Source organism: Psychrobacter sp. AOP7-B1-25 (assembly GCF_052376195.1).
Taxonomy (GTDB): Bacteria; Pseudomonadota; Gammaproteobacteria; order Pseudomonadales; family Moraxellaceae; genus Psychrobacter.
Genome location: NZ_JBQSVK010000003.1, coordinates 57,672 through 115,342, shown reverse-complemented (window position 1 = coordinate 115,342; position 57,671 = coordinate 57,672). Strand labels below are relative to the sequence as shown.

General features: G+C 41.8%; 49 protein-coding genes (2 of these 49 cut by a window edge). 32 read left to right on the top strand and 17 right to left on the bottom strand.

Translation table 11 applies throughout. The annotated features are described in order from the left end of the window. From ACT3QR_RS04530 to lpxC, 10 genes are all read left to right on the top strand, one after another. On the top strand, positions 1-269 hold the 3' end of the coding sequence (locus ACT3QR_RS04530) for a hypothetical protein (protein WP_444520199.1). 754 nt of this gene lie to the left of the window's left edge; the window shows 269 of its 1,023 coding nt (coding positions 755-1,023); its start codon lies off the left edge, out of view; the stop codon is at positions 267-269. 62 nt (positions 270-331) lie between these two features. Continuing rightward, on the top strand, positions 332-1,036 hold the full coding sequence (gene pyrE, locus ACT3QR_RS04525; protein ID WP_444520198.1) for an orotate phosphoribosyltransferase: 705 nt from the start codon (positions 332-334) through the stop codon (positions 1,034-1,036). Between the two features lie 52 nt (positions 1,037-1,088). Continuing rightward, positions 1,089-2,060 carry a glutathione synthase gene (gene gshB, locus ACT3QR_RS04520; protein WP_444520197.1) on the top strand — a complete coding sequence of 324 codons (972 nt, stop codon included), beginning with the start codon at positions 1,089-1,091 and terminating at the stop codon, positions 2,058-2,060. A 281-nt stretch (positions 2,061-2,341) separates the two neighbouring features. Then, complete coding sequence (gene murG / locus ACT3QR_RS04515; RefSeq protein ID WP_444520196.1) at positions 2,342-3,427, top strand: undecaprenyldiphospho-muramoylpentapeptide beta-N-acetylglucosaminyltransferase; 1,086 nt, start codon at positions 2,342-2,344, stop codon at positions 3,425-3,427. Between the two features lie 66 nt (positions 3,428-3,493). Next, positions 3,494-4,933, top strand: coding sequence for a UDP-N-acetylmuramate--L-alanine ligase (gene murC / locus ACT3QR_RS04510; protein ID WP_444520195.1), 1,440 nt, complete (start codon positions 3,494-3,496; stop codon positions 4,931-4,933). A gap of 23 nt (positions 4,934-4,956) precedes the next feature. Continuing rightward, a complete protein-coding gene (locus ACT3QR_RS04505) occupies positions 4,957-5,949 on the top strand; it encodes a D-alanine--D-alanine ligase (RefSeq protein WP_444520194.1) in 993 nt (330 codons plus the stop codon). A gap of 377 nt (positions 5,950-6,326) precedes the next feature. Then, entirely contained in the window at positions 6,327-7,115 is a 789-nt protein-coding gene (locus ACT3QR_RS04500) for a cell division protein FtsQ/DivIB (protein ID WP_444520193.1), read from the top strand. Between the two features lie 166 nt (positions 7,116-7,281). After that, on the top strand, positions 7,282-8,574 hold the full coding sequence (gene ftsA / locus ACT3QR_RS04495; RefSeq protein ID WP_444520192.1) for a cell division protein FtsA: 1,293 nt from the start codon (positions 7,282-7,284) through the stop codon (positions 8,572-8,574). Positions 8,575-8,830: 256 nt separating this feature from the next. After that, positions 8,831-10,036, top strand: coding sequence for a cell division protein FtsZ (gene ftsZ, locus ACT3QR_RS04490; RefSeq protein ID WP_444520191.1), 1,206 nt, complete (start codon positions 8,831-8,833; stop codon positions 10,034-10,036). A 323-nt stretch (positions 10,037-10,359) separates the two neighbouring features. Then, positions 10,360-11,277 carry a UDP-3-O-acyl-N-acetylglucosamine deacetylase gene (gene lpxC, locus ACT3QR_RS04485; RefSeq protein WP_444520190.1) on the top strand — a complete coding sequence of 306 codons (918 nt, stop codon included), beginning with the start codon at positions 10,360-10,362 and terminating at the stop codon, positions 11,275-11,277. Positions 11,278-11,576: 299 nt separating this feature from the next. Here the strand turns inward: lpxC and ACT3QR_RS04480 are convergent, their stop codons facing one another. Further along, complete coding sequence (locus ACT3QR_RS04480; protein ID WP_444520189.1) at positions 11,577-12,092, bottom strand: hypothetical protein; 516 nt, start codon at positions 12,090-12,092, stop codon at positions 11,577-11,579. A gap of 249 nt (positions 12,093-12,341) precedes the next feature. Here ACT3QR_RS04480 and ACT3QR_RS04475 point away from each other — a divergent pair, with 249 nt between their 5' ends. After that, positions 12,342-13,070: a CHAP domain-containing protein gene (locus ACT3QR_RS04475; protein WP_444520188.1), complete on the top strand. Its 729-nt coding sequence runs from the start codon at positions 12,342-12,344 to the stop codon at positions 13,068-13,070. A 118-nt stretch (positions 13,071-13,188) separates the two neighbouring features. On the opposite strand, the gene ACT3QR_RS04470 is transcribed toward ACT3QR_RS04475, so the two are convergent. Together ACT3QR_RS04470 and ACT3QR_RS04465 are read right to left on the bottom strand one after the other, a co-directional pair. Then, complete coding sequence (locus ACT3QR_RS04470) at positions 13,189-13,962, bottom strand: hypothetical protein (protein WP_444520187.1); 774 nt, start codon at positions 13,960-13,962, stop codon at positions 13,189-13,191. A gap of 218 nt (positions 13,963-14,180) precedes the next feature. Next, a complete protein-coding gene (locus ACT3QR_RS04465; RefSeq protein WP_444520186.1) occupies positions 14,181-14,492 on the bottom strand; it encodes a YhbY family RNA-binding protein in 312 nt (103 codons plus the stop codon). Positions 14,493-14,827: 335 nt separating this feature from the next. Here ACT3QR_RS04465 and ACT3QR_RS04460 point away from each other — a divergent pair, with 335 nt between their 5' ends. The 7 genes from ACT3QR_RS04460 (at position 14,828) to ACT3QR_RS04430 (ending at position 22,445) form a co-directional block, all read left to right on the top strand. After that, entirely contained in the window at positions 14,828-15,460 is a 633-nt protein-coding gene (locus tag ACT3QR_RS04460) for an RlmE family RNA methyltransferase (RefSeq protein ID WP_444520185.1), read from the top strand. 401 nt (positions 15,461-15,861) lie between these two features. Next, positions 15,862-17,757 carry an ATP-dependent zinc metalloprotease FtsH gene (ftsH, locus tag ACT3QR_RS04455; protein WP_444520184.1) on the top strand — a complete coding sequence of 632 codons (1,896 nt, stop codon included), beginning with the start codon at positions 15,862-15,864 and terminating at the stop codon, positions 17,755-17,757. A 164-nt stretch (positions 17,758-17,921) separates the two neighbouring features. Then, positions 17,922-18,815: a dihydropteroate synthase gene (gene folP, locus ACT3QR_RS04450; RefSeq protein ID WP_444520183.1), complete on the top strand. Its 894-nt coding sequence runs from the start codon at positions 17,922-17,924 to the stop codon at positions 18,813-18,815. Between the two features lie 126 nt (positions 18,816-18,941). Then, on the top strand, positions 18,942-19,223 hold the full coding sequence (locus ACT3QR_RS04445) for an FAD assembly factor SdhE (RefSeq protein WP_444520182.1): 282 nt from the start codon (positions 18,942-18,944) through the stop codon (positions 19,221-19,223). Positions 19,224-19,273: 50 nt separating this feature from the next. After that, positions 19,274-19,729, top strand: a complete 456-nt coding sequence (locus tag ACT3QR_RS04440) for a hypothetical protein (protein WP_444520181.1) — start codon at positions 19,274-19,276, stop codon at positions 19,727-19,729. Positions 19,730-19,958: 229 nt separating this feature from the next. Then, complete coding sequence (locus tag ACT3QR_RS04435) at positions 19,959-20,669, top strand: YidB family protein (protein ID WP_444520180.1); 711 nt, start codon at positions 19,959-19,961, stop codon at positions 20,667-20,669. A 318-nt stretch (positions 20,670-20,987) separates the two neighbouring features. Beyond that, a complete protein-coding gene (locus tag ACT3QR_RS04430; protein WP_444520179.1) occupies positions 20,988-22,445 on the top strand; it encodes an anion permease in 1,458 nt (485 codons plus the stop codon). Positions 22,446-22,497: 52 nt separating this feature from the next. On the opposite strand, the gene ACT3QR_RS04425 is transcribed toward ACT3QR_RS04430, so the two are convergent. The 3 genes from ACT3QR_RS04425 to trmB form a co-directional block, all read right to left on the bottom strand. Further along, positions 22,498-23,574 carry a regulatory protein RecX gene (locus tag ACT3QR_RS04425; RefSeq protein ID WP_444520178.1) on the bottom strand — a complete coding sequence of 359 codons (1,077 nt, stop codon included), beginning with the start codon at positions 23,572-23,574 and terminating at the stop codon, positions 22,498-22,500. A 40-nt stretch (positions 23,575-23,614) separates the two neighbouring features. Then, complete coding sequence (gene recA / locus ACT3QR_RS04420; protein WP_444520177.1) at positions 23,615-24,667, bottom strand: recombinase RecA; 1,053 nt, start codon at positions 24,665-24,667, stop codon at positions 23,615-23,617. A 1,058-nt stretch (positions 24,668-25,725) separates the two neighbouring features. Next, complete coding sequence (trmB, locus tag ACT3QR_RS04415) at positions 25,726-26,565, bottom strand: tRNA (guanosine(46)-N7)-methyltransferase TrmB (protein ID WP_444520176.1); 840 nt, start codon at positions 26,563-26,565, stop codon at positions 25,726-25,728. Between the two features lie 197 nt (positions 26,566-26,762). On the opposite strand from trmB, the gene ACT3QR_RS04410 reads away from it, so the two are divergent. Then, positions 26,763-27,692: a DUF2628 domain-containing protein gene (locus tag ACT3QR_RS04410; RefSeq protein ID WP_444520175.1), complete on the top strand. Its 930-nt coding sequence runs from the start codon at positions 26,763-26,765 to the stop codon at positions 27,690-27,692. A gap of 45 nt (positions 27,693-27,737) precedes the next feature. On the opposite strand, the gene ACT3QR_RS04405 is transcribed toward ACT3QR_RS04410, so the two are convergent. The 8 genes from ACT3QR_RS04405 to gmk form a co-directional block, all read right to left on the bottom strand. Next, positions 27,738-29,630: a monovalent cation:proton antiporter-2 (CPA2) family protein gene (locus ACT3QR_RS04405; RefSeq protein WP_444520174.1), complete on the bottom strand. Its 1,893-nt coding sequence runs from the start codon at positions 29,628-29,630 to the stop codon at positions 27,738-27,740. A 120-nt stretch (positions 29,631-29,750) separates the two neighbouring features. Then, complete coding sequence (locus ACT3QR_RS04400; RefSeq protein ID WP_444520173.1) at positions 29,751-30,455, bottom strand: hypothetical protein; 705 nt, start codon at positions 30,453-30,455, stop codon at positions 29,751-29,753. A gap of 301 nt (positions 30,456-30,756) precedes the next feature. Beyond that, positions 30,757-31,932 (bottom strand): cation diffusion facilitator family transporter, encoded by a 1,176-nt coding sequence (locus tag ACT3QR_RS04395; RefSeq protein WP_444520172.1) that lies wholly within the window; start codon positions 31,930-31,932, stop codon positions 30,757-30,759. 213 nt (positions 31,933-32,145) lie between these two features. Beyond that, entirely contained in the window at positions 32,146-34,434 is a 2,289-nt protein-coding gene (locus ACT3QR_RS04390) for a primosomal protein N' (protein WP_444520171.1), read from the bottom strand. 161 nt (positions 34,435-34,595) lie between these two features. Continuing rightward, positions 34,596-34,976, bottom strand: coding sequence for a RidA family protein (locus tag ACT3QR_RS04385; RefSeq protein ID WP_057761400.1), 381 nt, complete (start codon positions 34,974-34,976; stop codon positions 34,596-34,598). A gap of 70 nt (positions 34,977-35,046) precedes the next feature. Continuing rightward, positions 35,047-37,245, bottom strand: coding sequence for a RelA/SpoT family protein (locus ACT3QR_RS04380; protein WP_444520170.1), 2,199 nt, complete (start codon positions 37,243-37,245; stop codon positions 35,047-35,049). A 337-nt stretch (positions 37,246-37,582) separates the two neighbouring features. Beyond that, complete coding sequence (gene rpoZ / locus ACT3QR_RS04375; protein WP_068403827.1) at positions 37,583-37,843, bottom strand: DNA-directed RNA polymerase subunit omega; 261 nt, start codon at positions 37,841-37,843, stop codon at positions 37,583-37,585. Positions 37,844-38,018: 175 nt separating this feature from the next. Continuing rightward, positions 38,019-38,645, bottom strand: a complete 627-nt coding sequence (gene gmk, locus ACT3QR_RS04370; protein WP_444520169.1) for a guanylate kinase — start codon at positions 38,643-38,645, stop codon at positions 38,019-38,021. 373 nt (positions 38,646-39,018) lie between these two features. Between gmk and ispH the strand changes: the two genes are divergently transcribed. The 11 genes from ispH to ACT3QR_RS04315 all read left to right on the top strand — a co-directional run bounded on the left by ispH (position 39,019) and on the right by ACT3QR_RS04315 (position 49,100). After that, positions 39,019-39,975, top strand: a complete 957-nt coding sequence (gene ispH, locus ACT3QR_RS04365) for a 4-hydroxy-3-methylbut-2-enyl diphosphate reductase (protein ID WP_444520168.1) — start codon at positions 39,019-39,021, stop codon at positions 39,973-39,975. Between the two features lie 47 nt (positions 39,976-40,022). Beyond that, entirely contained in the window at positions 40,023-40,271 is a 249-nt protein-coding gene (locus ACT3QR_RS04360; RefSeq protein ID WP_444520167.1) for a hypothetical protein, read from the top strand. 33 nt (positions 40,272-40,304) lie between these two features. Further along, a complete protein-coding gene (locus tag ACT3QR_RS04355) occupies positions 40,305-41,120 on the top strand; it encodes a thioesterase family protein (protein ID WP_444520166.1) in 816 nt (271 codons plus the stop codon). Positions 41,121-41,604: 484 nt separating this feature from the next. Continuing rightward, positions 41,605-43,566 (top strand): molecular chaperone HtpG, encoded by a 1,962-nt coding sequence (gene htpG, locus ACT3QR_RS04350; protein WP_444520165.1) that lies wholly within the window; start codon positions 41,605-41,607, stop codon positions 43,564-43,566. 318 nt (positions 43,567-43,884) lie between these two features. After that, a complete protein-coding gene (locus ACT3QR_RS04345) occupies positions 43,885-45,366 on the top strand; it encodes a C13 family peptidase (protein WP_444520164.1) in 1,482 nt (493 codons plus the stop codon). Positions 45,367-45,435: 69 nt separating this feature from the next. Then, complete coding sequence (fghA, locus tag ACT3QR_RS04340) at positions 45,436-46,326, top strand: S-formylglutathione hydrolase (protein ID WP_444520163.1); 891 nt, start codon at positions 45,436-45,438, stop codon at positions 46,324-46,326. Between the two features lie 265 nt (positions 46,327-46,591). Beyond that, complete coding sequence (locus ACT3QR_RS04335) at positions 46,592-46,840, top strand: TIGR03643 family protein (protein WP_444520354.1); 249 nt, start codon at positions 46,592-46,594, stop codon at positions 46,838-46,840. Between the two features lie 114 nt (positions 46,841-46,954). Continuing rightward, positions 46,955-47,644, top strand: coding sequence for a ribulose-phosphate 3-epimerase (rpe, locus tag ACT3QR_RS04330; protein WP_444520162.1), 690 nt, complete (start codon positions 46,955-46,957; stop codon positions 47,642-47,644). A gap of 104 nt (positions 47,645-47,748) precedes the next feature. After that, entirely contained in the window at positions 47,749-48,147 is a 399-nt protein-coding gene (locus ACT3QR_RS04325; RefSeq protein ID WP_444520161.1) for a hypothetical protein, read from the top strand. 108 nt (positions 48,148-48,255) lie between these two features. Continuing rightward, a complete protein-coding gene (locus tag ACT3QR_RS04320) occupies positions 48,256-48,567 on the top strand; it encodes a hypothetical protein (protein WP_444520160.1) in 312 nt (103 codons plus the stop codon). Between the two features lie 221 nt (positions 48,568-48,788). Further along, on the top strand, positions 48,789-49,100 hold the full coding sequence (locus ACT3QR_RS04315) for a hypothetical protein (protein ID WP_444520159.1): 312 nt from the start codon (positions 48,789-48,791) through the stop codon (positions 49,098-49,100). Positions 49,101-49,257: 157 nt separating this feature from the next. Here ACT3QR_RS04315 and rpmG read toward each other — a convergent pair whose 3' ends face one another. After that, on the bottom strand, positions 49,258-49,413 hold the full coding sequence (gene rpmG / locus ACT3QR_RS04310; RefSeq protein ID WP_010201403.1) for a 50S ribosomal protein L33: 156 nt from the start codon (positions 49,411-49,413) through the stop codon (positions 49,258-49,260). 128 nt (positions 49,414-49,541) lie between these two features. Continuing rightward, a complete protein-coding gene (rpmB, locus tag ACT3QR_RS04305) occupies positions 49,542-49,778 on the bottom strand; it encodes a 50S ribosomal protein L28 (protein WP_057761372.1) in 237 nt (78 codons plus the stop codon). A gap of 484 nt (positions 49,779-50,262) precedes the next feature. Here rpmB and ACT3QR_RS04300 point away from each other — a divergent pair, with 484 nt between their 5' ends. Beyond that, complete coding sequence (locus tag ACT3QR_RS04300) at positions 50,263-55,914, top strand: hypothetical protein (protein WP_444520158.1); 5,652 nt, start codon at positions 50,263-50,265, stop codon at positions 55,912-55,914. A gap of 212 nt (positions 55,915-56,126) precedes the next feature. Beyond that, on the top strand, positions 56,127-57,047 hold the full coding sequence (gene purU / locus ACT3QR_RS04295) for a formyltetrahydrofolate deformylase (RefSeq protein WP_444520157.1): 921 nt from the start codon (positions 56,127-56,129) through the stop codon (positions 57,045-57,047). Positions 57,048-57,138: 91 nt separating this feature from the next. Here the strand turns inward: purU and ACT3QR_RS04290 are convergent, their stop codons facing one another. Then, on the bottom strand, positions 57,139-57,671 hold the 3' portion of the coding sequence (locus tag ACT3QR_RS04290; RefSeq protein ID WP_444520353.1) for a cytochrome C assembly family protein. 232 nt of this gene lie beyond the right edge of the window; 533 of the gene's 765 nt are visible here — the last part of the coding sequence; its start codon lies off the right edge, out of view — the gene reads right to left on this strand; the stop codon is at positions 57,139-57,141.

Genomic DNA, 57,671 nt, shown 5'->3' with positions numbered 1-57,671 from the left:
GTATCAACCATAGTTATAGCGCATCAGAAATCTGTCAGCATGTGCGTAGCTACTTGCTCAGTCAAATCGTTTGTGAGCCGTCGCAGCGTCACGCCTATCGTCAGATTCGTCTATTTGCTGGTCATATCGTTGTTGCCGCTTATCATTTGCGCTGGGAGATACAAGTCCGAGCAGATGGACAGAGTTATTTTAATATCTCGTCGCGTAGTGGTTTGTTGACTCGCTATGCCAATATGCAGGATTATGAGATCAATGGTTGGTCAAGCTGATCAATAATGCGTACAATAATGCAAATTTTTTGCTCCCTCTTTTTGCTGATAGGAATGTCATAATGTCTCATGTAGCACGCCCTCAAGACCCTACGTTTTCATCTCATCAATTTATTCAACTGGCTTTAGATAACCAAGTTCTCAAATTTGGTGAGTTTGTTCTCAAGTCTGGTCGTATCAGTCCATACTTTTTTAATGCAGGCTTGCTTGCGACGGGTGAGATGTTGTCGTTACTAGCACGTGGTTATGCAGATGCCTTAGCTGAACAAATGAATGCGGCAAATAATGGCGATAATGAGCAAGAGCTGGTCATCTTTGGTGCGGCCTATAAAGGTATTCCTTTTGTCGCAGCGACGGCGCAAGCGTTATGGTTGCATCATGGTATTAACGCTAAATGGGGTTATAACCGGAAAGAAGCCAAAACACATGGCGAAGGTGGAAATCTGGTAGGTGCTGACGTAACTGACAAGGCCGTTTGGGTGCTTGATGATGTCATCACAGCAGGTACAGCCATGCGCGAAGTGGTCGAGATTTTAGAGCAAGCAGGCGCAAGCGTTGCTGGTATTATCGTTGCACTCGATCGTAAAGAAAAAGGTCAAAGCGAGCATTCTGCTATCCAAGAGCTTGCTGCAACACTAGAAGTGCCTGTACGTGCATTGGTCGATATCGATGACTTGATCAGTTATTTGGCCGATGAAAATAGCCAATATAAAGATGCGACACAGTTAGCCAAAATGCAACACTACCGTGAGCAGTACGGCGTATAGTTGGGCACTGAGTTCGTTTCATATTAATAATATAACGTAAGTGAGTCTTATCATGAGCCAACAAAAACAAGAAAAATCGCTAAAAATACTCGTTATTATGGATCCTATCGAGCGAGTCAATTATAAAAAAGACACCAGCCTCGCTATGATGTGGGCCGCTCAGGATCGCGGTCATCAGCTTGGTTACTGTCAGATTCATGATTTGTGGTTGAACCGTGGTCAGTTGATGGTTGATACGCAGCCGCTTACAGTGAAGCGTGACCCTGCAGATTTCTATACATTGGGTGATAAAGTAACAGGACCAGTGGGTGACTATGACGTGATCTTGATGCGCAAAGATCCGCCGTTTGATATGCGCTTTATCTATGCTACCTATATGCTTGACCATGCCAAAGCAGCAGGCGTGCTCGTGGTCAATGATCCACAAGCGATTCGAGACTGCAATGAGAAGTTATTTGCAACGTGGTTTAGCGATTATATGAGCCCAACGATTGTAACTAGTAAGCAAGCACATATTCGTAAATTTATTGCTGAACAGCAGGACGTCATCGTCAAGCCACTAGATGGTATGGGCGGCACTGGTATTTTCCGTTTGACTGCTGACAGTCCAAACATTGGGGTGACGTTAGAGATACTGACTGAGCTTGAGACTTTGCCTATCATGGCGCAGCGTTATCTGCCAGAGATTAAAGAGGGCGATAAACGCGTGTTGATCGTCGATGGAGTCGTAGTAGATTATAGTTTGGCCCGTATTCCAACGAAAGGCGAGACCCGTGGTAATCTAGCAGCTGGTGGTAACGGTGTTGCCATGCCATTGACTGATATCGAACGCCAAGTAGCAGAAGTTGTGGCACCAATCGTTAAAGAAAAAGGCCTAATGTTTGTTGGTCTAGACTTGATCGGCGGACGTATCACTGAGATTAACGTCACTAGCCCAACGTGTGTACGTGAGATTGATGATCAATGCGGTACAGATATCGCAACCGACTTTATCATGGCGATTGAGAATAAAGTTAAGGTATAGTCTTATCTATACTAAAAAATCTTTTGACTACGTAAAACCTACATTTTAAGGTATTGTTAGTCACTGATTTCTCTTATCGTTTATTAGCATTACACGGCGCCAAGCCTTGAGCAGTCATGGCTTGGACTTTTGTTGTTTTTACTGCATAAAGTACTGTATATAAGACAATAATTTCCTCTATACTATGCGGGCTTTGGCTAGGTCATTATTTTTTTGATAATTGTCACTGCAGTAGTGAGATAAACCCTTCATATAAATAAAGCAAAGACAGGCAGGCGTTCATGAAAACACCGCATATATTAATGATGGCAGCTGGTACGGGCGGGCATGTTTTTCCAGCGCTTGCAGTGAGCGACGAGCTGACCCAGCGCGGTGCGGTAATTCACTGGTTGGGAACGCCAAACGGTATGGAAAACGGTTTGGTTGAGCCGACAGGTTATCCTTTTCATGCTATTAATATGCAAGGGCTTCGTGGTAAAGGCATTGGTCGACTATTAAAGCTACCTGTCACTCTGCTATCAGCGACGATGGCTGCCGTAAAAGTGATTCGTAGTAATCATATTGATGTGGTCGTTGGGTTCGGTGGTTATGTTACTGCGCCTGGTGGTATCGCTGCGCGCATGACTAATACGCCATTGATTATTCATGAGCAAAATGCTATCGCTGGCATGAGTAACCGCTACCTATCTAAACTGTCGACAAAGACATTACAAGCATTTGAAAATACCTTTGCTAATAGTCAGCAAGATGCCAAGCTTGAGACAGTGGGCAATCCTGTGCGTAATGCCATCGCTGGTGTCGCAGAGCCAACGTCACGCTACGATGTAAATGATAGCTCACCGCTTAAACTGTTGGTAGTCGGTGGTTCACTTGGCGCTCAGGTATTGAATGATACAGTACCAAAAGCATTAGCATTACTAGATCAGCCATTTGAAGTGCTTCACCAGTGTGGACGCAATAACGAAACAGCCACGCAAGCGGCTTATAGCGAACAAGATCTAAACAACCATCAGTTTACTGTACAGCCGTTTATTGATGATATGGCTGCAGCTTATAACTGGGCAGATATTATCGTTTGCCGCGCAGGTGCATTGACAGTGACTGAAATCCAAAACGTTGGGATTGCTGCTATTTTTGTACCGTTACCGCATGCAGTGGATGATCATCAGACGGCTAATGGGCGCACGCTGACCTCCCATGATGCTGCAATTTTGTTACCGCAGTCAGAGCTAACTGCCAAGAGCCTAAGTGACGAGCTTGGCATACTCAACCGAGAGAAGTGCTTAACAATGGCGAAGAAAGGCCATGCATTGGCCAACCGCAGTGCGAGTAAGCAAGTTGCTGACATCATTTGGCAAGCGCTATAGTCTGTAATCTATACCCCTTATTTGAATTTACTAAATTTTATTGACCTTTAATAAAGAGAGACCCTTATGCCTACCTCTGCGAAAGCTCTACCTAAGCGTTTGATTGAAATACCAGAGATGCGCCGTATTCAGCATTTGCATTTCATCGGTATTGGTGGCTCAGGCATGTGCGGTATCGCTGAGGTGATGAATAATCAAGGTTATCAGGTCAGTGGCTCTGACATCGCAGAAAGCTTAGTGACCAAACGGTTACAGCAAATTGGTATTGAGATATCGATTGGCCATGACTCCAAAAACATCGCCAACGCTGATGTTATCGTTGTCTCATCAGCGATTGACCGTAGCAACCCTGAGGTAAAAGCAGCGCTTGAAGCTCGATTGCCAGTAGTACGCCGTGCCGATATGCTTGGTGAACTAATGCGCTATCGTCATGGTATTGCGGTTGCTGGCGCACATGGTAAAACGACGACGACCAGTTTGCTTACTACGATGATGGCAGAAGGGCAGCTAGACCCTACCTATGTTATCGGTGGTAAATTAAATGCATCAGGCAAAAATGCAGCATTAGGTAGCAGTCGTTTCTTGGTTGCAGAAGCTGATGAGTCTGATGCATCATTCTTATCATTACATCCTATGGCGGCGATTGTGACTAACATCGACCAAGACCATATGGAAACCTACGAAAATAGTTTTGATAAATTAAAAGCCGCTTATATTCAGTTTCTACAAAACATGCCATTTTACGGTTTGGCAGTGGTCTGCGGTGATGACCCTGAACTATATGCAATGATTGATGATATCGGTCGTCCAGTATTGACCTTTGGTTTTGAGCCGTTCAATGATGTACAAGCTGTTGATTTAGAGACTGAAGGTACCAAAACTCATTTCACAGTATTACGCCGTGACCGTGAACCATTGCGCCTGACGTTGAATATTCCTGGTACGCATAACGTCTATAACGCTCTGGCTGCTATTACTATGGCGACTGATGAAGGCGTTGACGATGCAGCAATTGAGCGTGCTTTGCAGAAGTTTGAAGGCGTGGGGCGTCGTTTTGAGCAGCATGCTTCTGTTGATATCGATGATGGCAATGTTTTATTGATTGATGATTATGGTCATCATCCAAAAGAAGTCGATGCGACCATTAAAGCCGCTCGTCAAAGCTTCCCCGATCGTCGTTTAGTGATGCTATTTCAGCCGCATCGTTATAGCCGTACTCGTGATTGCTACGATGATTTTGTGGAAGTACTATCGAGTGTTGATGAGCTATTATTATTAGATGTTTATTCAGCAGGCGAGAATCCGATTACGGGTGCTGATACCAAGTCATTAGCGCGCAGTATTCGTTTACGTGGTGAAGTTGAACCAACTATCGTTGATAAAGACAATCTAGCCCCTGTTATGCAGCGTTTGTTGAAAGCCAATGATATGCTGATCACCCAAGGTGCTGGTAATATTGGGCAGATTGCTATCGATTTGGCCGCCAATAACCTTTATATTAAGTAAGCCAAAATTTAGGAACAAACCTCATGACAACTGATAATAAAGACAACAGTAGCACTCAAAATTCTGCTATCAATAATACATCTTTAGACGCGACAACTAACGAAAAAGACGCTAGTCAGTTTGGTAAAGTAGCGGTTGTTTATGGTGGTAGTAGCAATGAGCGCAGCGTGTCTTTGGACAGTGGTGCGGCAGTATTGCAAGCACTCCAAAACCAAGGTGTTGATGCGACTCACTTTGATCCAAAGCATCAGGATATTACTGAGCTACGCGCATATGATCGTGTGTTTAATGTATTGCATGGTCGCGGCGGCGAAGATGGTCTGCTACAAGGCGTATTACAGTGGTTTGAGATACCGCAGACAGGTTCAGGCATTCTAGCTTCTGCGCTTGGTATGGACAAAGTACGTACCAAGCAGCTATGGCATGGTTGCGGTCTATCTACTGCACCATTTTCATTATTGACGGCTGATACTGACTGGCAGCAAGTGGTCAATATGTTAGGTCTACCACTTATCATTAAGCCAGTTCACGAAGGTTCAAGTATTGGTATGACCAAGGTTCATCATCTTGATGAGCTGCCTGCTGCTTATGCAACTGCAGTGCAATGTGGTGATGAGGTAATGGCTGAGCGTTGGATCACAGGTCGTGAGTTTACGATCGTTATCATCGACGACGAAGCTTATCCTGTTATTCGCCTCGAACCAGCTGATATCACTAACTTCTATGATTTTGAAGCCAAATATAATCGTAATGATACCAGTTACTATATCCCATGTGGATTGAGCACTGCTGATGAAAAGCATTTGCAAGATTTGAGTCTTGCGGCGTTTCGTGCAGTAGATGCAAAAGGGTGGGGGCGTGTCGATGCCATGCAAGACGAAGCGGGCAATTTTTGGTTGCTCGAAATCAATACCGTACCAGGTATGACCAGTCATAGTTTGGTTCCAATGGCGGCCAAAGCTCGGGGACTAGATTTTGACGCCCTATGTTGGCATATTTTGGCACAGACTTTATAGTCGCCATTTCAATCAAATTAAGCAAAAGATGATGTCTTTTTGTATCACTAGAGCTGCTATACCACAGCCTCATGTAAACTTGTGTAAATTCACTACCACTAGTTAGTGTTTGACTATTGTTTAACCATAAAATACGTTAATATTGTAAAAATAGGCATGTTTTGGCGATATTCATGTTTTTTGGTGGATACAGCTGTTAACTTATTCATAATTTAAGAAAAATGTTACGTTTAAATGAGCGTAATAACTGTAGGTAAGCTGTATTTTTAATAAAATTTGATAATATATCGACTTAATAAGCTTCTGCCAAGAATACGCAGATTTATATCAATAAATAGCATGATCAGTTTTATGCAAATATAGGGACAAAGGTCGTTATGGCTCAAACTGTCAACGAGGTAACTGACTTGATGAGTGATAAAGACGGTCGCCCAAAATCTAAGCTCCAAATACCAGCAACGGTAAAGTATCTATTTATGGTACTGGTCTTAGGTTTGTTAGTGCTAATATTAATGATGGGCGGCAAAGCTTTACGTGATGCACCGCCAGCAAATATTTATGTTAGTAATCAAGGTCTGTCTGTTGCCCAATATCGCTCATTACAAGAAGTAATGGAACAACAGCAAGTAAGCAGTTTTTTCACCTCTGATTTGCAGGCATTGCGAGACATCACGATGGGTTTAGCTTGGGTAGACCAAGTAAGTATTTCTCGTGATTGGCAACGTGGTATTGTTATCAATGCATTGCCCAAACAAGCGGTTGCTAATTTTGGTACAGAACGTTTGGTTGATGCAAAAGGTGCTGTGTTTGTTCCTGCTGATAGTATAGATTTGACGCAAGAGCAGTTTGCGACCTTACAGGGCGAGATATCTCAAGCACCGGTTATTATGCAACAGATGCAGCAAGTTAATGATTGGTATACACCACTTGGTATGCAGGTCGAAGATATCATTCTATCACCAAGAATGACTTGGCTGATTCGCTTTGACAATGGTCTGCGTGTGATTGTAGACAATGAGAACACAGCACAAAAATTACTTAATTTAAGCCAGCTGCTTGGCAATCAATTAAGTACGCGCCGAGATGAAATGCAGTCTGTAGATTTACGATATAAAAATGGTTTTACCATTGCTTGGAATACGACGCAAAGTGATGAATCAGAATAGCCTAAGTAAGAATAATGATGATAGATAATCGATAGCTGGGCTAAAACGGTTTATTTAGTTTAAATAAGATATGTACAACATCATAGCGTATTAGTGACGCTTTTTTTAATGATTTAATAGAAGAGCATCACTTGCTCTTCTGTTTAGCGATAATTTGTCTGGTACCATGAAAAATAATGAAAATCTGGTTGTTGTCCATCTAAGTGCCACGGCAGTATATGTCGTAATAGGCAATGTTGTCTCTGCAAAAGACATTCGTATTTTGGGCGTAGGACAAGTTAAAAACAGCGATTTTTATCAGGGTCAGATAAAACACCGTGAACGTCTGCAAGGTGCTATAAAACAAGCCATTCAAGAAGCAGAAGATACGGCTAACTGCCGTGTGCATAGTGTTTGGTTAACACTTGCAACACCTGAGTTATCTAGCAAAAATAGTGCTGGAGAAGTCAAGGTAGAAGACGAAGTTGTACGTGCTAAAGACATGGTACAAGCATTGGCCAATGCAAAGTCGCGCGATTTATCATCTGACAATTACTTGATGCATTGTTGTCAGCAAGGTATCTATGTCGATGAGCAAGACTTTATGGTGGATGATGTCATCGAGATGATGGCACACAATATTACTGTGATGTACCACATGATGATGATGCCTGTTGCCAGCCGTCAGAATATCCAGAAACTATTACAAAGTTGTGACGTTGGCATTGATCATATTGTTTTTGATGCTGTAACTAGTGCTGAGTATAGTTTAATGACTGAGGAACGCCAGCAAGGTGTTTGCTTGGTAGACATTGGTGCCAGTACGACCAGTATTTGTGTGTATAAAGAAAATAAATTGATTTTTACACATTGTATCGCGACAGGTAGTCATGAAGTAACGATGGATATTTCAGCTGATTTTGGTATTTCCATGATTGAGGCTGAAAAACTGAAGAAATCTCATGGTACAGCTGATGTCAATAGCGTCGATCCAAGTGCATTCTTTTTGTTCAAACCTCAAGGATCGGGTGACGAAATTAACATCGGCGTTTATAATTTGGCACGTATTATCGAAGCTCGTTATGTTCAGATATTTACTGAAGTAGCACGTCAGTTACATGAAGCAGGGTTGATAGGCTATATCGATAAAGGGATTGTGTTGACTGGTGGCGGTAGTACTATTAAAGGTATGATACCCTTTGCCAAAAAGCTACTAAAAATGCCTGTCGTATTGACCAACACCCATCCTGCTATCAGTGCTTATAATCATTTTGATAATGACGAGTCCTTTAAGCTACTCAATAGCCAAGTTAACGACCGTGCTTATCAGACAGCTTTTGGTACGTTGCTATATAGTCAGAGCGAGCAATTCCGCCGCAGCGAAAAAAGTGAACCTGAAGCCATTCAAAATAATCGAGTATCAGGCGTATTTCGAAGTGCGGGTCAACGTTTTGCGAATGTTTTAAAGAAAATATTATAGACTTGTTTAACAGAGCATCCATACGCTAGAGAATGCCTCTAAATTGGTTAAGCAAAAAATAAAGTAACATTGCGAATGAACTAGTTTTAAAAATAACGTACTGAATGGTAATGACATATTATTGTCTACACTGAATGATTTTAGCCATACCCTGTTTTATTTAAATACATTTATATATAGTATGTCGATAGCGCGCCACATGAGTGCGTTACTATGCTTCGACTTATACGCTATCTGCAACTGGAGAATCTTTTTTATGTCAAAATACACCATGCCAGATGATAATCAGCTTCAAAATAATGGCCAAGCAAGCTTCACTGTATTCGGTGTTGGTGGCGGCGGCGGTAATGCAGTTGAACATATGGTACAACAAGGCATCAGGGGTGTAACGTTCGTTTGTGCCAATACCGATAAACAAGCGCTAGATCGTCTTACTGCACCGCATAAACTGCAACTGGGTGCAAAAACGAATCGCGGTCTAGGGGCAGGGGCAAATCCAGAAGTTGGTCGTGAAGCAGCAGAAAGCGAAGAAGAAGCGATTCGCGCATTGCTTGATCACTCAGATATGGTGTTTATCACTGCTGGTATGGGTGGCGGTACGGGTACTGGTGCAGCACCAGTTGTTGCTCGTATTGCAAAAGAAATGGAAGTACTGACAGTTGCTGTTGTAACGACGCCATTTAAATTCGAAGGTGGTAAGCGTATCAAAGCTGCTAAAGCAGGTATCGAGCAGCTAACTAACTTTGTCGATTCGATCATCACGATTCCAAATGATAAGTTGATGAGTGTATACGGCAATATCTCTATGCAAGATGCCTTTAAAAAAGCGGATGATGTACTGTTGCATGCCGTTCAAGGTATTGCTGAAACCATCGCTAGCGAGGGTATGATTAATATTGACTTTAACGATATCCGTACTGCAATGACTGCTAAAGGTCATGCGATGATGGGTATTGGTCGTGCTAGCGGTGATGATCGTGCGCGCCAAGCAACTGAAAAAGCCATTAGATCACCATTGCTTGACGATTTGCGTTTAGAGAACGCAAAAGGTCTACTGGTTAATGTGATCTCTTCAGAGTCATTATCACTAGATGAGATGAGCAAAATCAGTGCAATAGTAGAAGAAATTACTGATATTGATGACGCTCACATTTTCTACGGTTCTGTTATCGATGAAAAAATGGGCGATGACTTACATGTGACAGTCATTGCAACTGGTCTAACGTTGGACGAAAACGCAGGTCAAGAGCCAGAAGTAGCAGAGCAGGCAGTGCCTTCTGTTAATAGCACGCAACCTGTCGATCCTAACGTACATACCAGCGCTTTAAACAGTCAAAAGCAGTCACAAGCTCAGCAGTACCAAGATAGCGTTGTACGTCCTAGCGCAAGGGCACCTCAGGAGCAACCTAAGACTAAAACAAACAGTATCCAAGACTATTTGAAACGTCAACAAAATAAATAGTATTTTTGGCTCATTGTAAGTGAGAAAAAGCCAGCGTTTGTACGCTGGCTTTTTTGTGTTTAAAGAAAGTTAGATCGTTTTCGATAAAAAAATTGTGACTACCTTCCATATAGTTTGAGGATTTATGACTGTTGAACTTGGTATAAGGCTTACTGATTTATGGCATTAGGAAGGTCATGCAAAGTAAGAATTAACTACAGAGTATTGACGATAAGTGTTATCAATCAAGGAGATAAGGAAATTAACGCTTTTTATATATAGCGAATGAGGGGTAGGTAATGGTACACTATGTCAATTGTAACAAAATATGTGAGAAGACAACCATGAACCAAAGAACCATAAAAACAGCAATTGCCGTTACGGGTACTGGTCTACATAGTGGTCAGCCTGTTGACTTGGAGTTCCATCCACAGCCGATTGACACTGGTATTGTTTTCGAGCGCTCAGACATAAAGGGTAGTCAACCAATCCCAGCGAGTGCGTTTTTAGTACAAGATACTATGATGTCATCGAACTTAGTATTTGGTGGTACGCGGGTAGGAACGGTCGAGCATTTGCTTAGTGCCATCGCCGGTCTAGGTGTAGACAACCTATTGATTCGGGTCTCTGCCTCAGAGATACCGATCATGGATGGTAGTGCTGCGCCTTTTGTTGCGCTTTTACTTGACGCAGGATTTTGTGAGCAAGAAGCAGCTAAAAAATTCATTAAAATTATACGTCCAGTACGAGTAAAACTGGAAGATAAATGGGCGGAGCTGCGTCCTTATGATGGCTATGAATTAAATTTCGAAATTGATTTCAATCATCCTGCTTTTGATAAAAACTTTCAACATGCACAATTGAAGTTCTCTACACAGAACTTCATCGAGCAGTTGAGCACTGCTCGTACTTTTGGATTTTTACGTGATATAGAAGCGCTACGTCAAAACAACCTAGCATTGGGCGGTAGTATGGAAAACGCTATTGTTATTGATGATGACAATATACTCAATGTAGAAGGCTTACGTTTTAATGATGAGTTTGTCCGTCACAAAATCTTAGATGCCTTAGGAGACTTGCATCTGATTGGCTACCCAATTTTAGGTCGTTTTAATGCCTATAAGTCTGGTCATGCTCTAAATAATTTATTAGTACGTGAAATACTATCTGACGAAGATAACTTTGAAATTGTAACTTTTGATGACAATGTAATCTGTCCTATCGAGTATTTATCGCTTAGTAATTTAGCTATCGAAGGATAAATACAGGAATATACACGAATTATCGAAACATTTACGCAATATTACATAGTTAGGCTATAATTACATTTATATAATATTTTATATTCTGGATATATTACCTATATTGTTTTATGTTTTTATCGTTAAGGCACATAGTACAAAAGCTGTAGATATTTTTTAAATCCTTCGTTAGTTGTATCTATATTATGGATATAACTAACGAAGGATTTTTTTTGGCTGATACATTACAAAAAACCATTTATATCAATGCCATTATCTGTTCTTATTTACATAACTTTACACTTAGCAGTAGGTGTTTTTTAGTTATTCACTAGGCGTAAAAGGGCTTTTTTGAGGTTTTCGTCAGTGGTGACATGCTCTGCAGCCTGTGATATAGTCCGTTTTGTGTTTTGGCTAAGCGCCTGATTTTCATTGGCTTTACGAGAGTTTGGCAATTGTAGCGATGCTACTGACGATGGCTTAGATAGATAATTATCAGCAGAGCTTTTAGCCACAACGACGCGAATTTGCTTGAGTTGTTTAAATGTAATTGACTGTTCTGTTAGTATTTGCAAATACGAGCTATGTAAATAGCGAATATGATTTGCTGCTGTCATTGAGCTAACACTTAATATCAATTGCTCAGATGTTAAGCCGACAACCCAACAGGTATTGAGGATCTCTTCAGGTAGACAGTCTACCAATAGCTCTTTTATCTCGTTGGTTGCTTTTATATATAGCCGCATGTTGTTAGCAAGGGTCTGAGGTAGCGCACTACCAGCAAATGCTTGATGATCTATCAGCTGGGCAAGCCGATTAGGTTGTTTTTTTGACATCGTAAGTACTCATCTAATGGGTGACAAACTCGATACTCATAACAGACATGCCAAAAGCAACATATAGCAAATGGCTTATAAGATAGTTGACTAGGTGGAAGGTGCTACTGGCACTAGTCACTATTTGAAAAAAATGAACCGTTGTAATAGGGATTTTATCACGTCTATTTGACGATTATATCCTCTAAATTAATTGATGCTTCGTTACGGATGACGAGCAGACTTGTATTAACAATAGGTAGTAAATTTATGAAACAAGCTTTATTAATTTTGTCAGTATTGGGGATGGGTATTGCACAGACGAGTGGTGCTGCCGAGACAACCTTTCAACCAAATAATACCTTGAGTCATACCATCACAAATATTTCTACTACTGCGAACTATGGTTCCAGCCGTAATATCTATAGCACTAATAATGGTGCACATGTATTTAGTAATGATGAAATCAGTCAGGCCATCGATAATTTGAGTGCTCATGCTAAGCAAAAAGAAAATCAGCTAGCTTCACTGACTAGTCGTTTGTCTTATGAGCAGCGCCAACAGCAAGCTAGCCGTGTACCTGACCGTAACTCTGCTCCTGCTATTGCAGCAGCAAATGCGTCTCGTGTAGCGCTATCTAGAAGCTCTGGTTACTGTGCTCGCTATGTACGTAAAGCATTGCAGTCAGCTGGCTACGAATTTACGCCTAATCCGTCCGCTTATCAGTATGCTTCTCGTGGTACGCTAGCCAAAGCTGGCTTCACTAAGATTAGCAACGACATGGAACCACAAGTTGGCGACGTTGTAGTCTATAACCGTACTTCAGGCCGTCCACATGGTCATATCCAGATTTTTGATGGTAACGACTGGGTATCTGATTTCCGTCAAAATAGCATTAGCCCATATAGCGGTACGTACAGCTATACAACATGGCGTGATTCGAAATATGTTGATGATGCATCAGACCGTGGTATCTACCTTGCAATGGCTGATAAATAAGTATCAATTAAACACAGTTAAAGTTTTCTCCAAGCTCAGTAATGCTCTTTATGACATTGCTGGGTTTTTTTTGTGCTTAAAATGTGATGTCTAAGTGAGTACAGCTCATGTAACCGAACTAAAGCTCAAAATTTGGCCAATAGTCGCGATTGTGAAAGTCAGGCGGGGAGGCATGGTTGGTGGCGAAGTATAAATCAGTTTCGCCAAACCATAAGATGACACAAGGATGTATTTGTTCGAGCATTATGTTTGCACAGGCGTATTGTTGATTCGGTAGTTGAGTTATAGGCAGGCTAAAGCTGCGCTCATAACGAAAGGCTGACTGTACTACCGTTGGAGTGCTAGATAAAAGGCCTTCTACTGATACGGCTGCCAAATCCTTAAGGTTACTCCAATGAATAGATGCGCGTGTGGTTCCATCAGTCTCGTACAATGGTACTGGCGGTAGTGCCGCAGGGTTGCGATAGCTTTCAAATTGATACAGAGCATAACGTCCATCAGGGCTAGCGTTAACTTCTACATAAGAGGGTGAATGTCGGAATGGTATGTTGTGAGGCATCGTTTGGTGAGTTGTTACGATATCTTCGTCATTAACCTTGCTATCATTCAGCTTACTGCCAGCAATAAAAAATTCAAGGCAGGTTTCTTCCCATAGATAATCAGTGAAATTTACTTGGGCTTGCTGCCATATTGGCCAATTTAATTGATTGGCTAGAGTTTGGCTAGGCAGAATCACTCGATAGGTCAGTACTAGCCGAAAAGCTGGTTGTTGGATAATCTTTGCACTTACTTCGATAGAGATACTCTCTAGCTCTTCTATAGACACATTTAGTTGTTGAGCATTTTTCGCTAGCGTCTCGGTGGCTATATGGAGGTTAAAAGATTGGTTCATTATTAATAAGTCTCGATGGTATTAATAAAAAGTAAGAGTCAGAAGAGAAGTTGTACTGAGTAAGTGCTCTTATATTATTCTAGAAGTATAACTGAGAGCATCAGACAATATAAAAGCCGCGAGCAGGATGCGTCGCGGCTTCTGTATTTCATTATCATTTAGCTATGAGATAAGTGAATATAAAACTCAAACACTTAAGTCTAGTCGGTCATGAAATATTACTGCGCGTGGCGTGCTAGGTTAGACAGCTTTGGGTTAGCATTTGGGTTTTTGCGTAGCAACAATGCCATACGACCAATAGAGTGAACCAAAGATGCATTAGCCGCTTTGGCGAGTTCAGCGCCAACGATGTCACGCTCTTCTTTCGTGCCAGCAGGTAGCTTCACTTTGATAAGCTCATGATCTGACAGCGCACGATCGATTTCTTCAGTAATAGTTGGGGTAATGCCTTTGTTGCCGATCATAACGATAGGCTTTAGCTCGTGACCGATGCCTTTTAGACGTTTGATAGTAGCGTTATCGAGTTGCATATAATTCCTAAGTGTTGGTAAAAATAAAAATGGTACTGTCAAAAACAGTTATTGATCATTATAGATAATCTGTGACCATCTTGCATGAGATCAGCAGGATTTTGCACGATTTTACGTGACGAAAATGTTAAACTGAATGTTTGGTACATTATAAACGCTACTGCCTTATAAAACAGTTATTTAACCAATAGAATTTGATCAGTTTGTGACCACTAATGAATCAAAAACTTATTTGACACCGTATTTAGAATAATTCGCATATTGATTAATATCAGTATGTAAGTGATAGAGTAATCAAAGCAGCTAGATCTAGTAAAGCAATAGGAGCAGGTATTTTGGCCACGCGTATCGAAAACAAAAAACTATCAAAGAGCAGCAGTGCTTGGATGAAGGAGCATATTGACGATCATTATGTGCAAAAAGCTCAAAAAGATGGCTATCGTGCTCGTGCTGCTTATAAATTATTGGAGATTAACGAAAAAACCAATTTGATTAAAAAGGGCATGACGGTCGTAGATCTAGGTAGTGCGCCTGGTAGTTGGTCACAAGTCGCTGGTCGATTGGTAGGTGATGATGGTATTTTAATTGCCTCTGATATTTTGGCCATGGATAACTTGCCTGATGTTACCTTTATTCAGGGTGATTTTCGTGAAGCTGAAGTTTTTGACGCCATTATGGCAGAAGTAGGGAATAGGCAAGTCGACGTAGTACTGTCTGACATGGCACCCAATACCGCTGGAAATAGTGCAATTGATCAGCCGCGTATGATGTACCTGTGCGAGCTGGCAGTGGACTTCGCACTCGCAACCTTACCAGAAGGTGGCGCACTTATTATGAAAGTGTTTCAAGGTCAGGGTACACAAGAATTACGCAAGCAGATGCAGCAGGATTTTAGTAAAATTCGTAGTATAAAGCCAGGTGCGTCACGACCACGGTCAAAAGAGATGTTTTGGATAGCGATTAAATAGTTTTAACATCAATAAGTTGCTGCTCTTGTAAGCGAGATGATAAACCGCCATAAAGTGTTTTTATCGAGATATAAGCGCTGTGACAGAAGTTAAATGAATAATCGTGAAACTTGCTTGAATTATACGGGTTAACACCACATATCATGGTATATTACCTTTGTTTTTAGCATATGTTTTAGGCAAAGTCGTCTGATAATAAGCGTTTTACAAGCTCAATGATCGTATATCTATGTTTATCTCATACTGATTATTTATAAAAACAATTTTTAGGCTATCTATAAATCATATAAGTTTAATTTAGCAGTTTTTTAGTACCGGGATATTCGTTAAAAATGAGCAATACGTTTATAGACGTCACGTGTTTAATAAACACACCAATAAGTAAGGGATGGGAATAACTAGTGAGCGACATGGTAAAAAATACCTTATTGTGGCTGGTGGTAATCGGCGTTTTGGTGCTGGTGTTTAGCGGCTTTGATCAATCTTCTGAGCCGGATAACCTTAACTACTCTGAGTTTGTGACTGCAGTGTCAGAAAACCAAGTAGCCAGTGTCGAGATCGACGGCGAGCAGATCACCGGCGAAAAGATAAATGGTTCATCTTTTGAGACCATTAGACCAGCTGTGTCAGATGACCAGCTCATGCCAATGCTACGTGAGAACCAAGTCGAAGTTCAAGGAACTGCACCAAAGCGCCAAAGCGTATTGATGCAATTACTGATAGCCAGCTTCCCAATTTTACTGATTATTGGTCTGTTCTTATTCTTTATGCGTAATATGCAGGGCGGTGCTGGTGGTAAAGGCGGTGGCCCGATGAGCTTTGGTAAATCAAAAGCAAAAATGCTTACCGAAGATCAAATCAATGTTAACTTTGAAGACGTGGCAGGTTGTGAAGAAGCCAAAGAAGAAGTGGTTGAAGTGGTTGATTTTCTACGTGATCCAGATAAATTTACCAAACTTGGAGCAACGATTCCTCGTGGTATTTTGATGGTAGGTCCTCCAGGTACTGGTAAAACACTACTTGCAAGAGCTATCGCTGGTGAAGCTAAAGTACCGTTTTTCTCAATTTCAGGTTCTGATTTTGTTGAGATGTTTGTCGGTGTTGGTGCATCACGTGTCCGCGATATGTTCGAGCAAGCAAAGAAAAGCGCTCCTTGTATTATCTTTATTGATGAGATTGATGCAGTCGGTCGTCATCGTGGCTCCGGTATGGGCGGCGGTAATGATGAGCGCGAACAAACACTGAACCAGTTGTTGGTTGAGATGGATGGTTTTGAAGGTAATGAGGGCGTCATTGTCATTGCTGCAACCAACCGTGCTGACGTACTCGATAAAGCACTATTACGTCCAGGTCGTTTTGATCGTCAAGTACAAGTCGGTTTGCCAGATATTAAAGGCCGTGAGCAAATTCTAAAAGTCCATTTGAAGAAATTGCCAAATACGATTAGTGTGGATGCAAGTTCTCTTGCTCGTGGTACACCTGGATTTAGTGGTGCACAGCTTGCCAACCTTGTAAACGAAGCAGCATTATTTGCAGCACGTCGTAACAAGACCAGTGTCGATATGAATGATTTTGAAGACGCAAAAGACAAGCTATACATGGGTCCTGAGCGTAAGTCTATGGTAATACGCGAAGAAGAACGCCGTGCGACTGCCTATCATGAAGCAGGTCATGCTTTAGTAGCGGAGTTGCTACCAGGTACTGATCCGGTGCATAAAGTTACCATTATGCCTCGTGGTTTTGCCCTAGGTGTTACGTGGCAGCTGCCAGAGCATGATCAAACCAGTATGTATAAATCAAAAATGTTGAGCGATCTAGCCATTCTATTCGGTGGTCGTATTGCTGAAGAAGTCTTTATCAATCAAATGTCAACGGGTGCTTCAAACGATTTTGAGCGCGCTACCAAAATGGCACGTGCAATGGTCACGAAGTACGGCATGTCTGATGCACTTGGCATCATGGTATATGAAGATGATGATAGCTCACAAGGATACTTCGGCGGTGGAGGTCGTACGATCTCTGAAGCCACGCAGCAAAAAGTTGATGAGGAAGTACGCCGCATGCTAGAAGAGCAGTACGATATCGCTCGTGAGTTGATTGAAGGCAATCAAGACAAAATGCACGCTATGGTTGATGCATTAATGAAATGGGAAACCATTGACCGTGATCAACTGCAAGATATCTTAGCAGGTGAAGACCCACGTCCGCCTAAGGTCTATAGCCACAACGAAGTGAACTTGTCAAAGAATGATATTAAAACGACAGGTCCAACACCGCCACCACTACCGGCAATGTAAATGCTAGTGTATTCATGTTTAATAAAAAGCCCTTTATGATAAAGGGCTTTTTTCTTATTAACACTGTATGAATGGTTTAGAACCCTATAAGATTTACTGGTATTATAAGTATGAAGAACAATAACTAAAACCGTATTATACTTTTTACTGCTGATGGATTATTCATGTCACTATTCCAACCTTTGCCTAATTATCAAGTAACGAGCCGTGATAAGATTTTGGATTTATCGCAGCCACATATTATGGGTATTCTTAATGTCACACCGGATTCGTTTTCAGATGGGGGGCAGTTTAACGGAGTAGAGACCGCTGTTGTTCACTGTCAGAAGATGATAAATGAAGGTGCTACTATTATCGATATCGGTGGTGAATCTACCCGTCCAAATGCAAATGTCGTCGGTACTTCTGAAGAAATAAATCGCGTTGTGCCAGTGGTCCGAGCCATTCGTCAGCATTGTAATGACAGTATTTGGTTGTCTATTGATACTAGTAGCCCTGAAGTGATGCAAGCAGCTTTTGATGAAGGTGCCGACATATGGAATGACGTGCGTGCTCTTAAACGTGAAGGTGCAGCAGAGTTAGCTGCAGAGCTCGATGTTCCTATTATGCTAATGCATATACGCGGTGAACCAACGACGATGAATCGTTTGGCGCAATATGAGGATGTGGTAGATGATGTCAGTACCGAGCTATTATCTCGTATTGACGAGGTCACTAGTATCGGTGTTAAGCGCGAAAAGCTGATTATCGACCCAGGTTTTGGTTTTGCTAAAGACTATGAGCATCACTGCGCATTATTAAGCCAATTGAGCCGCCTACAGACGCTTGACCTACCGATGATGTTTGGTATTTCACGTAAGCGGTTTTTAGCAGAAGTGTTGACCAAAAGTGAGGTTCAAGCTGTGAATACAACACAAGCGGTAGAACGTGATCCGGCAGGGACTGCTGCTGGACTATTTGCCTTACAGCAAGGAGCAAGTATTATTCGTACGCATAATGTGGCGATGATGCAGCAGGCAGTGGCATTATGGAGTCAACTGTCAGCATACCGTTGTTAAGCTTATTCTACATGTTCAAACGAATAGTAAGATTTTAAGACTATCAATATTCTATACACTATGCCTGATATTTATTTCTAAGCTATCTTAACTAATAAAACTATTTAAGTTAATAAGAGTAAACCTATGACTAGTACAACTCAGCCAGAACCAACCAATGAGCAGCGCCGTATTATTTATCAAGCTCGCCGTGGTTTAAAGGAACTAGACTTTTATATCGACCCTTATGTTAAAGAGCTGTATTTGACAGCCGATCCTACTGAGCAAGAAACATTTGCTCAAATGCTCACTCATGAAGACCCTGACTTGTTGGACTATTTTACTAATCAAAATCGTCCAGAAGACGATGACATCTGGGCATTGGTCAATAAGATAAAAACATGGCGCCATACCAAAGACCTGGTTTAGGTTTTAAGAAAAGGCACAGTAGTTATTAATATCTCCTATAGTATGCTGACATGACATCTGTAACCTCCTTACACATTGATACAGCTATTAAGCCTGCCAGTTATGTACGCGGGCTACTATATATAGGTTTGATCGGCATCATGATGATATTGGCATGGCTGGCTTCTTTGGCTTTATGGCAATATTTGCTGGTCTTAATAGTCTCAGCAGCAGTCGCAAGCTACCTCATTATATCGAGACCGATACTATTGCATATCAGTCAGCCACGGCTTAGCCAGCGTGTCGATAAACAATGGCAATTGTTGATACGAACGGGTCGAGGTGATGAATTATGGCAAGCAGAATTAGTCGCTATACATTGCTATCAGTGGGCGACGAGTATTGAGTTCAATATCATTGAGCCCTACCAAAAAACGTTTTCCACAACTATATTTCGCGATCAAGTAAATCATGAGCAATGGCGACAGTTAAATATCCTAGCCAATATCAGTAAGAGTTCATCCTAGATAATTAGTCGTCTATTGGTTTTAAATTTTTCGTGCAAGATGAAAAAGCTCAACATGTCATAACAAAACAGCTATCTCAAAAAATAAATAGGTTTGTTATATTAAAAAGTGAAAAAAAACGCATAGATTTGCCATTATGTTATTAAGAGTCATGTAGGTAGATGCGACATTTTTGTAGATTAAAGCATTATTTTTGTAGTAAACCACATAATAACAAGAGGAATAGATAATGAGCTTATTAGGGAGTTTAGTGAGCCAAGTAGCGCGTAGTGCAATGAATCCAGACGATGCTCAGCGCAATCCAGTCAATCAGCGTACGGAGACACGCCAAACAGGGAGCCTTGGTGATATTTTAGGCAGTGTACTGGGCGGTGGTCAGGCAGGTGGTTATAGCACTCAGCAGCATAATCGTCAGTCAGATAACGGTTTTGGTTTAGATGACATTATTGGTGGTCTCGCGGGCGGTAGTCAGCGCAGTGGTGTGAATGCAGGTAGTGGTGGTCTGGGTGATATTTTAGGAAGTGTATTAGGGGGTCAACAAACCAGTAGTGGGTTTGGTGGTAAAGGTATGCTCGTTGCTGCGTTAATGCCCATGGTACTCAGTTGGATTAAGCGTAATGGCGGTCTAAGTGGAGCATTATCAAAAATCACTGGTATGGGCTATGAAGGTCAGGCACGTTCTTGGATGAGCAACAACGAAACAAATGATAATCTAGATCCGAATGAGATTAACCGATTGTTTGACGAAAGTGAAATCCAGCAAGTAGCCGCTCATACTGGCGCTAACGAAACCGAGGTAAAACAAGGGCTCGCTGAGCTATTACCTGAGGTAATGAACCAATTAACTCCTAATGGTAATCTTGATAATGAAGCTGAAGCTAATGAAGAAATTGATCAAATCATTAGTCAGTTATCTAACCGTCTGGGTAGTTTTAAGTAGCTTTTTATAAAAAAGCTACTATTTACAGAATTAGATGTTTCGATGAAAATACAACAAAGGATAGCCCGTCAATAGATGGGCTATTTTTTTTGCAGCTTATACATGGTTATTATATTTAACAAATTTCTTGTTATCTATTTGTCTGCTAATCTAAATGTATATGTTAAAAAAAGTAAACAGTGATATAAGGGTTCTATAAGTCCTATAAAATGGATAGAACTAGCATTTAATTTGTGGTTGTAGTTTTAGCGTCTCAACAGTATTGAACGAAAGGTACATTCCTCTAATCGCCTAAGGATCTTATAAGGATTATTACTTATGCCATTTAAGCCTATTCAAGCAGCTGTTGCTATTTTAGTTGGTTTGGTCATTTGGTTTGTCATCCCAGTGCCGACGGGTGTCACACCAGAAGCGTGGCATATGTTGGCATTATTTATTGCGACTATTGTTGCCATCATAGGTAAAGTATTGCCTATTGGTGCCATTGCTATTATTGCTGTCACTTTAGTGGCACTGACCGGTGTCACGAATGATAATCCAAAGCAAGCCATTAGCGATGCGTTATCAAGTTATTCAAGTCCTCTGATTTGGCTAATTGGTATCGCGGTTATGATATCACGTGGGCTGATAAAAACAGGCTTGGGTCGACGTATTGCTTACTATTTTATTTCTATTTTTGGTAAAAAAACCATTGGCGTGGCTTACTCCTTGGCAGCAGCTGAACTGATGGTCGCACCCATCACACCGTCTAATACGGCACGTGGTGGTGGTATTATTCACCCCATTATGAAGTCCATTGCGCAAAGCTTTCATTCGACACCTGAAGAAGGCACTCAAAATAAAATTGGTCGCTATTTAGCAATGGTAAATTACCACGCGAATCCTATTACTTCCGGGATGTTTATCACGGCGACTGCCCCCAATCCTTTAGTCGTAGAGCTAGTGAATAAAGCAACGGGTGGCGATATTCAGCTATCATGGACAACGTGGGCAGTAGCGATGTTCATACCTGGGATGCTTTGTCTGATCGTCATGCCATTAGTTATCTACTTGATTTATCCCCCTGATGTCAAAGCAACACCTGATGCCAAAAATTTCGCAAAAGATAATCTGACAGAGATGGGGCAAGTCAGCACCCATGAGAAGATAATGCTCGGTGTATTTGGTCTTATGTTGGTATTATGGGCCAATATTCCTGCACTGATTTTGGGTGAGCAATACAGTGTTGATGCCACGACAACTGCCTTCATTGGCTTGACGACATTGATATTGACTGGCGTACTGACTTGGGATGACATTCTTAAAGAGAAATCTGCATGGGATACTATTGTTTGGTTTGGTGCACTGATTATGATGGCCGCTTATCTAAATAAGCTTGGCTTGATTAGCTGGTTTGCAGGTAACATTGAGTCTCTCATTGGAACAACTGGGGTAGGCTGGATAGGTGCAGCGACGATGTTGACCTTAGTTTACTTATACATACATTACTTTTTTGCTAGTACTACCGCCCACATTACCGCACTATTTGCAGCATTCTATGCGGTTGGTTTGACACTAGGGGCACCGCCAATGCTGTATGCATTAATCTTGGCTGCAGCAGGTAATATCATGATGACGTTAACCCATTATGCGACTGGCACAGCACCTGTAATTTTCAACTCTGGTTATGTGACGTTGAAAGAGTGGTGGGGTATTGGTGCGATTATGAGCGTGGTTAATTTGGTGATTTGGATAGGTGCTGGTTTAATTTGGTGGAAAGTGCTTGGCTATTATTAATAGAGTATTTAAGTCTATTATTTTACCCAGTTAGCCTTTAGATGAGTGTTAGCTAAAAACGCTCATCTAAAGACTCTAGCGTATAATTGAGTGCGGCAAAGCAGATGTCGGTATTAAACCCTCTATACTGTAAAAACCGTAGCTGCTTAGCTTTTTCCTTTTGCTCAACTGGTATCTCATCACCATATTTTTTGGTACGTGCTATCACCGCCAGTTTTAGCCAATCTACACCATCGACTAGGTTGTCTGCATCATCATCTACAAACTCACTGAATTCATCAGATTCTGCGTTTGCCATATCGATTAGCTCATCAATGTTGCCAGGCATAACAATCTTCTTACGATAAAATTCTTGTTTGATACGGCCACGTCCACGGCCTTTACGGATATTCTCACGTATTAGCATTAGAGTAGTGCGGTAATCACTTTGATAGCCTTTTTCTTCAAACTCATCGAGTAGAGTATCAATTTTCTCTGGATCTTGTTCTTTATCGATCAGCTTTTGCTTTAGTTCAGCCTTGCCGTATTCACGGCGTGATAAGTAATAAAATGCGAGCCAACGCAACCGACTTTCTGCTTTGATCGCATCGACTTCTGCTTGTTTCTGCTCAGGAGTTCGTAAGTAGGCTTTGAGCGCGGCTGGTATATTATCGTTTTGGCTATCTGTTTCACTATCATCAATAGCAAAAAAATCAGCTTTATTTTCTGAGTTTTTGGATAGTGGCTTAGGGTTATTACTAGTATCAGCTGTCAAACCGTTATCAACGTCATGCTTGACTTCTGCTAGCATCTCTTTGATGGTTTGCGCTTCAGGTGGCTGATAAGTAGGGGCATCACTAGGCTCAGCGGTAAAATTAGCCGCTGCATGAAAACGCTTTTTACGTTTTTTAGTTTTAGAATTTTTTTTAGATTTAGGAGAGGGGTCTTCAAAAAACGCGGTATCGATAGTAGCGTCATTCGTGATTGAATCATCTTTACTTGAACGGATAGTCCGTGTACTAGATTTCCCTAGTTTTTTAAACTCATTCGTACGAGCATTTTTGGACAGTTTTTTTGGTTTGCTATCAATAGAACTAGCTGAGTCGGCACCCGACTCAGCTAAAATTTCAGCTAAGGTTTTAATTTTCATAACGAATCATAGTTACTGACAACGGTTAATTGTTAAACCATTATTGTACAGCTTCAGAAGCCTGTTCTGCTTCTTCAGTTTCTGAGTCTTTGCTATCTTTTTTAGTACCAAGTTTTTCGTCACGAATTTTATCTTCGATTTCCTTAGCAATGGCAGGATTTTCTTTTAAGAAAAGCACAGAGTTAGCTTTCCCTTGGCCAATTTTTTCATCGCCATAGCTGTACCAAGAGCCTGCTTTACCAACAGCGCCAATCTCCACACCTAAGTCAATAACTTCGGCTAAATGGTTAGTACCTGCACCGTAAGTAATTTCGAACTCAGCTTGGCGGAAAGGTGGTGCCATTTTGTTTTTAATAACTTTGACACGAGTCTGGTTACCGATGATCTCATCACCATTTTTGACTGCACCGATACGGCGGATATCCATACGTACTGAGGCGTAAAACTTCAGTGCATTACCACCAGTCGTGGTTTCAGGGCTACCGAACATAACACCAATTTTCATACGAATCTGGTTAATAAAGACTACCATACAGTTAGAGCGTTTAGCATTACCAGTGATTTTACGTAGGGCTTGGCTCATAAGACGCGCTTGTAGACCCATGTGCGAGTCGCCCATTTCGCCTTCAATCTCGGCGCGCGGTGTCAAAGCTGCTACTGAGTCAATCACGATCATGTCGATTGCCCCTGAGCGCACCAACATATCGGTAATTTCAAGCGCTTGCTCACCATTGTCAGGCTGTGATAGTAACAATTCATCAGTGTTTACACCAAGCTTGCGGGCATATACAGGATCAAGTGCGTGCTCAGCATCGATAAAGGCACATGTACCGCCTTGCTTTTGGCATTCTGCAATGGCTTGCAGTGTCATTGTCGTTTTACCCGAGCTCTCTGGGCCGTAAATTTCAATGATACGCCCTTTTGGCAGGCCACCAATACCAAGCGCAATGTCTAACCCAAGAGAGCCTGTAGAAACCGCATCTACATCCATAGTAGCTGCATCATCGCCTAGATGCATAATGGTATTCTTACCAAATTGCTTTTCGATTTGACCTAGTGCCGCTTTGAGGGCTTTGGCTTTGTTGTCGTCCATATTGGATTCCTTGTTTTCGGTAGTTAGATTGATGCTATGAGTAAAATATTAGTATTGTTAAAACTTTTGGCAAACAAATACTGGCTGTTATAAAGTCACTAGTTATTGTTTGGCTGTTTTATCGAAAAATAGGTTGTCACGTGGCTGGTATAGGTAGTAGTATCAAATGTATCGTTCTACTATACAGTAAAATTAAATAGCGAGAGAAGTAAAAACAAGTCCGCAATACGCTGTCTTTATCGTTGTTTTTAAATCAGAATTTATATGTTAATTACTCGACTCTATTTCTTAACACTGCTGATTTGATAAGGTAATTATAGCAAAAGCAAGGAACTATAATTAGCGCAATGCAATGCTAAACGACACTACCTGTCGTATGGTGTAAACTTGAAAAACTACAGAAGTGGAACTATAGGTTGCTAATTTTTTGAACCTGATAACGACTAGGTTTGTCAATAGAATTAGAAGTTGTCCACAATAAATAAGATGCTTATTTTCGCTAATTGTGAAACATCATGAGTGGTTAAATTATTTTATAGATTATTTAAAATAATTTTTTATGCATATGAATTTAATGTAAGTTATTGATTTTGTTTAATTTATAAATTGTACAAAAAATGAACGATTTTACCTTATCCTTTAATTTACTTAGCTATAAACTTGTCAAGTAGTGACTTATGCACAGGGTTATCCACAGCTTATGGGGAGAACTCTGTAAAGCCTTATAATACATAAGTTTACGTAGATCGTTAGCATTAGGAGCTGATGCTATATTTTGTTTTTAGTTACTTTAAAGGTGCTGTTTTGTTTATAAATAGCCTTGTGAGCGCTATGTTTCACAAATTAAAAATTTATCTTTTTTTATGCATAATCATACTATAGACATTAAAAGTCAGGAGTATGACTTAAGAGTTGCAACTGAGATGTCAGTAGACATAGTTGTACATAGGATGTCTAGTATTTTTAAAGATATTTTCTATAACATTTAGAAGGCCACAAAAAAGCGGCTACATCAGATAGCCGCTTTGTCGAAACTACTAAAAATAAGACAGTATTAATCAGTCTTTGACATAGATCAAATCCCAAACACCATGCCCACGGTCGAGACCACGACGCTCAAACTTAGTCATTGGACGAAAGTCAGGACGTTCAGTGAATTTACTTGTACCAGCTTTGTTAGTCAATCCATCGAAACCATCCAATACTTCAACCATCCAAAATGCATAATGTTCCCAGTCAGTTGCTGTATGGAACCAGCCGCCTTGTTTTAAGCTGCGCGTAACGATGCTCATACGTTCAGGACTGACAAAACGACGCTTATAGTGGCGCTTTTTTTGCCATGGATCAGGGAAGTATAGTTGAATACGATCGATATGGTTTTCTGGTAGCTGCTTGAGCAATTGAATGGCATCACCGTTGACAATTTTTACATTTTTCAAATCTTGGGTGCCAGCCATATAAGCGCATTTACCAATACCAGGCTCATGCACTTCTACACCGACAAAGTTACGAGCAGGGTCAGCGGCTGCCATTTCAATAAACGAATCACCCAAGCCAAAACCAATCTCTACCGTAAGCGGCGCATTTGGGCCGTTTGGGCTATCTGCGAATAACGTACGTAGGTTATCAATACCGGTAAGATCGCCATCACCAAAACTATTATTGACCAAATACTCAGAAAACTCTGGAGCAGTTAGTGCAAGCTCAGCGTTTTTGTTCATGTGCGTACGACGCTTCATAAACGTATTGACGATGCGAATGTGCTTGTCAGAGTTCGGTTCTACCTCTTGGTTGGAGCTGTTATCGGTATCGATAGGCTCGCTTGTGCTATTAAGGGTTTGCTCATCAGTAGTATCGGTACTATTGATATTGTCATTGATATCAGAATGTTGACTCATAGGATTTGTAAGACTTAATTAGGTGGGTAATGTTTGCTTATTATAAGTTAAATCCATACAACTGTGAACGAACAATCCTATTTTCACGCATTTGCTAGTCAATGCTATGGTTTCTCTATTTTACACACAGGGTTTGGCGTTATCATATAATGGTGTTTTTTAAATGCTTTTCCTAAGAATTAGTAGAGCGTGTTGCTATGTTATTTATCGAGACGGATTCACCGCCACCATTTTATCAAGAGTCGCTCACACCTGCTAAACGAAAGCAGTTAGATAAGTGGTTTATCGGTAATCGTACCCAGCGTTATTACCTTAAACGTTTTGAGCAGTTTGATCAGCAAGGTTATCTGTCGCCAAAATGGCATTGGGCTGCATTTTTTATCACTTTTCCTTGGCTGCTATATCGCAAACGCTATATGGATGCAATTGTCTATAGTGTCGCAGGATGGTCTTTTATCCAGCTAAATGTAGCGCTGGTGCTGGTTGCTTTCGAATTTGTAGCAATGTCCTATGTACCAGATGCTTACCAGATGGCAACACGTATCGGCATTGCCGCCGTTATTTGGCTGTTTTGGTCGTTTATGGTCGCACGTTGGACGGATGCGTATTACTATCGAATGGCGAGGCGTGAAATCGCTGATGCGATAAATGACCATCCACGAGATGAGGCAGCACAGAAGGCGCATCTGCAAAGAGAAGGCAGCGTTAGCTTATTTGGATTAGCATTAGGGTTTGGTTTCTTTGCGTTTTCGTTATCGGTTATTAAGGTGCAATTCTTACCAATCATTGCCAAGCCTAAAGCAAACGAAGTGTTGTTTGATTCTTATAATATTGCAAAAAATGCTCAAAACCAAGTGGCATTAATTTATCAACAGACAGGGCAGTGCCCAGTGAATTTACCTTTGAGTACCGAACAACAGCAGCTACGCATGCATGTCGATAGTCAGGCCGCAGGCGTGCCAGAGACCGACTGTGCGGTATTGGCAACGATTCAAAATGTGACGTTTCCAATACGCTATTTAAACGAGCAGACGTTGGTCTTTTATCATATACCAGACAGTGATAACTGGGGTTGCATTAGCTCACTGAATAAAAAACAAGCCCCTAAAAACTGCATAACAGATTAGGGGCTGTACTTAACGAGTGTTTTTGAATATTGCTAGTGCTGTGAGTTAAGGCTTAGAGTCCGTTTCCGTTGCAGGATCATTATTCTCATCAACTGGTGTTGCTTGACTCTTTAACGCCTCATAAAAGTCGGTTAAATCCATCTTACGTGCTTTGCCAATATCTTCGTCAAACAAGCTTTCAAGCTCAGCCATTGCTGATTGTGCGGATTCAATCATACTAGCCTCATCATCATAAATAGCTTGTTGGCGTTCGATCAAATCATCATCATAATCACGGAATGTTTTTACTGTTTCTCTCGCTTTTTCTGGTGAAATACCCAATAGCTGTAGTGATTCGCGTGACATGTCCAAAGATGACAAATAAGTCTCACGCCAAATATGGCGAACCCCAACCTCACGCAAGCGATAATAGTGCTGACGATCGCGCGCTCTTGCTAATACAATCAGTTCAGGATAGTTCTTGCGTAAGTATTGAGCAGTAGTGATAGATCGTTCTAAATCATCAATGGCAAGAATAAACACCCGCGCTTTTTGAATGCCTGCCGCTCGTAAAATCTCAGGGTTTTTTGGATCACCATAATAGACTTGGTTACCAAATTTACGTACGAAATCTACTCGGTTTGCAGAGCGTTCAATGGCAGTGAATTCGATATTATGCATGCGAAGTACGCGACCAATAATCTGTCCAACTCGACCAAAACCCGCGATAATCACTTGATGCTCATGATCAGGAATAGTATCGTATTCGCGGCTCGGTTTGTTCTTGGCAAATAATGGTTCACCCACTTTTTCTAATAATAAAAATGCCAGCGGTGTTAGCGCCATCGAGATGGTAACGACAAGGTTAAGGGTATTGGCAAGCTCAGGACGCAAGACGTTTTGAGCAGTAGCGACACTGAATAGGACAAAGGCAAACTCACCGCCTTGAGCCAATGTAACGCCTAACCTAATACTGGTTGGTAAACGGTTGCCTAACACCTTTGCAATCATGGCAATAACAGCAAACTTGATAAACATGAGAGCGAGCGCGCAGCCAATAATAAAGATGGGTTCTGCTAAAATGAGTTTGACATCAGTGAGCATACCGACCGACATAAAGAACAGACCTAGTAGCAACCCTTTGAAAGGTTCGATACTGGCCTCTAACTCATGACGATACTCAGAATCTGCTAGCAACACACCTGTCAAAAATGCACCTAATGCCATTGATAGACCGATTTGGCCCATTAAAATAGATACGCCCATCACAATAAATAGAGCAACCGCGGTCAGTAGTTCTGATGCACCACTTGAGGCGACAAATTTAAAGAAGGGTCGAACCACATAACGGCTGGCAAAAATTAGACCTGCAAAAACAGCAAACACCTTGCCAAAATAGATCAAATCGTAGCTTTGTTCACGCACCCCTGATAAAAACGGAATGACTGCCAACAATGGAATGACCGCAATATCTTGGAATAATAAAATGGTAAAAGCTTCTCGACCGTGTGTGCTTGAAAGCTGCTGTTTTTCAGTCAGTATCTGTAGTACAAACGCGGTAGAGGATAGGGCTAAACCAAAGCCAACAATAAAGGCGGTATCTAGTTGTAAGGAAAAAAACTGATGTAAAAGCCACATCAGTAGCGTGCCAGTCAAACCGACCTGCAAACCGCCCAATACAAATATAGAGCGGCGTAATGCCCAGAGCCGCGAAGGCTGAAGCTCAAGCCCGATAATAAACAGCAGCATGACCACACCAAACTCTGAAAAGTGCAATAGACTCTCAGCGTCGCCTGCCACATCCAAGCCACTCGGGCCCAATATAAGTCCAGTGATGAGGTAGCCTAAAACCGTTGCAATACCAAAACGTTTACCAAGGGGTACGAAGAGCAATGCTGCTCCCAAAAAGATAGTGGCTTGCAACATGAGATTTGGTGAGCCGGCGGCGGCAGCAAACATCTGGGCTCCTTAAAAATTTGAATAAAATACAGAATATAAAATGGCCGTGACTAAAATACAGAATATAAAATGGCCGTGACTAAAATTAGTATGGCTAAAACAGTATCGCGCTCATATCTATTATTTTTTGCGATAAACCTTCCACACACCATTGTCCGCAAGCGGATTATTATAAGCATCATTGCGGCGTTTACGCGGTGTCTGACGACTATCTACAATCTTAAAGTCAGGTAGGGCCTGTACAATAAGACCAGTACGATAAAAACGTACACGCTCAGGTTCTAACATCTCGCCTTTGCTATCGCGACAGAAGACATAGGCACGCAGATCGATAAATTCACGATGCGCTACTAGTCGTGCTTCGTCATCGTTATCTAACACTGCTGTCATGTGCTCGATTTCGTCATCCGTATATTGACCACATTTATCATTCAGAGCACCTACTGACCCAAAGCTTTTGGATTCTTTCGCACGTGTCTTAGTTAAATGTAAACGTTGAACATGATAGATAAATTGCGGTATCTCAAGGCTAGCAGGAAGTGGCAGATAATCAGGTGGCATGTTGGCCGCTGGATAAAAATCCTTTGCGCGCTCAAGTAGATTTTGCCAACGTTGCTGATATGCTTGGACTTCGGCTAAGTTACCTTCATAAATAGGCATATCGCGAATTTGTTGCAAAATATCGGGTGGAAACTGTTCATTACGAAAGTTTGCAATGTCTTCTTGCAGCGTCGATAACAAAACTTTGGCGTGTTTTTTGCCATTCTTTGATGCAGGATCATCGATATAGTCTGGGGCGACAAAGGGTGCTGAGCGTCTAGACATAGTGTTGTATCATCAATAGATAGAGTGAAAATACTAAAAAGCTTGATTATAAAAATTAACTGAGGTGCTAAACAAAACTTTATAATAGTTATTATAACCATATAAGCTGATTTGGACTTGAGTTTTTTGAGTTGAATAAAGTAAAAGTTTGTCGAAAATCACAACTGTACTGATTTAATCTAGATTCTAGTTCTACGTAATCTTCAGTATAGGCCAGTATCAAATATCTATACTTGTATTCACTAGGATTTGGTTCGAGCTACTGACCTCTCTATTCAGTCATATAGCTGAGAATATATCATTAATGGTTGTGACCAATATGACTATTTCCATCAGGCAACTGTCCTGAGATATCACAGACCAATGCATCGCTATGTGAGATATTCTGCGGATGAGACGAGCTTTCGACCTGAATAGTAGCATGGTGAATACCAAGCTCTAGTAGTCTTTGTTCTAGACTAGCAATCAAAATATTTGATTCATGGATACTCATTTCGCCATCAACAACCGCATGACAGGAGAGTGCATTAAGTCCGCTAGTAATACTCCAAACATGTAGATCATGTACTTTTTGTACTTGAGAGTCTTCGAGTAACTGTCGCTCCACATCGACTAGCGATATATTGGCAGGCGTCCCTTCCATCAATATATGCACAGAATCACGTACGACGCGGTAGCCACTGGTTAAAATAAGCACGGCGACGATTACTGATGCCACTGCGTCTGCCCATACCCAACCAAAACTCATCACAAGCAGCGCAGCTATAATCGCAGCTACTGAACCTAATAAATCGCCCAATACGTGCAAATAGGCACTTTGCATATTGAGGTTAACGGGTTCTATGCTATTAGGTTTCTGCTCTGTGACCTTGGCATCATCCGTACCATGACTATGACCATGTGACTCGCCACCTTGGCTGCCTCGGTGCATTAGCCAAGCGACCAGAATATTAATCAACATACCGATAGTCGCCACGATAAGCATGCCTTGGGTCGCAATTTCTGGCGGTGAGTTAAAGCGTTTAATCGCTTCATAAAAAATCATCAAAGCGATTATGATAAGTGTCGCACCATTTACCGTAGCAACTAATATCTCAAAGCGCTTATAGCCGAAAGTTTTCTGGTGATTAGCGGCTTTTTCGCCAATTTTGAATGCGACCAAAGTGGCACCAAGCGCTATCGCATCGCTTAGCATATGCCCTGCATCAGATAGCAAGGCCAAACTACCGGTGAGCCAGCCACCAATGGCTTCAATAAACATGTAACCAGTAATAATAACAAAACTGAATAGTAAGGTACGCTGATAGCCTTTGGTATCTCGCGCTACTGTTGTCTGTTCTAGATGCTCATCATGATCATGATGGCCTTTGTTTTCCTGAGTGTAGTTATTCTCTTCATCTTCGCGAACGTAGTTAGACACATCAGTACTATCAGGCTGCTGGCTATGATTGTGCTTGTCAGAGTTTGGATTCATCATAATACTCAAATTCGCTGATAACTACGTTCGATAGATGATGTTTACTGATAAGTGATGTTTGTTATGAGTAGAGTAGGCGTAGAGCCTTTGCTGCATGCCGTTTGATAGTTATAAATTTAACATAGGCAAGCTTGAGAAGCTGTAACGACGAAGTAAACAGATAAGAAGAGGAGTAGAAAGGTATATCGTTGTCTATTAAATTTTAGATGAAAGTTACCAACCAACAGGATCAATGTCCAAAGTAAGTTTGAGGTATTTGGCGCTTGGTAGAGCAAGCACTGGCTGCCACCATTGTCCTAATACATGGTGCAACTGTCGACGGTCTTTAGCTAATAGCAAAAGCTGTGCATGGTAGCGACTGTTCTTTTTACTCATGGGTGCATCAATAGGGCCGAGAACAGCGAGGTTATGGGCATTAGGCAAATGCGCAATGGCATCTTTAAGCGCTTGCGTGGTGGCTGCCAATGTTTTGCCTTCACAGCGTATCAATGCAGCATGTCGATGAGGTGGTAAGCCCATCATTTGACGTTCTTGCAATAACTCGCGCGCAAATGATAAGTAGCCATCTTTGACCAGTTTTAATAGTAACTCATTGTCAGGTTGTAGGGTTTGAATCAATACGCGGCCAGCTTTATCACCGCGCCCAGCACGGCCAGCTACCTGAATCATGAGCTGCGCGGTATGCTCTGGTGAGCGAAAATCTGCTGATAAAAAGCCGCGATCGGCATTGGGTAAGCAAACCAACGTGACATTAGGAAAATGATGACCTTTGGCGACCATCTGTGTACCGACTAATATAGCAGGGTTGCCTTTATTGATTTGCTCGTAAATGTTTTCCCAGCTGTCTTTGCGTCTTGTGGTATCACGGTCTATTTGAACAATCGGATAGAGATTTTTGCTTGTTTGAGGGTTAGCAAATATTGCGTGTAGATTTTCGCTGAGCCTTGTCGTACCCATACCTTTGGCATCTAGGTTTTGACTACCACAATCAGGGCATACTGTAGGGATATAGGCCTGCCAATCGCAATGATGGCACTTTAAGTAAGAGTTGCTTGAATAATTGCTTTGCTGGGCTTGGCTATTGTAGTGAACGGTCAGGTGAGCATCACAGCGAGGACAATCTGCTTGCCAGCCACAAGCCTCACACAATAGAACAGGCGCATAGCCACGACGGTTCAAAAATATCAATACTTGGTCGCCAGCTTCTAGCGTTTGCCGTATCGCCCCGATCATGGCATCCGTCAGCCCTGTATCGTAACGTGCACCGTTATCTTGTATTTGTTGATGGGTGCTTTGCAAGCGTGCATCGATCAGTTGCATGGTTGCAGGTTTGGCATTACCTGGACGAGTAAGCAGTTGGTATTCCGCTAGTTTGCCATCATCGACCAGTTTTAAATGCTCAAGAGAAGGTGTGGCAGTACCAAGTATCACTGGGATTTTATATTGTAACCCTCGATAGAGCGCAACATCAGCCGCGTGATAACGTAATGTGTCTTGCTGCTTATACGAACCATCATGTGCCTCATCAACAACAATCAGACCTAAGTCTGCAAATGGATATAGCACAGCCGAGCGCGTACCGATTACGATTTGTGCATGCCCCGTGCGACAGTCTTGCCAACCTTGCAAACGGTGAGTGTTGGTCATGCCTGAATGCAATAGCACAATATGGGCTGCGAACCGACTGGCAAATCTGGCACGCGTTTGCGGTGTGAGGCCAATCTCTGGTACTAGAATAAGGACTTGTTTACCAGCCTCTAGTACTGCTTGCATCGCTTGCAGATAAACTTCGGTTTTACCACTACCAGTAATACCGTTGAGCAAAAAACCAGTATAAGTATCAGATTCATGTGCAGTGATAATAGCGTCAACAGCAAGTTTCTGCTCATCATTGAGATCAAGTGGCATTTTTGCCAGTTTAACTGGAGCATGCGCTTGTTTTGGCTGAATATAGCGCTCGACTAACCCTTTATCTTCTAGTGTCTTTAGAAATGCTCGTTGCATTCCTTCTAGTAGCAATACGTCTTCACTTGCGCCATGTTGACCATGTAGCTTTAGCATATCGAACTGCTGCTTTTGTTTCTTAGCATTGGCTCGAAAATCATCATCAGTAACATGAGGCAAAATTCGCCAATGGGTAATCAGCAAGTCTAATGGTTTACCTTGACGGACAAGGCTTGGCAGGGTAACGGCTAATACATCACCAAGTGGATAGTGGTAATAGCGTGCCAACCAATAGGCAAGCTTGAGCATACCAGCGTCCAAAATAGGCTCAGCATCTAGACGTTTATTGATGGGTTTGATCTTATTTACAGGTACGCTACTATCGTCTTGTGAGATGTGAGCAATCACAATACCAATCAAAGTCTGACGACCGAATGAAACCTCGACGCGGCTTCCGATTGGTGGTATCGCACTGTCTGACAGAGCAAGCATATCAGCTGGTAAGCTATAGTCAAACACCCGATAAAGGGGGACGGGCAGAGCAACTTGTACCAACATAAACGGCTTCGCAGTCTTATTAGGTGAATATGAGAACAGAATAATAGAACAGAGACCAATAAGCTTAGCATGATGCTAAGCTTATTGTGATTTATCTTATAGGCTGTTGCTAAAATGAGCGCTTAATAATGAGCAAAAAATATTAAGCATTCGATAGCGTCTTATTCGATATATAGAATAGACTCAATTTCTACCACGCCACCTTTAGGTAGAGCGGCTACTTGGACAGCAGCGCGGGCAGGGTATGGCTCGCTTAGGTTGGCGACAAACACTTCGTTTAGGACGGCAAAGTCACTTAAGTCAGTCAGAGATACATTGAATTTGACCACGTCATTCAAACTACCGCCAGCTGCTTCACAGATAGCTTTGATGTTTTCAAATACTTGCTCAGCCTGTGCCTTAAAACCTTCTCTTAGCTCCATAGTGTCAGGATCAAAACCAAGCTGACCTGAGATATAGACAGTATTGCCGACTTTTACAGCTTGTGAATAGGTGCCGACAGCTGCAGGTGCTTTATCAGTTTGGATGGTTTGACGAGTCATAGGGTATCCTTTTTATATGGTTAATTGAAGGTTCTAAAGTTGCTAACTTATACGTCAGCAAACAGGCTTATTATAATTGATATAACCGCATAATGTTAGGGAAACCTAGCAGTGAGCGTAGTTCACGAATACCCTGTGCTAGATGATTGCGACTACGCACTACAATCTGAATAATACTATCAGTACTACGAACATCAATGGTTTCTACACCCATATTGAGCTGGCGCAAGTGATAGATAACTTCACTAATCTGTTCATCACTAAGCGCAACGGAAAGCTTCAAATAAGCAGGGAAACGAATTTTCCCACTATTTTTTAGTTCTTGTTCGTCGATATCACCTTGCTTGACCGCATTGTCGCTGCGCCAACGAAGTTGAATCACCTGATAAGGGTTGTCTTTACGGATATCATCTAAGGAAAAACATTTATGTCGGTGAACAACCAAGCCGTGACGCGATAGGTGACCCACAATAGGATCACCATATATTGGGTGACAGCAGTTACCGAAATTAAGCTCAACACCAGCAGCATTCGCAATTAACTGTTGTGGTTCAGTCATGTCATCGCTATGTACTTTTGCTTGTAGATCACTTAATTCATCGCTAAATAAACGAGTTACTACCAGCTGTGGCAGCAGCGTGCCTGAGCTTATTTGTTCAAACAACGCATTTTTTTCTGTTAAGCCACGCCACTCAGTCAAATCTTTCCAGTCCGACTCTGTCAGATCATCAAAGCTTTTTTGATGGGTTCTAAGCGCACGATCTAATGCTTGTCGCCCGTGATGTTGTTTGTCAGCGACGGACAAATCTTTGAACCAACGTAGGATCTCTTCACGCGCTTTGTTGGTCACCACAAATCCTAGCCATTCAGCCTTTGGTTCTGAATGACTATTCACTTCTATCTCAACTGACTGTCCATTTTTCACGACAGTACCAAGCTTTGCCACTGTGCCATCAATATTTGCTCCAACAGCGACGTTGCCAACCATCGGCCCGACAGCATAAGCAAAGTCTAGAGCAGTTGCTCCTTGTGGTAACTCATAAGCACGGCCTTGAGGACTGTAGCAAATGATTTTACTGGAGTGCAGGTAATCCATTAGCTCATTGATGGTAGAGACTGCTGCTGAAAAGTCAGGGCTGTTTTCATTTAGATTGTCTTCATCAACCAGGTCTTTCATGTTGCGTAATGACGCCTGAATCACTGACTGGCTGACATCTGAAGCGTGCTCTGCACCAATGACACCAAGTCTTGCAGCACTCTGCATTTGCTTGGTCAAAATGGTGACTTTTACTACATCATTGTCACGCTTATAGATAAGAGTGAGGGATTGGTTGCCACCTGGTAGAGGTCTACGAATATTGTCAGCAATATGGTTATCATCTATCTGATATTTTTTGATTAGATAGTAAGCCAGTTTGTCACATGCTTCGATGTTATCAAGGACGATCTCAAACGCATAATGACGCAGTAGCGAACTGATTTCACCGCGGTTGCGGAAAAACTGACGGTATATGACTACACGATTGTCTAAAACTTTGACTAAACCACTGAGCTCTAAATTATTGAGGACGATACTTAAGTAGCGATGAATGGCTTCTTGCTGAAAATTACGCCCAAGCCCATGCTGTAACAGCTTATCAGATAGCTTGTTGTACATATCAGAGTTTAAATTGCGATAACACAATACCTCGATATAATCAGCAATATCATTCAGACCCATCAATCGGGCAAATGGCACATAAAAATCTAAGGTTTCTTGTGCTGTTGTGCGCTGCTTCTCAGGACGTACAGCATCAAGTGTAGACATGTTGTGTAGGCGGTCAGCAAGCTTAATAATAAGCACACGAGGGTCAGCAAGTGTAGCGGTCAAAATCTTATGAAAGGTGGCCGCTTTGTTTTGTTGTTTGTTGTGCGAAGATGACTTCAGCTTAGTCACACCATCAACCAATCTAGATACTATGGCACCATAACGCTGTTCGATCTGTTCGTCACTTACTTCGGTATCTTCGACCGTATCATGCAAAATAGCTGCGATGATGGTATCTCGATCTAAGCGAAAGCCGGCTAGTATTTCAGCGACAGCGATTGGGTGGGTGATATAAGGTTCCCCAGATTTGCGCTTGTCTTTGATATGCGCAACATCTCCGAACTCACAAGCGTCAACAATATCACGGCGTTCAGCAGCAGTGAGATAACCTACTGAACGTAGCAAGTTATATTGAGCGTCATCTACAAGTTGATGACTGAGTTTGGGTAGGGTTTGACTCATAAAATGATGATCCTATTTTCCATGACCTACTTATTGGGCCACTTACCAAAGTAAGTGAAGTCTAAATAATGACCTACCATACAAAACTTGAGGATGAGTACGCCAGCTTCTAATTAATCGCAAATTGCTTTCAATGTCAACTGATAAGCGAGTAGACGATAAAAAAAACAACTCAATGGTCTATTTTGGAGATAAATAGCCGCCAAAACCGTCAATACATTATATTTACAACCAAAAAACCACAGCTTATGCTGTGGTCTCTATTGTTACTCAAGATGCATGCTTATTTTATAAAAACATATTGGTTCTATAAAACACATCTTATCCAAGCAGTCTATTAGAAGCTATGGTCGCCTGACAGTGCTAAATCTAACGAACTAGTAGCAAAGTTATGCTCTGGCTGATTTAGGATATCACGTGTGATTTTGCCAGCGGCAATTTCACGTAGTGCTAGTACCGTAGGCTTGTCGTTATCGACATCAACCATAGGCTCAGCAATACCTTTGGCCAGTTGGCGGGCGCGTTTGCTTGCGACCAAAATTAGCTCAAAGCGATTATCAACATTATCCAAACAATCTTCAATCGTCACTCGTGCCATAAATAGCTACCTCGGTTGTTTTTACTAGTAGCGGACCTTGCCCACCACTCAATAAAAATAATATCAAAAATATAAAGGGGAATAGCTAAAGATTATAGCATTTTTTGCCAAGTCGCGTCGTTGCTTTTTTATATCTACTTGAGAGATAAGTTGCTAAATGCGACTAATGCTTAGTTTACTCCTCTACCTGAGTATTTAGCAAGTTGTTAATCGTACGATGATAGCGCTGTTGTTGACGGGCAAGCGTCTGTCTATCTGCTACGATAATTGCTTTTAGCTCAGCTAAGGCTACGTCAAAATTATCATTGATCACTACATAGTCAGCATTCACATATTGTGCCATTTCGGTGACTGCGCCAGCTAGACGGCGCTCTATAACTTCTACAGAATCCTGCGCGCGGGTTGAGAGACGTTGGCGTAATGTAGCAATACTGGGTGGTAGAATAAAAACCATAATGGCATCGGGAAAGATATTTCTGATTTGCGTCGCCCCTTGCCAGTCAATCTCCAAAATAACGTCAATACCCGCCGCTAGCTGGGTACGTACACTTTCCTCTGACGTGCCATAATAGTTACCAAATACTTCAGCATGCTCTAGAAATAGGTTTGCATTGATACCATTAGTAAAACTATCGGTATCTGTGAAATGATAGTGCTGACCATCAATCTCGCCTGGACGTGGTGCACGAGTGGTATGTGAGACACTGACAGTCAAATCATTAGTAGTAGCAAGCAACTGTTTAACCAATGAGGTTTTGCCTGTACCTGAGGCGGCAGTGATAATAAATAATGAACCTGTCATGCAATTTATCCTAATAGAGGGTGTCTTGATAACTCGTAAAGTATTTTTTATAGATATGTCTCGGTAAAAGATTGGGCAGTGCCTCAGCCAAAAACAAAGACTAGAAAAAATAAAAAACGCCATCATGTATGGCGATAGAAATCATAGTAAGTGCGTTATTATAAACTGCTTTTATACAAGTTAAAGCTGGTTTTGCAATATCTCGAAAGCATGTTTGGGTTTGCCCATAAAGTATTGCTATGAGCAGACAGCTATTTTAGAGAGCGATAAAAGCAAATTATGCTAAAGTAGAGTATTGATTTCATCCCAAATTTTGAACAGCAAAATTCAAAAATACGTTTTAATTATAAATTATCTAATGATAGGCCTTCTTATGCAAATTTATCTTGCCAATCCCCGTGGGTTTTGTGCTGGTGTGGACCGTGCAATTGCGATTGTTAACGAAGCACTGACACGTTTCGAGCCGCCCATTTATGTCCGTCATGAAGTGGTGCATAATAAATTTGTAGTATCGGACTTAGCCAATCGCGGTGCGGTGTTTGTTGAAGAGCTTCATGAAGTGCCAGATGGTTCTATCGTTATTTTCTCTGCTCATGGGGTTTCTAAAGCGGTTGAAGATGAAGCTGAGCGCCGAGATTTGACCGTGTTTGATGCAACATGCCCATTGGTGACCAAGGTACATATCGAAGTGGCAAGGTTTGCACAAGATGGCATGGATGCGGTGTTGATAGGACATGCAGGACATCCAGAGGTAGAAGGTACGATGGGGCGTTTTAATCGTCGCCATGGTGGACAGATTCATCTAGTAGAAGATGAAGGCGATGTGGCTGCATTGACTGTACAAGATGCTGAACGCTTGGCATTTGTGACTCAGACAACCTTATCGATGGATGATACTGCTCGCGTCATTGATGCGCTGCGTGAAAAATTCCCTAGTATCCAAGGCCCGCGCAAAGACGATATTTGCTACGCCACTCAAAACCGCCAAGATGCGGTAAAAGATTTGGCCAGTCGTTGTGAAGTGGTCTTGGTCGTCGGTTCGCCAAACTCATCAAACTCTAATCGTTTGCGGGAGCTGGCCGAGCGTATGAATTGCCGTGCGTATCTAATCGACAATGCCAGTGAGATGGATAAAGGTTGGTTAGATGGTGTCCAAAGTATTGGCGTGACTGCTGGAGCATCCGCGCCTGAAGTATTGATCCAAGAAGTTCTACAGCAATTACAAGACTGGGGTGGAGACTTGCCCAGTGAGCTATCTGGTATCGAGGAAAATGTGACGTTTAGTTTGCCGAAAGCCTTGCGTATTCCAGTCACCCAAGTTGGTAGATAATCAATATTAGTATTTGTATGAACCATCATTTATATGGATAAGCTCGCATGAAAGAACCAAAAGCCAAATTTGTATTGGCAGAGGCCACGCTCGCTGAAGTTAACAAGCAACTGAAGCTCAACATGCTCGTAATGGCGGTAGTAGTCTTTATATTGTTTATGAACATCGTCAAGTTCATGGCAGAAAAAAGTTTTTTCTATGCTATGTTTGTAGTAATAATGGTTGTCTTATTATTCTTCATACAAAAAGCTCGCCGTATTCTCATACTAAGAAAACAAGAGCTTACTCACAAATAAAAGTACAAAAAAAGTGCCAAATATAGGATAGCTATGACTGCTTATTACAAATTTATCAAACGAGAGCTGCAAGAAGATGGTGTCAGTGTGGCGCTTTATCAGCCAACCAAACATGCACAAGGTGCTTGGAATGAACATGAACAGCACATGGCACCAGCGACAGGCCTACTCACAGCTGAATTAAATGGCTTTGCGCTGCAGCCGAATACTCGTATCGCACGTGTCAGCCTTGATATCCTTGGGCTAATACCACTCGATGATTTTACGATTACCACTCGCTGTATCCGACCAGGCAAGACTATTGAGTTGGTTGAAGCGGTCATGAGCAGCCGTGGCCGAGATGCTATTATTGCAAGAGCATGGCGACTTCTCACTCAAGATACCAGTGAAATTGCCGGACTTGAAGATCAACCAGCAAGATATAAACCTGAAGAATTACCAGTTTGGGAAGACATGAAAGGCTGGCCAGGCGGCTACATTGAAAGCGTACGTTTGGTAGCGACAGAAGACCGTCGTCCTGGTCGCGGTATGGTATGGATTACTAATGATACGGATATGATTGAAGGCGAGCCGACTGATGACTTAGTGCATCTATTGGGTATGGTCGACACTGCTAATGGTGTTGTACCAAGGTTAGGTCTTGGCTTATCTAAATTGGAGTGGATGTTTCCCAATACTGATTTGCAAATCCATATGCATCGCGCGCCAAAAGGTCGCTGGTTGGGTATCGAAGCCGTACAACAGTATGGTGATGATGGGGTAGGATTGACTAGTGCCGTGTTGCATGATGTACATGGACCTTTTGGTCGCAGTGAGCAAATTCTGACGATTCGTCCGATGGCGCATTAAAGTGCCAAGAACCAGTTAGCTTAATATTCTGAAAAATAAAACGATATATTGTGATCAATTAATTATACAAATATATAGCAATCGGTTCTAATAGTATCTAACAAGACGATGCTGACTGAGCTAGAGGCTACTATGAAAACACACATTAATTTTTCAAAAAAACTGACAACTATTTGGGATATTTTGATAGAAGCATATTCAGAATAGTTGCTGTTGTTTGCACTTTGATTGTTATATCAAAAGTAATTGAGCAAATAAATAACTAATTAAGCAAATGATTGATACTAGAACACCGCCTTGGTAAACAAGTGCGGTGTTTTTTATTGAATAGGACGTTTGAGCTTGAATTTTTTTTCGTTGCCCCTATTAGTATAGACAGTTTAACGGTATTGCATACGGCAGGTTATCTAATGTTATTAGAGCAGCTTTCGTGAGCATATCGTTATCTGATAATAGGTCTTTCATAGAATTTAAAGGAGTTTTTATGAGTGAAACAACTCAAGCTGAAGGTCTGAACCCAGAATTAAAAAAACATACGTTTGAAGCGGAAGTGGCGCAGTTACTGCATTTGGTCACACATTCACTATATTCTAACGCTGACATTTTTGTCCGCGAATTAGTATCTAACGCGTCGGATGCTTGTGATAAGTTGCGCTTTGAGGGCACAAATGACGATAGCCTTTATGAAGATGATGGCGAATTAAAAATCCGCATCTCTGTCGATGAGGCCGCCAAAACCATTACCTTTACTGATAACGGTATCGGTATGAACGAAGCTGATGCAATCGAAAACTTAGGTACGATTGCAAAATCGGGCACCAAGGCATTTTTAGACAAATTGTCTGAATCACAAAAGCAAGATGGTCAATTGATTGGTCAGTTCGGTGTGGGTTTTTATTCAGGTTTCATCGTGGCTGATACTATCAGTGTTGAATCACGCAAAGCGGGCGAGCCTGCGGATAAGGGCGTGCGCTGGGTATCAGATGGCACAGGTAGCTTTACTGTTGAGCCTATTAGCAAAGATACGCGCGGTACGGCGATTACTTTGCATCTAAAAGAAGAATATTCTGAAGGCGAAGATAACTACTTAGATCGCAGCAAAATCAAGCGTTTGGTTAATAAGTATTCTGACCATATCAGCTTACCGATTCAAATGCGTAAAGAGATCTGGCAAGAAGATGTAAAAGAAGACGAAAACGATGACACACCTGCTGGTGGCGAGATGGTACTCACTGATGAGTGGGAAACAATCAATAAAGCCAGTGCACTATGGACTCGCTCAAGCTCTGAAATTGAAGATGATGAGTACGTCGATTTTTATAAGAATATCTCTTATGACATGGATGAGCCGCTTACTTGGACGCACAATCGTGTAGAGGGCCGCGTACAGTACACGCAGCTACTATATATTCCTAAAAAAGCGCCAGTCGATCTATACACTCGTGAGCAGCAGCATGGTCTAAAGCTTTATGTGAAGCGCGTCTTTATTATGGATGAAGCTGAGCAATTACTACCAATGTACCTACGCTTTGTGAAAGGTGTGATTGATTCAGCAGACTTGCCATTGAACGTGAGCCGTGAGCTTCTACAAGAGTCACGTGATGTAAAATCTATTCGTGATGGTAACGCTCGCCGTATCTTGACCTTACTCGCAAGCCTCGCCAATAGCGAAGATGGTAACAAGCAAGAGAAGTTTGCCCAATTCTATGCAGAGTTCGGTGATGTCATCAAAGAAGGTCTAGGTGAAGATACAGGCAATCAGGAACGTATTGCTAAGCTATTGCGTTATGCAACCAGCACGCAAGACGGTCTAGTGACGAGCTTTGAAGACTATAAAGGCCGCATGAAAGATGGCCAAAAAGCCATCTACTACCTCACAGCTGATAATCTAGCCGCTGCGAAAAACAGCCCGCAACTTGAGCTATTCAAGAAAAAAGGCATCGAAGTTATCTTGATGACCAGTCGTGTTGACGAGTGGGCAATGAACTTCTTAACCTCATTCGATGAGACACCGCTGCAAAACATCGCGAAGGGTGCAGTAGATTTAGGCGACTTGCAAGATGAAGCAGAAAAAGCTGAAGCAGAAAAAGCTCAAGAAACGCTCAAGCCTGTTGTCGATAAACTAAAGACTGCATTGGGTGATCGTGCTAAAGATGTCAAAGTATCTACTCGTTTAGTTGATAGTCCAGCGTGTTTGGTTGTTGGTGAAGGTGAGCTATCACCACAAATGATTCAGATGCTACAGCAAATGGGTCAGGACGTACCAGCAAGTATGCCAACGCTAGAAGTAAACCCTGAGCATCCACTTATCAAGAAGCTTGAGAGCAGTGAGCAATTTGATGATCTGGCGCAAGTTATTTTTGACCAAGCATTATTGGCAGATGGTGGTCAGCTAGATGACCCAGCCGCCTACCTAAAACGCATCAATGAGCTATTGATGAGATAATGTTTAATAACTAGTAAAAAAGGAGGTCTTATATAAGAGACCTCCTTTTTTATTTGAATTTTAGCCAAGTTTGAGTGAATTTTACAAATCAGCCTTATCCTCTTAACTGACAATCCGTTACAATCGCGATAGATTAGCGAGCTAAAATATCAAGCAGCACTAGTTATCTTCTATAATCACTCCATCGTGAATTCAATATAAATCGATGTCTGCATGCTGCACAAAAAATCATCAACTGATTGTGCCACGCGGCTGTTACATTAAGATAGTTATCATTGAGTCATTTTATTTTTCTCGACTGGCTAGAGGTCTAAGTCTTTGTCACTTACGTCGTTAAAAACCGTCTCGCTTCAGCGTTTTTCGCTTAATTTCGCTGCCAATATTATTGCAACCTTGTGGATGCTAGTGGGCTCAACACGGGCTTTTTCTTGGGTTAAACCTACTTTTGTACAGTTTGCTGTATTCGCACTATTGGCGCTTGGTAGTAATGTCTTATTTTCTTGGTTAGCTGCTGAAAGTGGCAGTATATTCAATGAGCAAGGATTGGTCAGTTATTTGATATGGCCGATGATTATTTTGCTTGGTGGTATCATTTTGGCTCGGCGAGCGAGTAACCAAGCATTAGTATTTGTACCAGTAGTACTGTGGTTAGTTGCTGATACCTTATCAGCCCTATTACAGAGTTTGGTTCAGTTTTCTGGTAGCTATGGTTGGTTGCCTGATTGGAGTTATTCGTTCTTACCAGTACTGTTTTTAGTATTGTTCTTGTGGCAGACGCTAGCGTTGCTTTGGATTTTTTCTCGTCGTCTGCGGATACCATGGTGGGAGCGAATTATTGTATTGGTTGGCGCAGTAGCATTGCTGACTATCTGGCAGCGTAATGTCGCAGACCAGCCTATCTTTAAGCAAATACCTGTAGAACCTGTACTAGAAGAGGCGGCATTGTATCAGCAGCCACGTCTATTACAGCAAGCATTGGATAGTATAGACCCGAGTATCGATGGCAAAACCGATTGGTATTTCATGGGAGTTGCAGGATTCTCTGACCAAAACGTCTTTCGCTCTGAGATTAATAAAGTACGTGAGCTTTTTGATGTGCGCTTTGGTACTAGCGGCCATTCACTGTCATTAATTAACAACACTTATAGCTGGTTAGATGAGCCAATCGCCACTAAGACCAGCATTTTGCGCGGCCTAAAGAAAATCGGTCAGAAAATGAATGCTGATGAAGATGTGTTGTTTTTAACGTTGTCTTCACATGGTAACCAAGATATCGTCCAATTGGCAAACCCACCGCTTGCGATGGATAATTTAGATGCCACATGGTTGCGTGAGGCGCTAGATGCATCAGGTATTCGCTGGCGTGTGGTTGTGGTGTCTGCCTGCTACTCAGGCTCGTTTATTGACGAATTGGCATCGCCAACCACGGTGGTGATTACTGCCTCCGCTGCTGACAAAGCATCGTTTGGCTGCACCAACACGGCTGAGATGACCTATTTTGGTCAAGCGTTTTTTGCTGAAAGTCTACGAGGTAATACCAGTTTTGAGTCGGCTTTTAAAGATGCCAGTATACGGGTTAATGAGCGTGAAAGCGCCATGGGCTTTGAGCCATCAGAGCCGCAGATGGTCATTGGTAGTTTGATGGAGACGGCATTACCTGCGTTTGAGCAAGTATTGTTTGATAAGGCACGCCCATCAGTTGCTAGTATTACAAATAATGCGGCTTCTACAACGGTTAATATTCTATCTGATAGCGCTACTAATCTATCGGTAGATGAAGTAGAGATAGCTGCTGAATAAACACAAAGTATAATTTAGTATTGATTAAACATCGTCATTGGTTCTATTTTAAATAAAAGGATATCACTCATGCAAAACTCCTATAGTCATAGCTTGTCGAACAACAAACAGCTTACCCAAAAAAGTGTAAATCGCTGTTTCAACGGTGAGCAGCATTATTATAGTCATGAGTCGACATCTACCAAAACCTCTATGACGTTTAGTATTTATCTACCTGATGAAGCCTTGGCTGGGCGACGCTGTCCTGCGATACTGTACCTATCAGGTTTGACATGTAATGCTGATAATGTCACTCATAAAGCGCATTTTCAGCAAAAATGTAGCGAGCTTGGTATGATACTTATCGCACCTGACACTTCACCTAGAAGTAGTGAAGACAGCGATGTACCAAATGACGATCGCTATTTTGTCGGTCAAGGTGCAAGCTATTATGTTGATGCGATCCAAGCGCCTTGGTCAGACAATTTCAATATGCAAAGCTACATCGTTGATGAACTATATGACTTATTACGTTCAGAGTTTCCTATTCATAGCATCGGTGTCACAGGGCATTCGATGGGTGGTCATGGCGCGTTGTTGCTAGGGTTTAAGTTCCCAAGTAAGTTTGTCAGCGTATCGGCTTTATCCCCCGTGTGTGCGGCCAGTGAGTCTGCATGGGGGCAAGCCGCTTATACGGAATACTTCGGTGATGATAAATCTCTATGGGTACAAGCGGACGCCTCACAGACGATTGAAAAGGTTGGTCAGCAGTATTCAAGCATTTTAGTTGATCAAGGCGCGGCTGATAACTTTTTAGCAGAGGGTCAGCTACAGACTTCTAAATTACAAGATGCTTGTGCAAAAGCAAAACAGCCCTTAACATTACGCTACCAAGCGGGGCATGATCACAGCTATTATTTTATTCAAACGGTGATTAATGATCATATCGAACATCATTGGCATATGGCTCAAATGAGCTAAAGTGCTGTATAGACGACCGTGATACATTTTTCGCTATTCCATTCATGCTCAAAAGGTAATTTTTATGGCAAGTTATCAAGATTTGACAGCTTCTAATTCAAAGAATACGTCAGCAGATACGAGCTCTACAAAAGCGACTATGCAAGCTGACATGGATGCTGCTCTAAAAAATAAACAACGTACCAATAATTCTAGTAATAATGAAGCGTCTCAAGTTAAGTCAGATGAGTTGATTGCAAAAACTGTCAACGAAGCGGGCGATAGAGTGCTCGATGAGACGCAAATCTCACGTGTGATAGAGATGGCATGGGAAGATAGAACGCCATTCGGTGCGATAGAGCATAGCTATGGTCTCGATGAGACTGGGGTTATTGAACTCATGCGCCAAGAGCTAAAGCCGTCATCTTTTCGCTTATGGCGGCAAAGAGTGAGCAATCGTGCTACCAAGCATGAGGCAAAGCGCTCTTTCGAAGTTGGCCGTGCTTATTGCAAAGCCCAATATAAGCCACGTTAACTCAACGAATATTCAACATCAATATGTAAAAGGCTCGCAGTATATGTGAGCCAATTATAATTTCCTTTTTAATTTATCAATATCTTATATAAACATAAATTAGGTAGCTCAATTATGAACAGTCCTGCTAAGCCTTATCTTATTGCACCGTCGATACTTTCAGCTGATTTTGCGCGGTTGGGCGAAGAAGTAGAGAAAGTACTAGAGTCGGGTGCCGATGTGATTCATTTTGATGTAATGGACAATCATTATGTACCCAATTTGACGTTTGGTAGCATGATTTGTAAGGCATTGCGTGACTATGGTGTTGAAGCGCCAATTGATGTGCATCTGATGGTTTCACCTGTCGATAGTATGATTGAGCAGTTTTTAGAGGCGGGTGCTAGTATCATTACCTTTCATCCAGAAGCCAGCGCTCACATCGATCGCTCACTTCAATTGATCAAAGATGGCGGTGCAGAGTGTGGTTTGGTATTAAACCCAGCGACACCACTACATTATCTCGATTATGTGATGGATAAAGTAGATCAGGTTTTATTGATGAGTGTGAACCCGGGCTATGGTGGACAGTCGTTTATCGATAGTACTTTAGACAAAGTCCGTCAGGTACGTCAGCGTATTATTACTAGTGGTCGAGATATTCGATTGGAAGTTGATGGTGGTATCAAAGCCAGTAATATACGTGCGATTGCTGAAGCAGGCGCTGATATGTTCGTTGCTGGTTCTGCGATTTTTAATCAAAAAGATTATAAAACGGCTATTGATGAGATGCGCGCAGAGTTGTTATTAGCCAACAACAGCTAGTGAGCTTTGTATGGTTAATAAATGCTATTAGCCATACAACAATCATATTAAGATGTGCTGTATAACTTATGATTATATGACGGTCAGTCACGTAAAGGTGAAATATGGACGCAAACAATTCTACCCGTTCAACAGAGCCTTCAGAGCAAGTAAACTCTCATGAAGCGTTGAAACAGCAGTCTAGGCAACCACTGACAAGTGAAACACCGCAGCGCAGTTTGGTACCGAAAGGCATTACGATTGGCTTAGCGATATTTGCACTTGTACTTAGTTTGGCAGGTTATGGCTTTCGCCTGATGGTGGGCGATGACGTTGAAACAGTACTGCGTCACGCGGCAGTGATTGTGCCTACATTTATGCTAGGTATTCCACTGTTTTTTTGGCTAGGCTCTCGCATACTTAATAAAGTCAAAGGACTACATATCGAGAGTTGGAATGCGATTAGTTTGGGCTATTTGACCTCATGTATATCGATGCTATGGTTGATGGGTACTTATAGTTAAGTTGTTTCGCTGTAGATATAAGGCTTTTCCGCGCCTATATATAACGTCGTAATATTTTATATTTTTTAATCATTAAGCCATGTTCTACAAGCATGACTGGAATTTTATATGAGAATTGTACCAGCCAGTATTGCTAAAATCATCTATCCTAAAGACTTACCAAATGGTCTATTTACTAGCTTAATTATCGCTTGCCTATTAATGGGACTGGCGTCATTACGTCATGGAACCGATTTACAAGGTTGGTTAAATGTCATTGAAAACTGGCTGCTGATGCTGCTGATATTTCCTACTGCAACGGCCACGATTGCATTGCCATTTAAGTATCGCGATCCTAGCCTTGAGCTAAAGCTCGTTTACTATCTTGGAATGTTTGTGGCCTTCTTATTTACATTAGCCAAACTGCGTTATTGGCGTTAATTTCACGCGAACTGCATGGTGTTCAAGTTGTGTTTATAGCGAATACTTATGCGGTAGCCCTTGAATTCTAGTGTTAAAGCGTCCATTGTATGAGTAAGACAGATTTGCCCGCGTGACTGTAAGACGATAGATTTGCCAAATGAGTTTATTTTTAAGGAATAACTGCTTTGCAATGACTAATTTCTCTGCCAGTACTAAACGGGATAATAAGGAATACATTAATGCCATACGATATCGATAATGAGATAGAAGTAGATAACGAGAGTAACGATCAATTTGCAGGGTTTGCCAAGGAAACCACGTTAGAGTTGGTGGAGGCAGATGATGGTAGATTGTTATTGCGTGATGCTGAACAAGATGAAACACCGCTGATGACTATTGATTTTTCTGACAAACTAAAAGAGCTACTTGGTAGCGATACTCAGGCCATTGGTCAGCATATGATTCATGCTGCGATTCAAGTCATTATGCAAAAGCAAATGAGTAAGTGGCATGCGCATGTATATGATAAAGAACCAACACACTACAGCTGATCTTTGGTTATTTTTGAGCACTAATTAACTTGAGCACTAATTAAAGCGGATAGCTGAATATATAGCTTAGCAATATCAAACTACAGACATAAAAAAAGGGTTTATCAGTTGATAAACCCTTTTTTTGTTCAAATAGCACCATTTGTAAAAATGGAGGTTATTTGATTTTAGCTTCTTTAAAGATCACATGCTGGCGTACTTTTGGATCAAACTTTTTGATTTCCATTTTGCCAGGCATAGTGCGCTTGTTTTTAGTAGTGGTGTAGTAATACCCAGTACCAGCTGTTGATACTAATTTAATTTTATCTCTCATGATAGCTTTCCTGTAAATGAGGGGTCTTCAAACGATAGGTATGTGTCTTAAAGAGTGAGTTGCCACACCTAATGTAGCAAAACAGCAGCTTAAGTAATGAGAGTCATCACTCAGCTGCTATTCTTAACTTAAACTTTTTGACCTTGTGCGCGTAGATCCGCTAACACTTTATCGATACCAAGTTTGTCAATGATGCGCATACCTTTGGTAGACACACGTAGACGTACAAAGCGGTTTTCAGACTCTACCCAAAAACGATGGTTGTGAAGGTTTGGTAGAAAGCGACGACGGGTTTTGTTGTTTGCATGCGAAACATTATTACCCACCATAGGGCGCTTTCCAGTCACTTGGCAAACTCGAGACATGGCGAACTCCTAATCTATGAGGTATGAGTTTTTCTCATACCAGTCTGGGCAAGTTGCACGTTTTTGCGGCATGGACACAGCAAGCGGCAGCTTTGCACCAAACAAAACTATATGAAGGTTGAGTTGGTTTTGCTGCTATCTAAAGGCAAATAACAGGCTGACCAATTCAGAAAATTTTAAAGCCGACATTTATACCATAAAACAGATGAATACTCAAATATTTTTACAATAACTGCCGAATCAAAGGAGGACCATTATACCCTGAAATGAGCGCTCTATGTTGTTGATTATCTAATAGTAGGGTTTAATTTTTGGTTGTAAGTTACGACAAAAGCCAGTAAAGTTGCTGTTATAAATTTAATACAATTTGTTAATATAACAGTATCACTGTAAATATATGTATCATTACCAATATCTTTTGATTCTGGGTAATGATTTTTTGCTTATTTGCTCAGATAAATTACTGCTCATGCGGAGTCAAAACATGTCATACAGCTCTTTACCTTTTACTTCTAAGTTGTTCCAGCTTACTTCTTTGACTTGCGCATTAGCATTAGCAGGTTGTGGTGGAGGCGGTGATGGTGACACCGTAGATTCTGTTGCACCAGCACCTGATCTGGGGGTTACGCAGCCGGGAACGGATGATAGTGGTAGTGACGGCGGTGAACAAGTACCAGATGTTGAACCTGACTTTTTCTTACAGAAACTCAGTACATCACCTACTATTATCGAGTTATCTGATGAGCAGGCTGTCTTTAATGTTACAGTCAAAGCTGCCGAAGTAGGCTCAGGTGGTGCGATGGTTGGCAAATCAGTTACATTAAAGGTATTAAGCTCTGAAACCAACGGCATCACTATTGAAGGTCAAAGCACTCAAGTAACTGATAGCGATGGTAATGCGGTATATACGTTAAAGCTTAGCCCGCAAGCCGTTGCTGATAAAGATGCATTAATCGCAAACGGCTTTACCTTAATGGCCACTGCTAACAAAGCAGATGGTACAGCTGTTGCACCGCAGGAGCTGAAAGTCTCCGTTAGTAGAGAAGGTAGTGGAGATGGCACTCAAGTTGTTGAAAGTAAACTGAGCGTTACTCAAAGTCTTGATACGAGCTCTGTCTCCAATAATAAACTTAACCCTTATGGCGATACAGCAGTTATAAGTGTACAACTGAAAAATGAAAAAGGTGCACTCGTTCCTGATGTCGAGGTCGGTCTCGGTCTAGATCAGACAGACGGTGTCTCTGTCGACGCTGCTAGTCAAACAACTGATTCGAAAGGCATCGCTACTTTTAATCTCAAGATCGATAGTAACTTGCCTGAAGCGACACGTAATAAACTGCTACAAGGTATCGTTTATGCTATCAATATCAAAGAAAGCAGTGGAGCTACTAAGCTTGTATCTAGCAAGTTATATGTTGCATTACCTGTTCAAGACTACGATCTAAAAGTTTCAGGAAACTCAACGCAGCTTAGTGCTTATGGGGATACACAGCAGCTGACTATCACTGCTTCACCTAAAAATACGAATGTGTCTACCCAGATTGCTGGTGCAAAGGCAACAATCAAGCTAAATAATGCTTCTAAAGGGGTCAGTCTAGCGAGTGAACAGTTGACATTAGATACTAATGGTCAAGCGACTGTGGCATTAACTATATCGCCAACATTGAGCGCTAATGAACGTCAAGAGCTTGCAGAAAAAGGTATTAGCTACACTATTTTACTCAGAGAACCAAACCGTTCGACGTCAACAGCGAGTCCTTCTAGCGTAGTCATTGTTCCAACTGCGGAATACAAAATAAACTTTAATGAAAGCAGTAAGAAAGAGCTATCAAGCTCAGGTGGCAGTGCAGTCATTAGTTTCCGCGTCAATGATAGCCGCGGCGGTGTAGTGGAAGGACAAAAAGTAATAGCAAGTTTACCAGCAAGTTTGGCTGCTGCAGCCCTACTGACCTTAGAAAATAACTCAGAACAAACCACCAATGCTAAAGGTGAAGTTAGCTATGCAGTACGAGTGCCCAACAACTTGACAGAAGATCAGAAACTGCAGTTAGAAAAGGCGACAACATTTGTTTTAACAGCAAGCATCATAGAATCTTCAGGAGTACCTAGCTCTGTCAGTAGCGAAAAGATTCGTATTGGTTCAGATATCGGACAAAGCGATATTGCATTGACTGCGCAAAGTGTACCTGCAGTCGCAAGTGTCTTAGATGAAGAGTTCAAATTACAAATCTTAGGTAAGCGTAAAGATGGCAGTGCTGCTGTCGGTCGTACAGTCAAGCTTGTTATTAACGAAGGATTTACTACAGGCATTACTATTCAAGGCAACGAACAAACCACAAACAGCAGTGGCGTGGCAGAGTTTACCGTTCGTATCAGCCAAAACCTAACACAAGCACAGCGTGATCAACTAATAAAGACAGGTATCGCTTACACTGCAGTACTGACTGACGAAGATGGTACTCAATCCAAAATCAGTCAAACAGTAAAGGTTGAACAGCCAGCAACAAGTATACAGTTCGCCTCTATCACTACTCCAGAAATTAGTGTGTTGGGCGGTAGCGGCAACATCGGTGTGAAATTAACCACTAAAGCGAGTAGTGCTCAACCGGTCAGAAACAAAGCGGTTACTATCCAGCTAGGTGCAAAAGCATTAGAGTACGGTGTCACAGCCACTCAAACTATAGCGACAACAGATTTCAATGGTGAGGCGCTTTTTGCTATTGATGTACCTGAAGGTTTGACAGCGGCGCAACAAGCAGATTTAAAGAACACTGGTATCAACTATCAGCTAACTTATGCTGAAAACAATGTTTCTTATAAGTCAGAAATACAAAAAGTAAAAATCACTACGCCTAGCGTTAGTTTAAGTATCTTGAATGCCACTAATAATATTGATAATCAAGTAGGATATATCCTAAACAATGTGGGTAGTACCGCCACTATCCAAGCACAGCTAAATAATCTGTCATCTGGTGAGCAAGTCACTAATCAAACAGTGAAATTCGTATTTGATAATCCTGAACTAGCAAGTCTGTTAATAGTAAACGGTCAAATCGGATCTTCTAATATCACTGCTAGTACAGACACCAATGGTTTAGTTAGCTTTAATGTTGTAGTTCCAAATAATTTAAGTGATGAGCAAAAAGAAGCGTTTAGCAAAAAATTATTGACAGCTACTTTGGAAGAAACATTAACTAGCGAACAACAGCAAGTTAAAATTAAAGTCCAATCGATGACATCGGCCATTTCTCTAATCGCTAATCCAGTAAATGCTTTAAACTTAAATGGTGGTGATACACAGATTGAAGTAGTGGCAAAAGACAAAAAAGGTAATGTAGTTACTGGTCAAAAAGTATTCCTTGCACTGCCAGCCTCTATTGCAAGTCAAGGAGTTACCTTAGTATCAGGTGGTAGTCAAACTACTGATGATTCAGGCAAAGCGGTATTTACTTTGGCAGTACCGAACAGCTTAACTGATGCTCAAAAGACCGCGTTAGGCACAAGCTTTGTTGTAGCATTATCAGCAGCTGATAGTAGTGGAAATATTGTGACGCAGACGAGTACTGTCCGTACTACTGTGCCAACTGGTACGACTGAAAGTCTTACTATTGGTGCAAATAAAGTCGTCAATACCAAAGGTGATACCTTCAAAGTGTTTGTTCGTTTAGAAAATACAGACGGTGCTATTGCCAATCGTCAAGTTACGTTAAACGTTGATGATCCTATAAAAACGGGTGTCAGTATCTCGAACGGTACTGCTACTACCAACAGTGATGGCGTAGCTACCTTTAACCTAACTCTTGAAGATGGGGCGAACGTTAACCAAGCAACGCTAGAGGCTGGTATACGATTAACAGCGACCACGACCACTGCTGAAAACACTCCATTGGTACAAAACTATATCGTTGCAGTAGATACCGCTACGATCGATAGCTATCAGTTAATAGCGTCTTCTGATAAGCCAACCTTGACCACGGGCGGCGATCAAACTCAAGCCTCATTTATTGCCACAGACAGTCAGGGTGGTATTCTTACTGGTGTACCGATACAGTTAAGTATCGAAAATTTAGAGTCGAGCGGTGCCGCGTTAACTACATCTAGTACAGTTGTGAGTGATAGTAGTGGTCGGGTTGACGTGGGTGTATTGTTAGCAGCTAACAGTATCAATGCACGCCTCAATCATAGTGTTGTAATCAATGCCAAAATCGTCACGCCACAATACGACGTAGATAGTAATGTCAGTATGCAAGTGCGTGAACAAAAGTCTCTGAGCTTATCAGCAATTGGTACAACACTCACACTGACAGCATCTGAAAAAAATCTTAAAGATAACATTACAACTACCCTGTCTTCTACTTTAACTGATGGGACGGGACTTGCGATTGCAAATGCCAACGTAGAACTCATTGATACTGACGGCAACCTTATCGCTAGTGATGCAACCGCGACCACCGATTCAGAGGGTAAAGCTAGCTTTTCAGTTAACGAAAGTGATTTGAGCTTTGATAGCAATGGTAACTTACGTGTCTTTGTGAGAGCAGTGGGTGAGCGAGAACTGACCACGCAGCGTAGTACCAGTAGTATTGATTTGGTTAAGGTATCGCAAGCGGGTATTAGCTTCATCGATATTGAAGACTCTTACGATGTCAATGTTGCCCAGAATATTAATATACAGGTTCGCACTAACTCTGCAGCTGAAGCGAATGCCCTTATTGGTAAGCTTTTAGAAGTACAAACAACGATTGGGACGTTTGCGAACAATGATGTCATCTCGACTCAAGCGATAACGGCTGCCAATATTCAAGGTAATATTATTACGGTGCCAGTCGTACTGAACTCGCCACTTGCTGGTACCGCCGTATTGCAGGCGACAGTACTTGGTGAGATGAGCAACGGCCAGCTCAAGTATCAAACAACCGTGGATACGCGTTTTAGAGCTACTACGCCAGCTAAGATACTGTTCCAAGCCGTAAGGTCAGTGATCACGCCGGGTAGTAGTACTGAGCTTGTTGCGACCGTTAAAGACGAAAATGACGTGCCTGTAGAAGGGCAGACAGTCGTCTTTAGCCGTGCTTCAGACTCTTCAGCAGGAAGACTATCTGCCGCAACTGCTATCACTGATAGTAAGGGTCAAGCACGTGTAGTGTATTTGGCAAACGCCAACTCACCAATTAATGGCGTGACACTCAACGCTCGACTATTGAACGACCCTAATAATATTGGTAGCAAGTCCACTAATATCACCGTGTCAGAAGATGCTGTTTATACGACATTGACGTTCGCTAACAAAATATCTTCTGACGATATCTACTACACAGTTCGTGGCTCGATATCGGTTATGGATGGCTCAGGACAGGCCGTGGCCAACAAAGAGGTATCTATCAAGTCTTATGCAGTAGAATATGCACAAGGTCACGTATGTCTACTAGATAGTAGCACTTCGTATCAAGGAGCTAATACGGTAGATGGGGAAGGCAATATCAATACGCCAGAACCTAAAACGTTCTCTGAAAAATCTATCGTATTATTACAATCTAACTGGATTACGAGTGAAGACAGTCCAGAATATAACTACATCTTAGATAATGATGATGATGTAAATAACAATGGCGTGCTGGATACGATCAATCCAGTTGCTATTATTGGTGGAACATTTGCTGATGATGGCTATTCCTTTGTCACTGATGCAGAGGGTCGTGCTGATTTCCAAGTTCGTTATCCTATCCGTTATTCAAACTGGGTAACAGTAAGGTTCGATGCATCAACTTTCTTAAATGGTAGTGAAAATACTCAAAGCTTGAATTACTCGCTACCATACTTGGAAGGTGACTTGAATATCGCCGGTGATACCTTATCCAGCCCTTGGATCGCAGACGCTAGCCCGTTTGGTCCAGGTAATGCAAATTGTGTTAATAGCTTGAGTGTCAATATCGATGCTGAAAAAGATACTACGAAAGTGATACTGTCACCGTATCAGCAAAGCTATGCAGTATCGATCAATGGTGTCAGTCCAAATGCACAATCGCAAGGTTATAACAGTTATATTTTAGACTTTGACCAAGCGTTTGAATTGGGAGCTACGTTAGGCGTCGTGAGTAATGGTGCAGGTTTTACCAGAACTATAAAGGTCGAATAATATTGGCAAATACTTAAAAGTGATATTTAAAAACCCCCATCCCTACGTTGGGGGTTTTTGCGTTAGCCTTCTAAAAAACCAAATCACCTTAAATAACCAAAAACAACTAACTCGCTTAGCAAAGTATTGTAAAAAAGATTAAAATAACCGGCTTACTATGCTGTCAGCAATTTTTCAGCAATAAGTCATCATTTTTTTATATTGGGCGAATCATGTCAGACAACACTAAAACGGTTTCATTATCGACCATCGCTTCTCAGAGCAAACAGACACTTAGCGCCATCGATACAGCCACGCTGCTCATTAAATGCAAAGACCAAGCAGGTATCGTACAGGCGGTATCTGAGTTCATCCATCGTTACGGCGCTAATATCATTACGCTTGATCAGTATTCAACGGCGCATGAAGGCGGTCAATACTTCATGCGTTTGGAGTTTGCGTTGGCAGGATTGAGCGATATTATCGAGAATTTTGAGGCCAGCTTTGCGCATACGGTTGCTAAGCGTCACGATATGGATTGGCGCCTACATAATAATGCCACGAAGACCAAAGTCGGTATTTTGGTCTCGAAGTTTGATCATGCGTTGTTAGATCTATTATGGCGTCATCAGCGTGGGCTGCTCGATTGTGAGATTACTTGCGTGGTCAGTAACCATCCTGATTTACAGCAAGCAGTAGAAAACTTTGGTATCACCTTTCACCATGTGCCAGTAACCAAAGACAACAAAGCGGAAGCAGAAGAGCAGATTCATAAGCTAATGGCAGGTAACGACTTGCTAGTGTTGGCGCGCTATATGCAGATTTTGTCATCAGATTTCGTCAAACGTTGGCCGATGCAGGTTATTAATATTCATCATTCCTTCTTACCTGCATTTGTGGGCGCAGATCCTTATCGCCAAGCTTATGATAAAGGCGTGAAGCTTATCGGTGCGACAGCGCATTATGTCACCGCTGAGCTTGATCAAGGACCTATCATTGAGCAAGATGTACACCGTGTGACGCATCGCCAAGGAGTAACAGAGCTACGTGCTATCGGCCGTGATATCGAGCGAAACGTATTAGCACGTGCTGTAAACTGGCATGTACAAAATCGTGTGATTGTGGCGGGTAATAAGACCGTTGTATTTAACTAAGAAACATCAGTAGTGAATCGGCTCAATATAGAAAAAGGCGGTCAGCAACTGTTGTTGCTGACCGCCTTTTTTTTGAATATATATTATAATTCTAAAGAAGCATTTCTAAGACGAACTTGCTACCAACAAAGCCAATAGCTAATAGGATAAAGGCATAAATAGTGATATTGGCTGCACGTTTACCTCGCCAGCCAGCACGCCAATTACCAAACAGCAGTACACCAAATAACAACCACGACAGTAGACTAAAAACGGTCTTATGTACGATATGTTGCGCCATTAAATCTTGCACATAGATAAATCCAATTCCCAGTGCGATACTGAGCAATACAAAGCCTACCAACAGCATATCGAATAATAAACTCTCCATACTTTGCAAGGAAGGTAGTTTATTGACCCAAAAGCGGTGAATGGTATGATGCTTGAGCTCACGTATTTGCAGACGCAGGAATAGCGCTTGTACCGCAGCCATCAACAGCACACAATAGGCAGCCAATGATAATATGATATGGACTTCAAGCCCGATACTGACATTAGTTAGTGGTTGATAGGGTGCACGGCCTATATAGCCGACAGTCATACCGATGAGCGCAGTGGGTGCAGCCAAAATACCAAGACTAAGAA

Excerpts from the sequence above, each read along its gene's own strand:
- pyrE (WP_444520198.1), top strand. The coding sequence starts at position 332 with ATGTCTCATGTAGCACGCCCTCAAGACCCTACGTTTTCATCTCATCAA.
- gshB (WP_444520197.1), top strand. The coding sequence starts at position 1,089 with ATGAGCCAACAAAAACAAGAAAAATCGCTAAAAATACTCGTTATTATG.
- murG (WP_444520196.1), top strand. The coding sequence starts at position 2,342 with ATGAAAACACCGCATATATTAATGATGGCAGCTGGTACGGGCGGGCAT.
- murC (WP_444520195.1), top strand. The coding sequence starts at position 3,494 with ATGCCTACCTCTGCGAAAGCTCTACCTAAGCGTTTGATTGAAATACCA.
- ACT3QR_RS04505 (WP_444520194.1), top strand. The coding sequence starts at position 4,957 with ATGACAACTGATAATAAAGACAACAGTAGCACTCAAAATTCTGCTATC.
- ACT3QR_RS04500 (WP_444520193.1), top strand. The coding sequence starts at position 6,327 with ATGGCTCAAACTGTCAACGAGGTAACTGACTTGATGAGTGATAAAGAC.
- ftsA (WP_444520192.1), top strand. The coding sequence starts at position 7,282 with ATGAAAAATAATGAAAATCTGGTTGTTGTCCATCTAAGTGCCACGGCA.
- ftsZ (WP_444520191.1), top strand. The coding sequence starts at position 8,831 with ATGTCAAAATACACCATGCCAGATGATAATCAGCTTCAAAATAATGGC.
- lpxC (WP_444520190.1), top strand. The coding sequence starts at position 10,360 with ATGAACCAAAGAACCATAAAAACAGCAATTGCCGTTACGGGTACTGGT.
- ACT3QR_RS04480 (WP_444520189.1), bottom strand. The coding sequence starts at position 12,092 with ATGTCAAAAAAACAACCTAATCGGCTTGCCCAGCTGATAGATCATCAA.
- ACT3QR_RS04475 (WP_444520188.1), top strand. The coding sequence starts at position 12,342 with ATGAAACAAGCTTTATTAATTTTGTCAGTATTGGGGATGGGTATTGCA.
- ACT3QR_RS04470 (WP_444520187.1), bottom strand. The coding sequence starts at position 13,962 with ATGAACCAATCTTTTAACCTCCATATAGCCACCGAGACGCTAGCGAAA.
- ACT3QR_RS04465 (WP_444520186.1), bottom strand. The coding sequence starts at position 14,492 with ATGCAACTCGATAACGCTACTATCAAACGTCTAAAAGGCATCGGTCAC.
- folP (WP_444520183.1), top strand. The coding sequence starts at position 17,922 with ATGTCACTATTCCAACCTTTGCCTAATTATCAAGTAACGAGCCGTGAT.
- ACT3QR_RS04445 (WP_444520182.1), top strand. The coding sequence starts at position 18,942 with ATGACTAGTACAACTCAGCCAGAACCAACCAATGAGCAGCGCCGTATT.
- ACT3QR_RS04440 (WP_444520181.1), top strand. The coding sequence starts at position 19,274 with ATGACATCTGTAACCTCCTTACACATTGATACAGCTATTAAGCCTGCC.
- ACT3QR_RS04435 (WP_444520180.1), top strand. The coding sequence starts at position 19,959 with ATGAGCTTATTAGGGAGTTTAGTGAGCCAAGTAGCGCGTAGTGCAATG.
- ACT3QR_RS04430 (WP_444520179.1), top strand. The coding sequence starts at position 20,988 with ATGCCATTTAAGCCTATTCAAGCAGCTGTTGCTATTTTAGTTGGTTTG.
- ACT3QR_RS04425 (WP_444520178.1), bottom strand. The coding sequence starts at position 23,574 with ATGAAAATTAAAACCTTAGCTGAAATTTTAGCTGAGTCGGGTGCCGAC.
- recA (WP_444520177.1), bottom strand. The coding sequence starts at position 24,667 with ATGGACGACAACAAAGCCAAAGCCCTCAAAGCGGCACTAGGTCAAATC.
- trmB (WP_444520176.1), bottom strand. The coding sequence starts at position 26,565 with ATGAGTCAACATTCTGATATCAATGACAATATCAATAGTACCGATACT.
- ACT3QR_RS04410 (WP_444520175.1), top strand. The coding sequence starts at position 26,763 with ATGTTATTTATCGAGACGGATTCACCGCCACCATTTTATCAAGAGTCG.
- ACT3QR_RS04405 (WP_444520174.1), bottom strand. The coding sequence starts at position 29,630 with ATGTTTGCTGCCGCCGCCGGCTCACCAAATCTCATGTTGCAAGCCACT.
- ACT3QR_RS04400 (WP_444520173.1), bottom strand. The coding sequence starts at position 30,455 with ATGTCTAGACGCTCAGCACCCTTTGTCGCCCCAGACTATATCGATGAT.
- ACT3QR_RS04395 (WP_444520172.1), bottom strand. The coding sequence starts at position 31,932 with ATGATGAATCCAAACTCTGACAAGCACAATCATAGCCAGCAGCCTGAT.
- ACT3QR_RS04390 (WP_444520171.1), bottom strand. The coding sequence starts at position 34,434 with ATGTTGGTACAAGTTGCTCTGCCCGTCCCCCTTTATCGGGTGTTTGAC.
- ACT3QR_RS04385 (WP_057761400.1), bottom strand. The coding sequence starts at position 34,976 with ATGACTCGTCAAACCATCCAAACTGATAAAGCACCTGCAGCTGTCGGC.
- ACT3QR_RS04380 (WP_444520170.1), bottom strand. The coding sequence starts at position 37,245 with ATGAGTCAAACCCTACCCAAACTCAGTCATCAACTTGTAGATGACGCT.
- rpoZ (WP_068403827.1), bottom strand. The coding sequence starts at position 37,843 with ATGGCACGAGTGACGATTGAAGATTGTTTGGATAATGTTGATAATCGC.
- gmk (WP_444520169.1), bottom strand. The coding sequence starts at position 38,645 with ATGACAGGTTCATTATTTATTATCACTGCCGCCTCAGGTACAGGCAAA.
- ispH (WP_444520168.1), top strand. The coding sequence starts at position 39,019 with ATGCAAATTTATCTTGCCAATCCCCGTGGGTTTTGTGCTGGTGTGGAC.
- ACT3QR_RS04360 (WP_444520167.1), top strand. The coding sequence starts at position 40,023 with ATGAAAGAACCAAAAGCCAAATTTGTATTGGCAGAGGCCACGCTCGCT.
- ACT3QR_RS04355 (WP_444520166.1), top strand. The coding sequence starts at position 40,305 with ATGACTGCTTATTACAAATTTATCAAACGAGAGCTGCAAGAAGATGGT.
- htpG (WP_444520165.1), top strand. The coding sequence starts at position 41,605 with ATGAGTGAAACAACTCAAGCTGAAGGTCTGAACCCAGAATTAAAAAAA.
- fghA (WP_444520163.1), top strand. The coding sequence starts at position 45,436 with ATGCAAAACTCCTATAGTCATAGCTTGTCGAACAACAAACAGCTTACC.
- rpe (WP_444520162.1), top strand. The coding sequence starts at position 46,955 with ATGAACAGTCCTGCTAAGCCTTATCTTATTGCACCGTCGATACTTTCA.
- ACT3QR_RS04325 (WP_444520161.1), top strand. The coding sequence starts at position 47,749 with ATGGACGCAAACAATTCTACCCGTTCAACAGAGCCTTCAGAGCAAGTA.
- ACT3QR_RS04320 (WP_444520160.1), top strand. The coding sequence starts at position 48,256 with ATGAGAATTGTACCAGCCAGTATTGCTAAAATCATCTATCCTAAAGAC.
- ACT3QR_RS04315 (WP_444520159.1), top strand. The coding sequence starts at position 48,789 with ATGCCATACGATATCGATAATGAGATAGAAGTAGATAACGAGAGTAAC.
- rpmG (WP_010201403.1), bottom strand. The coding sequence starts at position 49,413 with ATGAGAGATAAAATTAAATTAGTATCAACAGCTGGTACTGGGTATTAC.
- rpmB (WP_057761372.1), bottom strand. The coding sequence starts at position 49,778 with ATGTCTCGAGTTTGCCAAGTGACTGGAAAGCGCCCTATGGTGGGTAAT.
- ACT3QR_RS04300 (WP_444520158.1), top strand. The coding sequence starts at position 50,263 with ATGTCATACAGCTCTTTACCTTTTACTTCTAAGTTGTTCCAGCTTACT.
- purU (WP_444520157.1), top strand. The coding sequence starts at position 56,127 with ATGTCAGACAACACTAAAACGGTTTCATTATCGACCATCGCTTCTCAG.